Here is a 57,671-nt window from a genome sequence, read left to right as displayed (position 1 = left end):
AGATGCAGCTAGCTGTACATACATCAGGAAAAGGGCGTCGAATCCGTGTCCGCCCCGGGCAGTCATATACAGAAAACAGCCGGGGCAGGGTTATCAGCTTTTAGGCCCCGATCATGCTTCCACGGAGACAAGCTCGATCTTGAAATTGAGCTCTTTTCCAGCCATCTCATGGTTGGCATCGAAAGTAATTGTCCTGTCATCCTTTGCAGTGACGACAACCGGAAACGGCTGTCCCATAGCGTTTGAGAGGTATACATGGTCGCCTGTCTTCAGACCGGCGGTACCCTCCATCTGGCTGATCTCTACCGTGAAGATCGCTCTTGGATCGCGTTCGCCGTAAGCCTCGTCCGGAGTGAGATGAATATTTACAATATCTCCGACATTCATATCTACGACCGCCTTGTCAAAGCCCGGGATCATCATGCCCGTTCCACAGACAAACTCCAGCGGTTCTCCCCGGTCGTACGATGAGTCAAAGACCGTCCCGTTGTTGAAGGTGCCTTCGTAATGCGTCTTCACCGTCTTTCCGGCGTTTTTACCCTCCAGGATCACCTTCATTTCATGACAGCCGCCTCCACAGCATCCGCCGCAGCCTTCTTCCTCATCGCCACCGCAGCAGCCGCCGGCGCATCCGTCTTCATTGTCACCACAGCATCCGTCTTCGCTGTCTCCGCAGCATCCGCCGTGACTTTCGGATCCATGGTGATGCTCACAGTTCACTCCCTCTGAAGAAAGCTTACCGGCGAGAAATGCCTGAACTGCCTCATCCGTATCACCCTGTGCGCCAGAGACAATCTGCAGCCCCGCGGACTGAAGAGCCGACTGGGCGCCGCCGCCGATTCCGCCGCAGATAACCGTATCTGCGCCAAGGTCTGCAAGCAGTCCTGCGAGCGCCTCATGTCCGATTCCGCCGGCTCCAATCACCTCGCTCGACACGATCCGTCCGTCCTCAACGGTATAAATCTTGAAATTCTCTGTTCTTCCAAAATGCTGGAAGATATTTCCGTTATCATAAGTAACTGCAATTTTCATAAATAAAATCCTTTCGTTTGTTGCAGGCGGAAGCCCACTCGCTTCAGGTTGTGGGCAGCTGACAAAACATTTTCATCAGCTGCTGGCTCTGAAATCTTTGGCTTTTCCGACCGATTCAACCGTGTTTCACGGGTTATCTCACTGTCACGACGTCTGCGCAATACAAACGGTACACGCTGCGGCAAAGCCTGAATAATGCAGACCGTATGCGGAATTACGACGCCTGCGCAGTGCGGACAGTATGAGAAATTACGACGTCTGCGCAATACAGACAGTATACGAAATAATAAGAAGAAAAGCAACATCCTCAGCATTTCCCGCTGCAAGGTAAAAAAAATTAACGGATAAATAACACACAAACGCTGAAAGATGTGTTACAATACAATCAGTTCCGGACTTCAGAGGACAAGGTACCGCCTGCAGCGCGGCATTCGTGTTGGAAGAGCCTGATGAATTCCGGGAGAGGGAACAGTCAAATCTAATATTGCAGCTGGAGAACAATGAGTCAGTCGCTGAACAGTACGTCGTACTGTTTATGTGCTGACTCTTTTTTTGCGCGAGACGCAGGGGGAAATTCATAAAGCTCTTTTTCCCTGCTGCCTGCGGGGGGCCCTGCAGGTCAGAAGTCCAGAAATCAGGAGGTAAAATGTACGATGCTGTATGATGTGATCATTATAGGAGCGGGAGTGAGCGGATGCGCGATTGCCCGGGAGCTTTCCAGGTACAGACTCAATATCTGTGTGCTGGAAAAGGAAGAAGATGTCTGCTGCGGCACAACCAAGGCCAACAGTGCGATTGTGCACGCCGGTTTCGATGCAGCAACAGGGAGCATGATGGCAAAGCTGAATGTTCGCGGTAACGAAATGATGGATAAGATTGCCGCGGATCTTGATGTACCGTTCCGAAGAAACGGTGCCCTTGTGGTCTGCACGGACCCGGAAGAGTTGGGAGGACTTCAGGAGTTGTATGACCGGGGAATTGCCAACGGCCTCAGCGCCGACAGCATGGAAATCCTGAACAGAGAGGAAGCTCTCGCCATCGAGCCGAATCTCGCGGACGATGTCGTAGGCGCATTTCATGCAAAAACAAGCGGAATTGTCTGCCCGTTCCTTCTGAATATCGCGATGGCAGAAAATGCATACGTCAACGGCGTCGACTTTTTCTTCAATACCGAAGTGGAAAAAATCGAGGCAGAGAACGTGAATCCGGACGGAGAGAGGATCTGGAAGATCCGCACCTGCAACGGAGAATACCGGACCAGGTACCTTGTCAACGCGGCCGGCGTCTATGCAGATGTCTTCCACAATATGGTAAGCGCCAGGAAAATACATATCACCCCGAGACGCGGCAGCTACTGCCTGCTTGACCATGCAGCCGGAAATCATGTGTCCCACACGGTGTTTGCACTGCCGGGGAAAATGGGGAAGGGTGTTCTGGTAACGCCCACGATTCACGGCAACCTGCTGATCGGACCGAATGCACAGGACATCGGGAACAAAGAAGGCACAAATACAACGGCGGACAGCCTGAACGAAATCATAGAAAAAGCCGCGAAGAGTGTGAAAAATATACCTATGCGCCAGGTGATCACTTCCTTTGCCGGACTCAGGGCTCATGAAGACGGCCATGATTTCATTATCGGAGAGGTAGAGGATGCGCCTCATTTTATCGACTGTGCGGGAATTGAATCCCCCGGCCTGTCCTCGAGTCCAGCGATTGGCGAATATGTAAGACAGCTGCTGGAAGAGAAGATGAAACCGGAGCGGAAGGAGAACTGGACCGGAACCCGAAAGGGAATTCTGAATCCTGCTTCTCTTTCCTTTGAGGAGAGAAACGAGCTGATTCGAAAAAATCCCGCATACGGAAGAATTATCTGCCGATGCGAATCCGTGACCGAGGGAGAAATTCTGGACGCAATCCGCCGCCCGCTCGGCGCCCGCTCCCTGGACGGCGTCAAGCGCAGAACGAGAGCAGGCATGGGACGCTGTCAGGCAGGCTTCTGTTCTCCGCGTACCATGGAGATCCTTCATCAGGAACTTGGACTTCCATATGAGAAAATCACCAAGAGCGGGGGAAATTCCAGACTGGTTATCGGCCGCACAAAAGAGCATAGCGGGGAGGAAGAATGATGGAGACAAATGAGATGATGTCTTATGATATTGTGATTGTCGGCGGCGGTCCCGCCGGCCTTGCGGCGGCTATCGCGGCCAGAAAAAGCGGAACCCGGAGGATTCTGATCCTGGAAAGAGATAAGGAACTTGGAGGAATTCTGAATCAGTGCATCCACAACGGATTCGGGCTTCATACCTTCAAGGAGGAGCTGACCGGTCCGGAATATGCAGACCGCTTTATTCAGCAGGTATATGATTTGGGTATCGAGTACAGACTCGATACGATGGTGATGGACATCTCTCGGGATAAGGTTGTGACCGCGATGAATCGGACTGACGGGATGTTCCGGATTCAGGCGGGTGCCGTGATTCTCGCTATGGGATGCAGGGAGAGACCAAGAGGTGCTCTGAACATACCGGGATACCGGCCTGCCGGCATCTACAGCGCAGGTACGGCACAGCGCCTGGTGAATATCGAGGGTTACATGCCGGGACATGAGGTCGTCATCCTGGGATCCGGCGATATCGGGCTGATCATGGCGCGCAGAATGACTCTTGAAGGGGCAACCGTCAAGGTTGTCGCGGAGCTGATGCCTTACTCCGGAGGCCTCAAGAGAAATATCGTGCAGTGCCTGGATGACTTTGGAATTCCGCTGAAGCTTTCACACACCGTGGTGGACATTGAAGGAAAGGACCGCGTGAAGGCGGTTACGATAGCAAAGGTGGGAAAGGACATGAAACCGATTCCGGGTACGGAAGAACGGTATACCTGCGACACGCTTCTTCTGTCCACCGGCTTAATCCCGGAGAACGAACTTTCCGCAGGCTGCGGAGTGGAGATGAATCCGGTCACGAAGGGACCGTTTGTCAATGAAATCATGGAGACGAACATTCCCGGTGTATTTGCCTGCGGGAATGTCCTTCATGTTCATGATCTGGTTGATTACGTATCAGAAGAGGCAGGCAGGGCAGGTGAAGCTGCTGCCAGATATGTGCAGAGCGGATGCGCTGAGGCATCAGGGGAACAGTCACCTATTCGGCTTGTCGCTGCCGGCGGAGTCCGGTATACCGTTCCGTCAACGATTCACACGGATCGGATGGATGATCTGCTGACAGTCCGCTTCCGGGTCGGAGCGGTTTATCGTCAGGCCTATGTGAGCGTTTATTTTGATGACGAGCGGGTTCAGCATCAGAAGAAGAAAATCATGGCGCCCGGAGAGATGGAACAAATCATTCTTCAGAAGAAAAAGCTTCTGGAAAAGCCGGACCTGCGCACCATCACAATAAAAATCGAAGAGGACGATACGCCGGAACCGGTGAAGAAAGCTTCGGAAGAGAAAACGATTAGCCACGCAAATGCGACATCCGCAGCCGCGGACAGTGCCGCACGCCGGCAGACCATATGAAGGAGGCACGGAGTATGATGCAGAAAAGAGATCTGACCTGTATCGGCTGCCCCATGGGCTGCCAGATCACAGTAGAATTTGAAGGGGAAGAAATAAAGAGCGTAACCGGAAACAGCTGCAAAATCGGAGACCGGTACGCGAGAAAAGAGGTCATTCACCCGGAGAGAACCGTAACCTCAACCGTCGCGGTGACAGGAGGGGACAAGGAGCGCTGTTCGGTGAAGACCAGGGGAAATATCCCGAAGGACATGATTTTCGAATGCATGGACGCAATCAACCGCGTCTGCATTTCAGCTCCCGTAAAGATCGGAGATGTCGTCATTCCGGACGTCTGCGGAACGGGTATCGATGTCGTTGCAACAAGAAATATCCACAGGCAGTGAGCCACACCCGACAGGGCAGAGATTTCACAGCACGCTTTTCGCGCGGCTGTGAATCCCTGCCCTGTTTTTTATGCGAGCGTCGCGATAGCGAGATAAAACTCGCGCAGCGTGTTTTATCTCGTTTGCGTGCAGGTACGAAGCAGCTTCCGGTAATACGGATAAGACACCCGGCAGCATTCTGCTTTTTTACGTGCAGGCATGAAGAAGCTGTGCGGCACAGACCGCGTTCTGTTGACAGAATTATTTGTCTGTAATTTCCAAAAAAGATAGAGAATTCGGATAAAAAATATGCTAAAATAGACACAAGTCCTGGTTATTTAGGCGTATGAAACGGATAACCGAGATTATGGAAACGGTAGGATTGCGGAGAATCCGAAATTTCACGGAAGTGGACATAGATGGTCAGGACAATCAAATATTTCAGAAAGGAGAAACATGGTGAATTATACCAAGTATGCGTTGAAAGACAGCGAAGAATTGAACACTCTTCTCAAAGACAGAGACAATATCTTCGTTGTCGCCTGTAACAAATGCTTCAAGGAATTCGACACCCTGAACGAGCCGGATGCGGACGAATTCGCGAAGCTTGCGGAGGCACAGGGCAAAAGGGTCACAGGCATCGCAAAGGTTGACTTCCTCTGCAATCAGGTCCGGACAGAAGAGCGTCTGCCGGATATGATCCCGGAGGGAACTGACCATATTGCGGTTGTAGCCTGCGGTCTTGGTATTCAGACAGTCGCGAATATGGAGGTTAAACCCGTACTTGCCGCGGCTGATTCACTGAACTATACCGGATATCATGGTATGGCCCTGACGAAGAAGACCTGCGGTGCGTGTTCGCAGTGTTATCTGAACCTTACCGGAGGTATTTGTCCGATTGTTGACTGTTCCAAGAGCCTTTTAAACGGCCAGTGCGGAGGTGCAAAAGACGGAAAGTGCGAAGTCGACCCGCAGAAGGACTGCGCATGGCAGAGAATTTATGACAGACTGAAGGCACAGGGCAGGCTGGAGGAATTCCTTGCGCAGCCTGTGCAGTTCCGTGATTATTCCAGAATCAGCCACAGGGAAATCAATGACTATGTAAAAAATCTCCGGGAGAGAAGATTCTCCGGTTATTACGGAGGTGTCCATCCGAGCGAACGCAAGGAAATTACCGAGGATATTCCGCTCGCGAAATTCCCGGAGCCGGAACAGGTAATTATTCCCTTGTCCATGCATGTTGGAAAGCCAGCGGTTCCGATTGTAAAAGTGGGAGATCACGTAAACGTCGGACAGAAGATTGCGGAACAGGATGGATTCATCAGCTGCTGCATTCACTCCAGTGTGAGCGGAACCGTTACTGCCATCGAGCCGCATACCCATCCGAACAAGGGACCGGGCGTGATGTCGATTGTGATCCGGTCTGACGGCAAGGACACTCCGGACGCATCTGTGAAACCCGCCGGAAAGCTGGAGGATCTCACACCGGATGAGATCATTGAAATCGTAAAGGAGAAGGGCATCACCGGAATGGGCGGCGCCGGCTTCCCGACCTATGTGAAGCTCAAGCCGAACAAGCCGATTGACGCGGTCCTTCTGAACGGATGTGAGTGCGAGCCGGTTCTCACCGCGGATCACCGAGTTCTTCTTGAGTATCCGGACGCTGTCATTTTCGGACTGCAGGCGATTATGAAGGCGGTGAATGCGCCGAAGGGATACATCGTTATAGAAGACAACAAACCGGACGCTGTAGCCCTGCTTCAGTCAAAGGTGAAGGATATTAAGAACATCGAGGTACGGTGCGTAAGGACGAAATATCCGCAGGGTGCCGAAAAGATGCTCATTAAAAACGTGATGGGACGAATGGTTCCGAGCGGCGGCCTTCCGGCGGATGTCGGCGCTGTCGTGGACAACGTCAGCACAGCGAAGGCGATCGCTGACGCCATCCGGACCGGTATGCCGCTGGTGGAACGGGCGGTGACCGTATCTGGAGAGCATATGGTTCATCCAGGAAATTTCATGGTCAGAATCGGTACGAATGTGCAGGATATCATTGACTACTGTGGAGGCACAACAGGAGACGATATCACCATCAAGATGGGCGGCCCAATGATGGGATTCGCGATTTCCGATACGAACGTTCCTGTGATCAAGGGGTCCAATGGTATCATCGCTGTCGATACACAGCACAGTGAAGAAGAAGCCTGCATCCGCTGCGGACGCTGTGTGGATGTATGTCCTATGGAGCTTGCACCGCTGAATTTTGCAAAATATGTGGATGAGGGCGACGCGAAGGCTCTTCTTGCAGAAAATATCAGAGACTGCTTTGAGTGCGGCTGCTGCCAGTATATCTGCTCCTCCAAGATTCCTCTGGTCACCAAGATCAGAAAAGGAAAAGCCATGATCAGGGAGGTGAAGTAAAGTGCTGATTACTGAGTTAAAATCAAAAGATACCATCGATTCCCTCGTGACCGGTAAGGCATTCATCATTAACTGTCACGGATGCATGGAGGTACGCTTCCCCGAGAAGGAAGCAGATGCGCTTGAGAAATCTCTTGCAGAGAGCGGGAGAGTGACCGGTATCGTCACAACAGATTATATCTGCAATCCGGACAACCTGAAGCTTCAGCTGAAGAACCACGCGGCTGAAATTGAGGCGGCTGACTCGATTCTGGTATTCTCATGCGGAGTCGGCGTGCAGACGGTTGCGGATCTCTACCGGAACAAGCCGGTATATGCCGCCTGCGATACGATACGGCTTCCGGGTTATCAGGGCGTCACCCCTCTTGAGACAGACTGCGGACAGTGCGGGACCTGCTATCTGAATCTGACAGGAGGAATCTGCCCGATCACCGCATGCTCCAAGAGCCTTGTGAACGGTCAGTGCGGCGGTGCCCGGAACGGTATGTGTGAAGTAGATCCCGAGATGGAATGCGGATGGGAGCGCATATACAGACGGCTGAAAGCCCTTGGGCGGCTCGACGCCATGCGCTGCCCGACCCAGCTGCACAATTTTGCAACTGATGAAGCAACCAGAGAATGTAAAGAATCATAAATGAAAGCAATTCGGCTTCCGGACCTGAGATACCGTGCAATACAGTTCCCGGGGCCGGAATGCTGAAAATCTGCCATAGATCACGAATATCAGGAGAGACAATTATGAAAATTACAGAGTTGTTTAAACAGGGCGAATTTGTAGTATCTGCCGAGGTCGGCCCGCCAAAGGGATTTCACATCGATGAACTGGTGGAGAGTGCAAAGAAATATTTGAGCAAAGTCGACGCGATCAACGTAACGGACTGCCAGTCCTCTGTCATGCGGATCGGTTCTCTGGCCGTGTGTAAGACGCTGAAGGATGCGGGGCTCAATCCGATTTTCCAGCTCGCCTGCCGTGACAGGAACCGGATCGCTCTGGAGTCGGATCTTCTGAGCGCCGCGCTCTTCGGCATCGACAATGTGCTTGCGCTCACCGGAGACCACACGAAGCTCGGCGATCATCCGGACGCGAAGCCGGTATTCGATCTGGATTCCGTTTCCCTTCTGCACACCATGTGCCTGCTGGAGCAGGGCAGGGATCTCGGAGGGAATGATCTCGTCGGTGAACCGCCGAAATTCGCCAAGGGTGCCGTTGTGTCTCCGTGCAGCGACTCCGTAGACGCACAGCTCATGAAAATGGAGCGAAAGGTAGCGGCGGGCGCGGAATATTTCCAGACGCAGGCTGTCTTTGAGCCGGAGAAGTTTATCAAATTCATGGAACAGGCAAAACAGTTCGGCAAGCCGGTGATGCTCGGCATCATCATTCCGAAATCTGTCGGCATGTGCAAATTCATGAACAACAATGTCGCGGGAATTTCTGTTCCGGATTCCATGCTGGATGAGCTCAGAGCAGACAAGGAGAAGACGAAAGCCGGAATCACCGGCGTTGAAATCGCTGCCCGGATTATCCGGGAGTGCAGACCTTACTGTCAGGGCGTTCACATCATGTCGCTCGGATGGGAGGACAAGATTCCGGAACTGCTGGAAAAGGCCGAAATCCGCTGATTTTATTATCTGTTTTCTCTTCCGGTAAAGACCGGTGGAGAAAACAGTCCAAAAAGACGGTCCACATCACTGCCCGTGATCCGGGTGTGATGGGACCGCCTTTTTTTACGCGAACAGTGAGCCGCAGCCGAATGCGAAGTATTCGTGTGCGGCGAGCGTCGCGATAGCGAGATAAAACTCGCGCAGCGTGTTTTATCTCGTTGATAGATTATAGTTTCTGATCCGTCCGGATCAATTTCTATCTTTTTTGCAGAGTACCGCGTCCATAGCACGCGAAGCGGCGCGTGGGCGTGTGTGAATGCCAAAACAAACTCATGCGTGATAGGACCGTTTTGCGATTATTGTGTGAGCGTCAGAAATGTCTGCTTCATGTCACATTTCAGGCGGATTTCATGCTTCTCCAGCACCTTCTGCATCGCGCAGAGCGTGTCCGCGACATCCGGCCGGTTGCAACTCTCGCCCATATGCCCGATTCGCACAACCTTTCCGGCAAGAACATCAAAGCATCCGGATATCAGAATGTTGTAGTCTTCCGCCATTTCCTTCAGCAACTCCCGGTCTGTGATACCATCCGGCACATTGATCACCGTTACCGTGTTGGACATTCCGCTTCTCAGATAAAGGGAGAGACCGGCTGCCCTTACAGTTTCCCGTACGGCACCGGCAATCCGGGCATGTCTGTCGAAGACATCCGGGTCATCCAGGAAGTTGTCGAGCGCCTGCCGGAGACCGTTGATGTCGCTGACCGGCATGGTGTAGGGGAACCACTGATCCTTATAATAGTTTTTCATGGCCAGAATATTCGCATAAAAACTCCGGATCGGTGTCTTACGTTCTTCCATGGCACGGAAAGCACGGTCGCTTACCCAGATCATTGTCAGGCCGGGCGGACAGGAGAGCGCTTTCTGAGACCCGCCGCAAAGGATATCGATGCAGCTTTTCCCGAGATCAAGAGGTTCTCCGAACATGCCAGCAACAGAGTCCGCAACGACCATGATGCCGTAGGAATTCAGAAGTCTGCTGATGGCTTCCACGTCATTGAGCACACCGCTCGGTGTATCACAGTGAACAACGGTCGCATATTTGAAATGATGGTCTTTTTTCAGATAAGTTTCCAGGGCATTCAGAGGTACCGGCTCGTGATAATCCGTGGTAAAGAGGACTGGAACCCCTCCGTAAATTTTCACAAAATCTGCGAATCCTTTTCCAAAAATGCCGTTATCGATGACGAGAACCCGGTCGCCTGGCTCCGTTAGAGATGCACAGGCGGCTTCCAGCCCCAGAATACCCTCTCCGCCGAGGATGAAGGCAGTCTGATCGGTGTGCAGCGCCTTCGAGAGCAGCTCACAGGTTTCATGATAGAAATCGTAGAATGCCGGATCAATGTCCGGATTGGTGCAGGGCAGCGCCCTTGCGTCTCTGACGTTCTGGCGGACCTGAGAGGGTCCGGCCGTCATGATCTTGTACATAATATCATCACCTCTGATGGAAAAAATATGAACATCCGCACAACAAAAAACGTGTGCCTCCGCGGTGGTATGACGCTGACAGACTCAGACAGCCACCGCATAGGCCCGGCGGGTAACCCTCCGAAGTACCGGAAGAACAGCCAGAACGATAACGGCTGCCGTTACGACCTGCAGAATGTTGCCCGGAATGGAGCCAAAGGGGGTGATCCAGTTTCCATATAGAATCACCTCGGCAAAATAATAACCGACAATTTTGATCAAGAGAGCAAGTATCATGGAAACCGTGTCATTCAGATGCACATTCCGGATCGGACGTTTTTCTGCGAACAGACCGACGATAAAGCCCATAAATCCGACGATAACCAGGGTAAAAGGCGCCCAGGCCGTCCATCCGCTCAGCAGATCGAAAAGCCCCATCCCGATTCCTCCCGCGAGGGCACCGGTTCGCCTGCCAAAGAGAATCGCGGCAATGAACAGGGGGACATTTCCCAGATGAATCAGTCCGCCGCTTCCCACAAACGGAAGACGGATGTTGATCAGCCAGGTCGCCACATAGGTGAGAGCAATCATCAATGCAGTGGTAACCAGATCCTGAGTACGGCTTTTAAATGGGATCACATTGGATGCTTGTGTTTTCTTTGTCGTATTTTTCTCTGTCATATTTGTTTCCTCCCGCCATTGAATTTTGAAAATCTGCGTCTTATTCTATACGCTTTTGGGTATATGAGTATTTCCAATTCAGGAGAAAAAAATATGATCAGATATTTCTCTGCAGGAAATCGGGCCTACCGTTTCGGTCGTTGTCCCGCAGAACCATGCCGAGGATAAAACCGGTGATCATGCCTCCCAGATGGGCCCAGGCATTGACACCCGCTCCGATATTCTGAAGGAACATAAAAACGGAAAAAATAATCATCAGCCAGGGATTCGCGCGGCGATTTGTCTTCTTTCTGTCTATGACCGCAGCCCCTGCATACGCGCCGATCAGTCCGAAAACGGCTCCGGATGCGCCGGCAGATATGCTGTAGTTTCCGGTGGAAAGGTCAACTGCAAGGCTGAGAAGGTTGCCGCCGATCCCGCTGACCAGGTACAGGATCAGGTAGCGGATTTTTCCATACTGCCGCTCCAGAGACCATCCGCAGTAAGTCAGCGAAATCATATTGGAAAAAATATGACTGAACCCGAAGTGGATAAACATGCTTGTAAACAGTCTCCACCACTCATGCTCCCCGATCATCAGCGGCGCATACTGCGCGCCTGCCTCAACGACTGCGTTGTCTCCATTGCTTCCTCCTGTCATTTCTTCAAACAGAAACACAAGCACATTCGCGAGAATCAGCAGAATTGTGATGACAGGAACTGTAGGACCGCGGCCGGACCGCCTTTTTCTCCCGAAAGTGCCAGAAGAAGAGACGGTATCGGGCTCGAAGGGCGAATTTTCCGGCGAATACCGGTCGCTATATGTACGGATACAGTGATCGATCAGATCACGTCCCCACCGTTCCGCTTCGTCCTGACTTCGGAAAAGTCCGGCCTGCAGCACGTTTTTCTGAGGATCCAGGACCTCACAGCGGATTCCTGCTACCTCATAATAAAATTTGAGTGAATAATCCCGGTATTTCTGTGTTTTCATCGAATCGTTTTCCTCCCAGATTTCTCTCATTGTACCACAACATGTTTGACCAGAGGATCGCTTCATCTGTTTTCTTCCTGTTGTTCTGCCAAAGACTCTTACTTCCCGTTCCTCTATGCGAGGCGGTATCCTGCGGGTACTTTCGGTGTATTTCATTTAGTTCCGTCTTATAAGTTATCCGGTTCCGTGCTATAATCAGATAAAAGGCGCTTGTCCGGGGACACATTCTGAACAGGAGACCGGACCCGGAGCGGCAGACATGAGGACGAGATATGAGTGTAGCTAGAACAGGCATGAATCAGACGAACATCCAGGACTTGAACAGGGAACTTCTTCTGAACTTTCTCCGAAGTGAGGGCGAGTGCGCAAGGATTACACTTGCAAAGCTTTCCGGATTGAAGCAGGCTACCGTGACCAACATTATCAATGACTTTATCCGGTGGGGAATTGTAAAAGAGGTCGGTTTTCTGACCGGGGAGAAGGGACGGCGTTCAATCGGCATTTCTCTGAATAAGGAGGAATATGGCGTCATCGGAATCCGGATCACCAGGAAGAACTACTCATTCGGTTTGTTCAACATTGCAGGAGAAGAGATTTTTTCTCGTATATCTGAGGACTTCACCGGTGTATCTGCAAAGGAGGTGTTCTCCCACCTGTTAAAATCAGTGGATCAATGCATTGGCGAGGCAGGGGGACGTAAGATCCTTGCAATCGGAGTCGCAATTCCGGGCCCCTATAACAGGGTAACCCGGAGAATTGAGCTTATGACGGGGGCATCCGGCTGGAATGAGGTCCCGATTGAGCAGGAACTGAAAAACAGGTACCATATTCCGATCTATATCGAACAGAACGCAAACGCTGCGGCTGTTGCGCAGTACTGGTATAATCGCGACAAACTGGACGATGATCTCCTTGTCTATGTCGCTGCGGGGCAGGGCATCGGTGCCGGCATCATCAGTGACGGAGAACTCGTCCGCGGCAGCATCGGCACCGCCGGAGAAATCGGACATACCTCCATCGATATGAATGGGCCAAAGTGCATCTGCGGCAACAGAGGATGCCTGGAGAATTACTGCTCATCCATTGCGTTTACGAGATTCCTCAATGAGCGGAGGCGCAGGCGCAATTCCTCCGGAGACAGTTCTTCCGGTTCGCCGGAAACAGACAGGGCGCTGACATTCCGGGAGGCAGCAGAACTGGTCCGTGAGGGAGATGAGGATGCCGTGGCGGTCTATCTGGAATGCTGCGACCGTCTGGCGGTCGGCGTCGTCAATATCATTAACAGCTTTAATCCGAAATACCTCATGCTGGGAGATGAAATGTCCCATGTGGCACCGGATCTGATGCTTCAGAGGGTGCGGCAGAGGGTGCGGGAGCGCACAATCCCGGCAATTTGCGGGAGTACAAGCATCAGTCTGTCTGTCGTTGAACATGACTCGATGGTGAATGGCGCAGCCATAGTTGCGATCACGGATATATTCCGCCATCCGTCGGATTTTTTCAGCAATGTGCAGAAGAAGGGAGAGTGATTCCTGGAAGCAATGCATACAGCACATGGAAGGCAAAATCGTGACGGCCCATGAGTATGAAGGACCAGTAATTTCCTTAAACAGCATACATGGACAGGTAAATTTATTACAGCACACCAGGACAGACGAATTTGATATTGACTTTATGCATTAATCGAATTAATCTATAAGTTGAGCGAAGAAAATTCCTGCGCCCGTTCGGACCGCTTCGCCCACCCGTTCATCGGGTTCAGTGTAAAATGTGATATTATTTATTCATCATTTATTTTAAGGAGGATCGCAATCATGAAATTCTTTATCGACACAGCAAATGTAGATGAAATCCGTGAGGCAAATGACATGGGAGTCATCTGCGGCGTTACCACAAACCCGTCTCTGATCGCGAAGGAAGGCCGCGACTACAAGACGGTTCTGAAGGAGATCACCACAATTGTTGACGGTGCGATCTCCGGAGAGGTCAAGGCTACCACAACCGATGCGGAGGGAATGATCAGGGAAGGCCGGGAGATTGCCGCAATCCATCCGAACATGGTTGTGAAGATCCCGATGACGGCAGAAGGCCTTAAGGCAATCAAGGTTCTTCACTCGGAAGGCATCAAGACGAACTGCACATTGATCTTTACGGCAAATCAGGCACTTCTTGCAGCAAGAGCAGGCGCGACATATGTATCTCCCTTCCTTGGACGTCTGGATGACATCAGCACAAGGGGCGTAGATCTGATCCGGGAGATATCCGATATCTTTGCTGTCGCCGAGGATATCGACACCCAGATCATTTGCGCATCGATCCGCAACCCCATGCATATTACGGATTGTGCACTCGCAGGAGCGGACATTGCAACCGTTCCATTCAAGGTAATCAAACAGATGATCCATCATCCACTTACGGATGAGGGAATTGTAAAATTCCAGAACGATTACAAGGCTGTCTTTGGAGAGTAAGCGGGCATGAGATATCGGGTGTCACGGACTATAATAAGCCGCGGATTCCCTCACATGCGGCGCCGTGATTATCCGGGCAATTGGGTCACGGTGCCGTTTTTTTACGCGAACAGTGAGCCGCAGCCGAATGCGAAGTATTCGTGTGCGGCGAGCGTCGCGATAGCGAGAAAAAACTCGCGCAGCGTGTTTTATCTCATTGCGAGAAACGACAGGCGCCTTGTCGCTGCCGGCCGATATTCCTTACAGTCACGCCGATATTCATTACAGTCACAGTGTATTTGAAATGGAAAACATCTTTGCCCATCCGCTGTCGCTGCCATCTGACATTTATTACAGGAGACAATGAAAGAAATGGAAAATCTGGAATTACAGAAAATCGCTAATGAAGTCCGCAAGGACATCGTAACCGCCGTACATTCCGCGAAATCCGGCCATCCGGGCGGGTCTCTCGGAGCGGCGGATATTTTTACCTATCTGTATTTTGAGGAACTGAAGAACATTGATCCGCACGATCCGAAGAAACCGGACCGTGACCGCTTTGTGCTTTCCAAGGGTCACTGTGCGCCGGGACTGTACTCCGTTCTGGCGGAGAGAGGCTATTTCCCGAAGGAGGATCTCGTCACCCTCCGTCATGTCGGCTCCTATCTGCAGGGGCATCCGAACATGAACGATACCCCTGGCGTGGACATGTCTACGGGATCGCTCGGACAGGGTGTCTCCGTTGCCTGCGGAATGGCGCTCGCCGCGAAGCTGGCCGGAGAGAGCTATCATGTATACACGCTGCTCGGAGACGGGGAGTGCGAAGAGGGTGAGGTCTGGGAGGCCGCGATGTTTGCGGGCGACAAGAAGCTGGACAATCTCACCGTAATTGTGGACTACAACAATCTCCAGATCGACGGAACCCTGGAGGAGGTCAATTCACCCCTTCCGCTCGACCGGAAGTTTAAGTCCTTCCGTTTTCATGTCATCTCCGTGGCAGACGGAAACGACTTTGATCAGCTCCGCGCCGCGTTCCGCGAGGCATCCGGGATCAAAGGCATGCCGACGGCGATCATCTGCAGAACCGTGAAAGGAAAAGGTGTCTCTTATATGGAGAACAACTGCGGCTGGCACGGCAAGGCACCAAACGACGAGGAGTACGCGGAGGCAATGGAAGAACTGAAGAAAGCAGGTGAAGCATTATGTCAGAAGTAAAGAAAATCGCCACCCGGGAGAGCTACGGAAACGCTCTGGTGGAGCTTGGAAAGAAGCACGACGACCTGGTGGTTCTGGACGCGGATCTTGCGGGAGCGACCAAGACGGGAATTTTTAAGAAGGCATTCCCGGAGCGCCATATCGACTGCGGAATTGCCGAGGGCAACATGATGGCCGTCGCGGCGGGACTGGCAGCTGCGGGAATGGTTCCGTTCGCAAGCAGCTTTGCCATGTTCGCGGCGGGACGCGCGTACGAGCAGGTCAGAAACTCCATCGGCTATCCCCACCTGAATGTAAAGATCGGCGCGACGCACGCGGGAATCTCCGTCGGAGAGGACGGAGCGTCCCACCAGTGCCTGGAGGATATCGCGCTGATGCGCGTGATCCCGGGGATGACCGTCATCGTTCCATCGGACGACATTGAGGCGCGGGCAGCTGTTGAGGCAGCATATGCGTACAAGGGACCGGTATATCTGCGGTTCGGACGCCTGGCGGTTCCGGTGATCAACGACAGACCGGACTACCATTTTGAAATCGGCAGGGGCATCACCCTTCGAGAGGGAAAGGATGTGACCATCGTCGCGACAGGACTGGAGGTGCAGTCGGCGCTTGAGGCCGCACAGAAGCTTGCGGCGGATGGCATCGATGCCGAGGTGATCAATATTCACACGATCAAGCCGCTGGATGAAGAGCTTATCCTTGCGTCCGCGAAGAAGACCGGGCGGGTTGTCACCGTGGAGGAACACTCTGTGATCGGAGGACTCGGCGGAGCGGTCTGCGAGGTACTTTCGGCGAAGACACCGGTTCCGGTGCTCCGGATCGGCGTCAACGATGTATTCGGCGAGTCCGGACCGGCTGTGGAGCTTCTTCACAAGTACCGTCTCGACGGAGAAGGTGTATATGGCCAGATCCGCGCGTGGCTTTGATGCGAAGCATGAGCTGACCGGCGCACGCAGGAAGATTGTCCCGGCAGTACCTGTGCGTGGGTCTGACACAAAGCCGGGCATTCAGTGAACTGTCAGAGAAACAGGATGACAGAAACATGTTGTGAGGAACGGACATGAACAAGACGAAGAATAAGGTCCTGATTTTTTCGGACAATCATGGAGATATTCTCACCATGAATCAGATCATAGAGGCGGAATGGCCGTTTGATGTACTCATACACTGTGGGGACGCGCAGTGCAGTCTCGATTTCGTTCTGAAGCATCGTGCACAGTTCCGTCTGCTCGCCGTAAGCGGAAACTGCGATTTCCGCTCTGCATTTCCGGAAGAACGTATTTCACAGGTGGGCGATCATACGATACTGATTGTTCATGGTCACCATCATTATGTAAATGACGACACAGACTTTTTGTCGGCAGCAGGTATCCGGAACTATTCGGATATCATCTGCTTCGGTCACACGCATGTTCCTCTGATCCGGAAAGAAAAAGGCGTTCTTCTGATCAACCCGGGCAGTCTGACCAGATCCAGACGATACGACAGGAGAGGGACCTATGCCGTCCTTCACACCGGAGGGCAGGAGGACGAAAAAGTTATCCTGAAACTCACGAACGGAGAGATCATTGACGGATAACGATGTAACTTTTTGATTGACTGCCTTATGCATGCGGCTTTTCTGATTTCGATGCTTTCCTTGTGGCATTTCGGTACTTTCCGGAAAGCCGTAAGGCAAAAAGCATCATCAGAGAGGCCGTTTTCTATTTTTTCCGGAGTGCCGCCTTCATCCATTCCCTGCATGCATCTTCTTCGTGTGTGTTATTCATTTATATCTCCGTGCGTGAAATTTATTTATACCTTGTGTGTGTCTGCGATTTCGTATAAGATGAAAGCGAACAGCCGTCTCGCGGCATGTCCGGTTTTCAAATTCAGAACCCGCTGTACCACCACATTCCACAACAATCATCACGCAACAATATCATTACGCAAAATATCACTACATAACAATATGGAGGATATCCGTTGAACACACAAACACTACAGGCCATTCAGGGCGTGCTGATACCGTTTGCCGGGACGGCTCTCGGATCCGGCTGCGTCCTTTTCATGAGAAAAGAACTGAGCAACCCGGTTCAGAGGATGCTGACCGGGTTTGCCGCCGGAGTTATGACAGCCGCATCCGTCTGGAGTCTTTTGATTCCTTCTATGGAGCAAAGCAGCTCATGGGGAAAGCTTGGATTCCTGCCGGCCGTCATCGGATTCTGGCTCGGAACACTATTTCTGCTGCTTCTGGACCATGTTATCCCACATCTTCACCTGAACGCAGAACAGGCCGAAGGCCCCAAAAGCCATCTCGCAAAAACAACCATGATGGTTTTTGCCGTTACGCTTCACAACATTCCGGAGGGAATGGCGGTCGGAATCGTCATCGCCGGATTTCTCACCGGATCTGCCGAGATAACGGCAGGAAGCGCACTCGCCTTATCCGTGGGAATAGCCATCCAGAATTTTCCGGAGGGGGCTATCATTTCCATGCCTCTGCACGCGCAGGGCAGGGGAAAGGGAAAGGCTTTTGCCGCGGGCGTTCTGTCAGGGGCAGTCGAACCGGTCGGCGCAGCACTCGTGATCGCCGCGTCCTCTGTTTTTGTCCCTGTCATGCCTTATCTGCTCAGCTTTGCAGCCGGAGCAATGATGTATGTGGTTGTGGAGGAGCTGATCCCCGAGATGTCCGCAGGCAGGCACTCCAATCTCGGAGTGATCATGTTTTCCCTGGGCTTCACTTTGATGATGGCACTTGATGTTGCACTGGGCTGAAAAGACAGGGAGATGATCGAGATCAATTTGGCACTGGGCTAAAAGGACAGGGAGATGATCGAGATCAATTTGGCACTGGGCTGAAAGGACAGAGAGATAATGGCGCCTGATGCGGCACTGGACTGACGAGACAGAAAGAAGTGGATACCGACATGGTTAAAAATTTTGACATCAATGAACAGAAATACAGCATCCGCTGCAAATACTACTGCGGAAAGGACCCGCATTCCGTGACGGATATTGTGATAGCCACATACGGGTTTGGGGGAAATAAGGATAACAGCGCGACCGAGAAATTCGCGGAGAGACTGATCTCGAAATACAGGCATTTCGGAGTTGTTGTCTTTGACTGGCCTGCCCACGGCGCGGATTCTCTGAACAGATTTCTTCCGGATGAATGCGTGACCTATTTTGATCTGGCCGTGAACTACGCCAGACAGGAAATGCACGCACAGAATCTGTATGCATACGGAACCAGCCTTGGCGGATACATCACGCTCCGTTATCTGACAGAGCACGGCGATCCCTTCCGGAAGATTGCTCTGCGCTGTCCCGCGATCAATCTCTATGATATCATGATGGCTGACATCACACCGGACGAGCAGACGAAACTGGACCGCGGAAAGGAGATCGTCAGAGGATATACACGAAAGATACGGCTTACCTCGGAATTTTTTGATCAGCTCCGCGCAGCCGATGTACGGAAGAGAGAATACTTCGATTTTGCCGATGACATGCTGATCCTCCAGGGCACAAAGGATGCGTTCATCCCCTTTGATACCGTCCGGGAGTTTGCGGAAGACAACGTCATTGAACTGATCCGCATGGAAAATGCAGATCATCCGTTCTCAGACCCCGGAATCATGGATCTCGCGATCTCAAAAATCATAGAGTTTTTTCACCCGGAGCAGTGAGTGTGCTTCGATGCCGGTTAAGATCGTGGAAGCAAAGACCACTTCCGGCGTTTTTGAAATATTCATCGCCGCCAGGTAAACGCAGGCGCCTTTTGGGGAGTCATACGCAGGGGCGGTGTAAAAGAAAGCAGGTAGTCTATGAGTATTCGACTGGAGGAAGAAAGTTTCGCACAGTACCGGCCGGGGCTGTCTCTGAACGCGGCATTTCCGGAAGACAAGGTCCCGCTTCTGCAGATGGAGCATCTGCGTCAGCTCGATTTTATGATCGGGCGCGGGCTCTCCTATGAAAATACGATCAATGCATTTTTTCAGCAGCTCTATCTGAATGAATCGATGCGTTCCCTGAAAGAGCGGCAGGACATGGTTGTTCTTCTGGACAATGAAGGCGCCCTTGTCCGCGACAGCGGAGTCTGGGCTTTCTTATTTACCCCGGGAACGACAGAAAACCAGACCCTCAGCCCGGAGACCCGGCTGTACCCTGTATATATCGATATGCTGAAGCAGGTGGAGGAGGGACGGATGGTCCGTATCTTTCTTCCGGTATACAGTGAACGCTCTCTCCTGATGGGAGCAAAGAAATACAGTATCCTCGATGAGTACGCAGCCCTTCACCGGGGCGGTTTTCTGACTGTGGCAAAGAACATCGTCGTAAACGGCCCGCAGGAGCTGTACCAGAATGTTCCGGTGCTTTCCTGCGGTGCGCTGAAGACTGTCGATGTATCTGAGATAGACAGCTACAGCACAATCCGTGCACTCATGCAGGACTATGCCTTCCAGTATGATCACCGGATGTCCGCCGCTCCGATTCAGCCTCTGTCCATCGCTGTATTCGGCGCTCCCGGTTCCGGAAAGTCCTTCGGTATCAAAGAGATCGCCGGGAGTGTCGGACGCTTTCGGATTGCAACAATCAACTGCTCCCAGTTCCGCACGACCGAGGCACTTTTTCTCGCTCTGCACCGGGAGCTTACAGAATCAGAGGACGGAAGCATCCCGCTGATCTTTTTTGATGAATTTGACTCCACCTTTGAGGGGACGGAGCGCGGATGGCTGAAATATTTCCTTGCGCCAATGCAGGATGGTGAATATACGCTCAAGAAAAAGACGATGACGATTGATGCGGCGGTCTTCGTGTTCGCGGGCGGAACCGCAGGATCATTCGCTGAGTTTCTGCCGCAGACCGAGGAAAGACGGGCGGAGTTCCGCAATCTGAAGGGACCGGATTTCGTAAGCCGACTAAAGGGCATGCTCGATATCAAGGGACCGAATCCTACGAGCCCGACCGACCGGACGAGCATCATTCGCAGAGCGCTGCTGTTCCGCAACCTGATCATCCGGAAATATCCCGCAATTTATGATGAGAATTCCGGACAGATCAATATCTCGCGAGGGCTTCTCTCAGCGCTTCTGCGGGTATCCGAATACCGTCACGGTTCCCGTTCGCTGGAATTTATCCTGGCAATGTCGAAGCTCTCCGGCGAGAAAAAATTCACCCCGGCATCTCTTCCTCCCAGTGAGCAGCTGGATATCCATCTCGATGTCCGTGATTTTCGTGACAAGATCATGTTCGAGCAGTTCATCGGCGCCGGAATGGAGGCGACCGCAAAAGCTCTCTACGAGATCGGCAATGAGGATGAGGCTGGAGGCGCTTCCGAACCGCCTCACTGGAATCTGGTCGGAGAGGACAGGAGAGAGAATTACCGCAGCATTATCCGCTTCGTGGGAGAGCATCTGATGGATCCCCGATCCAGAATCGGTATCCGTCACATCATCCCGGAGGCGCCGGATACACTGCAGGAGCCGGAGGGAGAAGATCTCCGGTATCTCTGCCAGCTGCTCCATGAGGGATGGAGGAAACAGATGATTTCCGCCGGCTGGCGCTATGACGAGGTGGAAGACCGCGAGCTGCTCCGCTCTCCCCGCCTCGCTGAGTATGAGAGCCTGTCGATCGATGCGCGAGATGCGATAGAAGGAATTCTGCTTCGTCACATACGGCACATCAACCGGATGGGATACGAATTTTTCCGCAAGTTTAAGCCGTAACAACAGATCATGACCGGGATCCACGGCATCTCTGCACAAATGGCTGCCTCATTACTTCAATGATCGGAAGAATTCGAGAAAGTGACGTATTTTTACGGCAGAACGATGCCGTTTCATCGCAGAAAGAGTGAATGGTATGAAAAACATCTGGAAAAAGACAAAGTATCTTCGTGAGAGAATCCGTCTTGACCGGAAAACCTTTCTTCTGTATACAGTGCTCCGTACCCTTGTCATTCTGACTGCCGTGCGCTGCTTCCTGACACAGAATTACGAAGGCTTTGCTCTCTGTCTACTGTCGCTGATTCTTTTCCTGCTTCCCTCATTTTTCGAGGAAAAGCTGAAGCTGGAAATACCGCCGCTTTTTGAGGGCATCATCTATCTCTTTATCTACGCGGCGGAAATTCTGGGCGAGGTAAATCATTATTATACGGCGATACCCGGATGGGACACGATGCTTCACACGCTGAACGGATTTCTGTGCGCGGCAATCGGTTTTTCTCTTGTTGATATCATGAACCGGAAGAGCCGGAGACTCAACCTCTCACCGCTGTATCTCGCCCTTGTCGCTTTCTGTTTCTCCATGACGATCGGCGTAATCTGGGAGTTCGTTGAATTTACCCTGGATCAGCTTTTTTTCCTGGATATGCAGAAGGATTTTGTGGTAAAGACCATCGGTTCCGTGACCCTGGATCCGACACACTCCCAGATACCGGTCAGGATCTCACATATAACAAAGACGATCATCGATACGGCGGACGGCAAGACGTACACCATCAACGGCGGTTATCTTGACATCGGAATCATCGATACCATGAAGGATCTTATCGTCAACTTCATCGGTGCGGCTGCCTTCAGCGTGATCGGATATTTCAGCGTAAAATACAGGGACCGCAACAGCGGTGTCAAGAATTTCGCAAATGATCTGATGCTTCGCACGCTTTCCGACGAGGAACTGCTCAAACAGCGTGAAGAGATCGATAAACGGCTAGCGGAATCGAAGGAAGAAAGAACAAACCTGAAGAACTCGCTGAAAACCAGGCTCTGACAGGAGAAATCGAGAATTTCTCCGGGAAGGAGGCTCCTCATGAAACGGTATATCTCAGATCAGCATTTCTACGATGATGATGTGATGCTGCAGCTCGATCACCGGCCGTTCCGGGACGTGAAGGAAATGAATGAGTATATGATCCGCCGCTGGAACGATTCGGTGAAAAATGATGATGAAATCTATGTCATCGGCGACATGTTCTCCTGGTCCGGAACCGGCCGCGACCCCGAAAAGCTGAATGCGGTGCTGCACCGGTTGAAGGGAAGAATCTATCTGATCATTGGCAACCATGATTTGAAGTGGTTTGACCGGCCTGACGTAGACAGCGGACGTTTCGAATGGATCCGCCATTACGCGGAAATCCGCGATACGGAGAGAAATGTCATCCTCAGCCATTATCCTATGCCCTTCTACGGCATGAATCATATGCGGGACAAAAACGGAAAGCTCAGGACCTTTATGCTCCACGGCCATGTCCACGATACCAGGGAGGCTGAGCTTCTCTATGACTTTGAGCGAAGGACTGCGCAGGTGACCGTCACAACAGCTGGCGGAAGAGCGGAGCCGGTGATCTGCAACCTTGTGAACTGCTTCTGCGGCTACTCTGATTACCGTCCCCTGACGCTCGATGAATGGATCCGCAGAAGAGCTGAACTTTTGCAGTTTTTCTGAGAATGGAAATTGTGCACTTTTTCTAAGAATGTGAAATATCTGTGTTCTTCTGTAAAAATCAAGGGGAATCTTTTCCTGAATTGCACCGCGAATTTTGGTGAATCATTTCGTGCCATCTGCGGTATAGTTAAAAGCGTAGTCAACAATCGCATTCATCTTTCGCGGGATGACGATAAGGATGTAATACGATGTTTCTGTCCAGCGCCCCGCATAGCGGACGTATACATGATTCAGCCGGGTTAAGCGGCCCGGAGAAAGAGGTACAGGTATGGAAACATTAATGGCAAACGCAAGAGACATGAGCAAGAAGGGAAGACAGCTGAGAAAACAGGGCTTCATCACCGGGTCAATTTCCGGTAAAAAGCTGGAACACTCCATCAGCCTTCAGATTCCCGAGAAGAATGTAAAGCAGTTCATGCTTCATCACACGGTCGGAAGTAAGGCTCTTGTGGATGTCGATGGCACAAAGTATATGACAATGATCAAGAGCGCTGACTTCAGCGTTCTGACCAATCATTTTATTGATATGACCTTCCAGCAGCTTCAGGCTGATGAAAAGGTAAAAGGTGAGGCCGAGATCATTCTGGAGAATGAGGACCGCGCAAACGGATTCATTACCAGCAACTGCAATGAAATTGAATATGAAGCATATCCGGCAGACATTGTCGATCATATTGTCATCAACGTTGCAGATTATCCGGTCAACACGGAGCTTCAGGTAAAGGATCTTGATATCGCGAAAAATGACAGAATCCACATCCTGACGCCGCTGGATACCAGCGTTCTTCATGTATCGGAGCATCGTCACATCAAGGCGGAGGATCGTGCGCTGCTTGAGGAAGAGGATGCAGACAGCACCGACACCAGCGCGTCCTGATCCGGTCTGCAGGATCCCCGGAGCGGGAAAGATCATTTCGCAGCAATTGAACAGATTGATCAGAAGAGCCGCAGCCTGCTGCGGCTCTTTTTCTATCGTTCGCTCATCAGCTGTTCTCCTGACTTTCAGTCATCGGCTTTTCACACCTCTCACAGAATACTACCATCACCCTTGTCCATGACAGAAGGTCCCGACCTCACATGTCCTCACCTCTGTTTCATTCTCTTCTGCAATCTATGCAGTACCGGTCTGTCCTTCTCTATTTTTCAGACCATCCTTCTCTATTTCTCAGTCCTTGACACATGTCCGATATCGGACTATAATTTAAATTATAAGTCCGATTTCGGACATGTTATTTACGCGAACAGTGAGCCGCAGCCGAATGCGAAGTATTCGTGTGCGGCGAGCGTCGCGATAGCGAGATAAAACTCGCGCAGCGTGTTTTATCTCGTTTTCCTTCTATTTTGCAGAGAGGATCCGCCGAAATGAACAGAGAGAAATCGCAAAATGATCTGCTGCTACAACAGCAGACAGAGCTGAACCGGATTGCCAAGGAGTACGATGAGTGCTATCGGAATCTGTCAAGAGTATATGGCATACCGGAGGGACAGCTTTGGACGCTTTATGAGATGCGGCTTCGCGGCGGCAGGATGGCGCAGGCCGACCTCGTGAACGCAACCTTTATGCCGAAGCAGACGATCAATTCCAGCATCAAGAAAATGGAGGCTCTGGGCCTCATCTCTCTGTCCCGGGAGGGGAGCGGCAGAAGGAAGACCGTCACTCTGACGGAGACAGGAGAGGCACTTGCCCGGAGAACCGCGGATCGGGTAATCTGTGCCGAGGCGTCGAGCCTCTGTAAGATGGAAGAGGAGGAGAGAGCGCAGCTGCTCAGGCTGTTTGGAAAATATATTTCCGGACTTCAGCAGTCGGTGAATGAGGAAAAAATGAACCATGGCCGGGATACAGACGGGTACGACTGCGACAGGAAGCGTTCTCCGTAACGAAAAGGCTAGCACGATTCTCAAGGAGGTTCCTGATGAAAACCAAAGCGATCCGTCTTTCGGATCATTTTACATACCGCAGACTGTTTCGTTTTACACTACCGCCCGTGATCATGATGGTCTTCACGTCCATTTACGGTGTCGTAGACGGATTATTTGTCTCAAATTATGCGGGAAAAACTGCTTTTGCTGCCATAAATCTGATCATGCCGTACCTGATGGTGATGGGGTCGTTAGGGTTCATGATCGGAACGGGTGGTTCCGCTCTTGTTTCCATGACAATGGGACAGGGCAGGAGACAGCGGGCAAATCAGCTGTTTTCCATGATGATCCTGTTTACGGTGATAACCGGCGCGCTCACTTCCATACTCGGTAATCTCGCCATGGAAAGGATGGCACTGTTCCTTGGCGCAACCGAGGAGATGATGCATGACTGTCTGGTCTACGGATGGATCGTGAACGGATTTAATCTGGCTTTCATGCTTCAGAATTTGTTCCAGAGCTTCTTTGTAACCGCAGAAAAGCCGAGGCTCGGGCTCTATGTTACGATTGCAGCCGGCCTCACTAATATGATCCTCGACGCGCTGCTCGTCGGCGTGTTCCGCATGGGTGTTGCGGGCGCCGCGTGGGCAACCGGCTTCAGTCAGGTTGTCGGAGGAGTTCTGCCTCTGTTCTATTTTGCCCGGGCGAATTCAAGCCGGCTCCGCCTCGAACCGGCGAAGCTTGAGCTTTCTCCGATTCTCAAAGCCTGCGGCAACGGATCTTCCGAGCTCATGAGCAACATATCCTCATCCATTGTAAGCATGCTCTATAATTTCCAGCTGATCAGGATGCTCGGCGAAGACGGAGTGTCCGCATACGGAGTGCTGATGTATGTCAGCTTCATTTTTGTCGCCATTGACATCGGATATTCGGTCGGCTCCGCCCCGATCGTCGGCTATCATTATGGCGCCGGCAATACAGACGAGCTGAAAAACATGCTCCGGAAAAGTTCAGTGATCATGGCAGTCACGGGCGTCCTGATGACTATCGCGGCCTTCCTTCTGGCAGATCCTGTCTCCAGGATTTTTGTCGGATATGATGCGGAACTGTATGCACTGACGGTACACGCATTCCGGATTTTCTGCCTTGGTTTCCTGCTGTCCGGATTTGACATTTACGCATCTTCCTTCTTCACCGCGCTGAACAATGGAAAGATCTCCGCCGCGATTTCTTTTCTGCGGACACTGGTTTTTCAGAGCGCCTGTGTTCTTCTGCTTCCGGGATTGCTCGGCGCGGACGGTATCTGGTGGGCGGTCACGGCGTCCAATGTATTTGCGTTTATCATATCTGTTCTGTTCCTGATCAGAAAGCGGGAGACGTACCACTATTTTTGACAGATGAATGTGTACTTTTTGGCGTGCATCCCTTTCCCCGGAAGGGGAAACAGAGTATACTGATTTATATCAGACTTGACTGCAAAGTTAACGTACCGTTTCCCGGAACTGTTCGCACAGTCGGTGAGGGAAACCGGCTTTTTCTGAGTGGGAAAGGGTCCGTGAAGAAGAAAGCCGGCCATTCTGTTTCTGAAAAACAGAATGGCCGGATGATGATCTGATCTTTTCAAGGTCCCTTTTGCGGGCCTTTTTTTATTTACGCGAACAGCGAGCCGCAGCCGAATGCGAAGTATTCGTGTGCGGCGAGCGTCGCGATAGCGAGATAAAACTCGCGCAGCGTGTTTTATCTCGTTGTCACTCATGCCCGGCGGAAAAAGCAGGAATTTCACATCCTGCACATGCCGTTGCACCACGGCCGGTATCCGGGGAATCGGTGATATAGTTTCCGGAGGTTTTATATGTTAAAAATCGCAGTTTACGGCAAAGGAGGTATCGGGAAATCCACGATGACCTCCAATCTGGCGGCAGCGTTTGCTGTTCTTGGCAGGAAGGTGATCCAGATCGGATGTGACCCGAAGGCGGATTCCACCTCGAATCTTCTGTCGGGGGAGCCGCTGATTCCCGTTATGAATTATCTGCGGGAGCATGAGGAGGATCCCTCAAGTCTTTCGGAGATTTCCCGAAAGGGATTCGGCAATGTTCTTTGTATCGAGACAGGTGGTCCGACCCCCGGACTCGGCTGTGCCGGAAGAGGAATCATTGCAACCTTCAACCTTCTGGATGAGCTGGAGCTCCTGGAAACGGAGAAGCCGGATGTGGTCCTCTTTGATGTCCTCGGTGACGTCGTGTGCGGGGGTTTTGCGGCTCCTATTCGGGAGGGATATGCGGATACGGTTCTTATTGTGACATCCGGGGAGAAGATGGCTCTCTATGCAGCTGACAACATTTCCACTGCGGTGAAAAATTTTGAGGACAGGGGATATGCTTCGGTCGGGGGAATCATCCTGAACCGGCGGAATGTTCCGGAGGAGGAGGAGCGGGTCCGTTCCTTTGCCGCAAAGAAGGGCATCGATATCATCGCGGATATCCCCAGGTCCGACCTGATCAATCAGGCGGAGGATCTCGGCAAGACCGTGATTGAGAAGTTTCCGGATTCGGAAATCGCCGGAAAATTTATGGATCTCGCCAGAAACCTTCTCTCCGGGGCAGCTCCGGATGTGGATTCGCAAGAAGCCGGGCAGGCTGAACGTTTTCATTTTTCCAGACTATATGACTGTAACTGCTGACCGATTCCCGGGAAGTCAGAAGATCCTGACCGGGGAACCTGATCATCCCTTGTCCCGCAAACGGAGCGGCTGCAAACGGTATACAGTCATGGGATTCTGCCTGCCGGCAGGGGATTGCCCGGAAAAACAAGCTGACACAGCATTGTCTGGAAACCAGGCCGTCAGAGACTCTTCCGGAAGAATAAGCTGACAGAGGACTGCTTTGAAAAATAAATCTGAGAAGAACTTTAAAATCGAACCGAATTACTACACTGCCGCCGAGCTTTCCCGGGCGGGAAAAGATCATATTCCCGATCTCTATCAGACAGGACGCCACCTGATCTATTCTTCTCCGGCTACACTTGCCTACAATTCACCGGGCGCCGAGGGCTTCGGCGTAAAGCGGGCAGGACTGTCCGTTCCCGGATCGGTCATGCTGATCGTATCGCCTGGGTGCTGCGGCAGAAACACCGCTGAAATCACGAGAATCCGCGGCTATGAAGATCGTTTTTTCTATCTTCAGATGGATGAGACGGATCTGGTTACAGGCCGGCATCTGAAAAAGATACCGGCTGCGGTCCGCCGGATCGCCGGATCTCTTCCGGTGAAGCCGTCCGTGATCATGATCTGCATCACCTGTGCGGATGCTCTCCTCGGCACGGATCTGGAACGGGTATGCCGCAGAGCAGAGAGGGAAGTGAATCTTCCCGTCCGCCCGTGCTACATGTATGCGCTGACGAGAGAGGGCAGAAAGCCGCCGATGGTATATGTGCGGGAATCGCTGTACTCCATGCTTCCCCGTCAGAAGAAGAGAAGCACCAGTGTGAATCTTCTTGGATATTTTGCGCCGCTTCATCCCGAGAGCGAGCTCTTCTCTCTCTTAAAATCTGCGGGAATCCGGAAAATCCGTCAGATTTCAGCCTGTAAGGATGTGAACGATTTTTACAGAATGGGAGAAGCAAACTTCAATCTCGTGCTGAATCCCGAAGCGAGGGGAGCAGCTGAAGCACTCACAAACCGGCTGGGTATTCCCAGCATCGAGCTAACCCGTTTCTACGAGACGGATCTGACCGGGCATCAGTATCAGGCATTCTTTGCGGCACTGGGCATGACTGTTCCGGAGAACGTGAATGCGATGACAAAGGAGAGGGCGGACAGTGCGGGGGCGGCGCTCCGGGCAGAATACCCGGATCTCTCATTCAGCATAGGAGAGGTTGTAAACGCCAATCCTTTTGAGCTGGCGCTTGCTCTTCTGCGGATGGGCTGGAGGGTAACCGAAATTTTTGCAAACCCTGCTGCTGACTGTTATCCCTACATCGACCGCATCGCCGCCCTGTGTCCCGACATCCGGGTGTATTCCAACACAGATCCGTCGATGCTCAGCTATGAAATCCGCAGTGCGGAAGGAACCAGCGGCACGCATATCACCATCGGAAAGGATGCCGCATACTATCATCCGGACGCCCTCCATCTGAATTTCAATGAGGATTCCCAGCCCTTCGGCTATGAAGCTGCCTGGTATCTCTGGGAGAGGCTTGGAGAACTTGTCCGGGAGAAGGTATCACCTGCACGGGAGGGCTCAACTCTGCCGCAAGAATTATCCGCGCAAGAGGAGACGTCAGTCCCGATGGCACCTGAGAAGGCACTTGCCGGACCGGTAAAGGGACTCGATATGTACCTGACTCCCTTTGCCCCGGATCAGTCCGGCGCTGTCTCTGCGCTCTATTCACTCGATGGAATGATCGTCATTCTGGACGCGGGAGGATGCACCGGCAACATTCTCGGATTCGATGAGCCCAGATGGCAGCACCACAAGGCAGCTGTTTTTTCCGCGGGACTCCGCGATATGGATGCCATCATGGGAAGAGACCGGGAGCTTGTTCAGAAGGCTGTCTCTGCATTTTCCGGAACGGAATGCTCGTTCATCGCCCTGGTCGGAACCCCGGTGCCTTCTATTATCGGAACGGATTATCGGGCGCTTGAGCGGATGCTGGAGAAAAAATGCGGATGCCCGGTCATCAGCATACCGACCTGCGGAATGAAAACCTGCGAATCCGGATTGGAGCAGACGTATCTGACCTTATTCCGCTCTTTTTCCGGGAAAGGGAAAGCTTCCTCTTCAGATGGCAATCTGTCTGGCCATTCGCAGAGCGGAACGGCTTTGTCCGGTCACCCGGCAAAGGCGTCCGGAACTGCCGGCGTGATCGGGTGCACTCCGCTGGAATTCGTGGACATCGCGGACCAGAAAAGAATCCGGGATCTTTTGAAGAGCAGAGGATACGGAAGAGTTGTTTTCTACGGCTCTGACGCAGACCGGCAGGATTATGAAAACGCCGGGGAGAACGTCAGGAATTTTGTCCTGTCGGGAGCAGGAATCCGATCCGCCGAATATCTGCGGGAAACCTTCGGCACTCCTTTTGAAGTCGGATATCCGGGCATCGCCGGGTATCTCAGGAACCTGCCGTCCGGTTTTGAAGACACCTGCCGCGCAGGTACCGCAAGAATCCTGATTTTGCACGACCCTGTGGCAGCGGCTTCGCTGAAGGCTGCTCTTCTGGAGAGATTTCCCGGAGAGAAGATCAGAATAGACTGCGCATCCTTTTTTGCGGGAAAAGCCTGTGAACAGGATTCATATACCGTCAGCGGTGTGCCGGTGAAGCCGGATGTGTCCCTTCGGGAGGAAAACGACCTTCTGTCGCTGCTGCGCGAGAAGACCTACGATTATATCTTTGCCGACCCCGCCATTGCGAAGATTCCGGCGGGAGGGGCATCCCTGATTTCATTCCCGAGCTTTGCCATATCGGGGAAAAGAATTCTTACCTGAGAGGGCATCAGCCACAAGAACAGAAACCGTGTTTTATCATATTTGTGCAGAGCTTTGAAAAATTTTTTGATCATGATGTTTTAGAAGGCTTTTTAGGAGAGCCTTGAAGAAATTTGCAGCAAATGCATCAGAAAGGAAGTAAACAGACATGTGTGTTGGAATATCCGCTAAAGTGGTCAGTATAAAGGGAGGCGTCGCGATTGTAGACGCCGGCGGCGCAAAGAAGACCGTTTCCTCCGAGCTTCTTACCGACCTGAATCCTGGAGATTATGTGATGGTGCACGCGGGATCGGCGATTGCGAAGATCACCGATGACGATGAGGAGGAGACGGATTCTCTGCTGGAGGACCTCAGATGAACCAGATGGACAGAGCAATAAGCATCCTCCGTGGATATGACGGACCGGAGGTGCGGATTATGGAAGTGTGCGGCACACATACCCACGAGATTTTCCGTCAGGGCATACGGGGCATTCTTTCTCCGGCGATTCACATGATCTCCGGACCCGGATGTCCGGTCTGCGTGACCGGGACGGGCTATATCGATGAGGCACTGTGGCTGGCGGAAGAAAAGGAATGCACCATTCTCACCTTCGGAGATCTGGTCCGTGTCCCAGGCTCCAGGGAATCTCTGCAGAAGGCGCGCGCAAAGGGCGCAAAGATCCGCACAGTGTATTCTCCACAGGACGGTGAAGCATACGCGGCCGCACACCCGGAGGAGGAATGCGTTTTTCTCTCGGTCGGATTCGAGACGACCACGCCCAGTTCCTGTATCGCGGTAAAAAATGCGATTCGCGATGGAATCCGGAATTTCAGTCTCCTCACGGCCAACAAAACGATGCCCATGGCCTACGAGGCGATGAAGGATTCTACCGATCTGTTCCTCTACCCAGGCCATGTACATGCGATAACCGGGCTCTCCATACCGCGTATGCTCGCGGATACCCATCAGGTATCCGGTGTATGCGCCGGCTTTACGGCCAGAGAACTCGTAACCGCCCTTGCGGTTGCCGTGACGAACTTTGAAAAGGGCGGATATTTTTTCGTGAACTGTTATCCCAGAGTCGTCCGGGAGGAGGGACAGCCGGAGGCGATCCGGCTCGTTGATTCCATGATGGAACCCTGTGATGATCTGTGGCGGGGAATTGGCCGGATTGAAGGCTCCGGAATGAGGCTGCGGCCGGAATACGCGGAATATGACGCCAGAAGCCGATACCAGATTCCTCCCATGCAGGGCAGAACAAATAGCGGATGCAGATGCGGATCCGTGCTCCAGGGCAGGATCGAGCCCGGGCAGTGTCCACTGTTCGGAAAAGTCTGCACGCCGGAGCATCCGGCCGGGGCGTGTATGGTATCCTCCGAGGGAGCGTGCAGCGCATACTATCTTTACGGATCCCATCAGACGCTTCTCTGATCGCGAGAAGTATCTGCACTTTTGCCGCAGCCGTTCCGCGGGCGGCAGGGGGGCATGAAATCACCGCTCCGATCAGAGCATGTAACAGCAGCAGCCCTGTTCGTGACATATTTTGGAGACATTTACCCAGAAGGAAGGATAAGCTGATAATAATGAACGATACAGTCACACTTGCGCACGGCGCAGGCGGTAAACAGACGGCCGAGCTGATCGACCGCGTTTTCAGAAAACATTTTCAAAACCGGTATTTCACATCCGATGACGCCTCCGTACTCCCGGCGCCCTCCGGGAAGATGGCAATGACGACGGACGGATTTATTGTGTCCCCGGCGTTTTTCCCTGGCGGAAATATCGGCAAGCTGTCAATCTGCGGAACGGTCAACGATCTGACGTGCATGGGCGCCAGACCTCTTTACATGACCTGTGCCTTTGTCATAGAAGAAGGATTTTCCATGAACGATCTGGAGAAGATCGTGTCCTCGATGGAAAAAACAGCGGCAGAGGTGGGAGTCAATCTGGTCGCTGGAGATACCAAGGTCGCCGGAAAGGGGCAGGCAGACGGATGCTTTATCACGACGACCGGAGTCGGTGAAATTATTGACGGTGTATCGACATCGGGAAAATTTGCGGCTCCCGGAGATTCCGTGATCGTAACCGGAGATATCGGACGTCACGGCACGGCAATTCTCCTTGCCAGGGACGACTATGGAATTGATGCGGATGTGACGACTGACTGTGCGCCGCTGTGGCATCCGATTCACGCGCTTCTTCAGGAGGTTCCCGGTGTTCACGTGATCCGTGACGCTACGAGAGGAGGTGTCGGCACCGTTCTCTACGAGATTGCAAGGGAGGCAGGTGTCGGTATCTCCCTCGAAAGAAACAAAATTCCCGTCGCAGAAGAAGTAAAAGGCGTTACAGGAATGCTGGGCCTTGAACCTCTTTACCTTGCCTGTGAGGGGACCATGGTACTTTTTGTGCCGGAAAACCTGACCGGTAAGGCTCTGAACATCCTGCGCGGGCAGAAATATACTTCCGGAGCGGCTGTCATCGGTACAGTAACCGCCGAGAATAGCGGAAGAGTTATTATGGAGACTGAAATCGGAGCAAAGACCTATCTCCCGGAACCCGGAAACGAGCTCCTGCCAAGAATCTGCTGACAGGGATGCGTTATGATAAATCGGAGGTTGGAAGGACAAATGGATAGCGAAACACGGGTTGCAGTCATATCAATTATTGTTGAGAATCCGGACGCGGTATCCGAAGTCAACCGGATTCTTCACGAGGGAAGCAGTTTCATCATCGGGAGAATGGGAATTCCCTACCGTGCGAGAAAAATTAACATCATCAGCATTGTTCTGGATGCGCCGCAGCCAGTTATCAGCGGAATTTCCGGAAAGCTCGGAACCATTGACGGCGTCAGCGTGAAAACCGCTTACTCCAACATTTAACGGTCTTATTCGAGGTAGCTATGCTTCATTCGCTGAATACGCCGGATAACGGCCGAAACAATATCATAAAAATCCGGGACGCTGCCACGGGACGTACCTTTCCCTGGGGGCTGGAATATAACTGTCCCGTGCATGAACACTGGAATATCGTTCACACCGGCATGCTGATTCCGGAATGTCATCAGATCTATGTCTGCACAGATAATTGTCTGCGCGGCGTCATTATGACGGCAGATGAGATGGATGCCGCCGACCGCATTTCATCCGTCATGCCGGACGAAACGGAAATCTTCGACGGAAGACTGGAGGAGATCACCATACGCGGGATCAAGGATGTGATCCGAAAGCTGCCGGAGCGGCCGCGGGCGGTTCAGCTTTTTCCGGTCTGCATGCATCATTTCATCGGATGCGATATGCGATACATCTTCGATCAGGTGGAGAAGGCATTCCCGGAGATTGACTTCATGGAGTGTTTCATGGACCCGATCCGGCAGAAGCTGACGACCACACCGGAACAGCGGCAGCGTTTTCAGATGATGAAGGTGCTCGCAAAAGAGAACGTACCGGCAGATTTTTCAAGCGTGAGCATACTCGGAGAGAATCTGCGGACGAGGGACAGTGACTTCCTGGAAATCCTTCAGCAGGAGGGGTTCCGAATCCTGCAGGTGCAGGACTGCCGGACGTATGATGAATATCTTGCGATGGGACGCTCCTTTCTGTGGATCACGAAGTCACCGCTGTCCAGATATGGTCTGGAAAGGGCGTCGTCTCTTGGCGGGAGAAAGAGCCTCTATCTCCCCGCTGCTGTGAATTATGACGAAATCGACGATCAGCTCGGCTCTCTTATGAATCTGTTGTGTGAAGTCAGCGGCAGATCACGGGCGGAAGCCGGAGAGAAGCTCTCGGTCCGGATCAGAGAGCAGCGCGCGCTGACGGAAACGGCATTCCAGGAGGCAAGAGCTGTCATCGGTGACACGCCGATTGTGCTGGACTACATCTGCGAGCCAAGGCCCGTGGGATTCGCCAGGATTCTTCTGGAGCATCATCTCAATGTCGTGCGCATCCTGGCGGATCAGGTGAGCCCGGAGGAAGCTGCTGACCTGGCCGCACTGAAAGAAATGTATCCAGATATTGAGCTGATGTCTACATGCGCCGCAGATTCACTGTATGAACGGGGGCGATTTGCCGCACCTGGAAAAGTCCTCGCGGTCGGCCCGAAAGCCTCGTTTTTTACAGGAAGCCCGTATTTCGTCAACGCGATAGAAGCCGACGGTGCCACCGGATACATGGGAATCCGGCACATGCTGCGGCTGATGTGCGATGCGCTCCGGGAACCGAAAAATCCCGAGATTGTAACGGGAAAAGGCCTTGGTCTTCCCGGTGTCTGGGATTCACAATGCGGAGAGCATACGAAGAAGGGCACGTTTTTTCTGACCTGAACAATATGCCATAACCTGTAAAAGCTGCGGATTGCTCCGTACTTCGCACTCCCGCAGTCTTACAGGTGACTGATTTCGTCGGTCAGCCGCGGCGTTAGCCCATCGCTTCAAACTTTGTGTGGGGGATGTGGCTCACTGCCCGCACATATTCGCACTTTCGAGCCGCTGACAGGGAGAGAGAATCTGACGATGAAAGAGACCTACAGAGTGCTTCCGGTCTGGGCCGGAGATGTATCCGGCATTGCGGGAGCTCTATATGAATTCGGAGGAATGACGGTCATCCATGACCCCTCCGGGTGTAATTCCACCTATAATACGCATGATGAACTGCGCTGGTACCGGGAACCTTCAAACATCTTTATTTCCGGGCTTAACATGAAGGACGCCGTTCTGGGAAACGATGAGCGGTTTATCCGGGATATCCTGAATGCGCAGAATTCCCTTCCGGCGCGTCCGGAATTCATCGCGCTCTGTAATTCACCGGTGCCATGGCTGAATGGAACGGATTTCGAAGCCATTGCAGGCATTCTGGAACGAAAAACCGGAATACCATCGTTCTATGTCCCTTCAAACGGATGTCATGACTACGCACGGGGAGCGGGCCTCGCCTGGCAGAGACTTCTGCAGAAGTTTCTCGGAGAACAAAAAAACACCGCGGCGAAGGCCTGCGTCAGAAGAAAAGAGGGAGAGACCATTTCTGTCAATGTGTTCGGTATGATGCCGCTTGACTTTGCGGCAGAGGGATCCGCGCTTTCTCTGGAAAAGCTTCTCCGGAAACGAGGATTACAGATCCGGACCGCTCTGGCGGATGGTAATACCTGCAGCTTCCGCCGCCTTCCCGACATGGCGGAGGCGGACGTCTCGCTGGTTCTCTCAAAGGCAGGGCTTCCTCCGGCAAAATATCTGAGCGACAGATACGGCATCCCATATGTGATCGGCGTTCCGCTTGACGATGAGGACGATCCCACTCTGCAGCAGCTTGTGACTGCAAGATTCAAGGGAGCAGCTTTACGGGAAAAGGAGCCGGAAAATGAGGCACCGGACTCCCGCCCGCCGGTGATTTTTCTCACAGAGCCGGTACTGGGCGCATCGCTTGCTTCGATGGTCCGCCGGAGAACCGGACGAAAAACCATCGTCGTCGACCCGCTGGAAACCGATCCGTCCGTACGGATTCCCGGTGTTGATGCCGCTTGTTTTGGCGAAGAGGAAATCGAGGCCTTTCTGCCGCAATTTCCGGATGCGGATCTCATCTGCGATCCCATGTATGACCATATCCTTTCGGAGCCCGACCGCACACGCCGGATTTTTCTTCCGACGCTTGCGCTTTCCGGAAGAATCTACCGGAATCATTTCGTCAACTATTTTGACAGCGGCATTTCAGACAGACTGGTTCGCCTTCTGCTCTCAGGTTGATTTCGGCCATCTCTGCATTTTTCCTCTCCCCATAAGCATAAATACCGGGAAAAAGGAAGGATGCATCCTGACACAGAATCCTCAGACAGGGCAATTTGCGTATGAAATTGTTGGATACACATAAATTCAGGACATCAGGAGGAAACAGTTATGAGCATGAATGAAACACCCTCATCAGAAAGAGTGCAGATCGGATTCTTCGGACGCAGGAATGCCGGAAAATCCAGTGTAATCAACCGTCTGACCGGACAGAGCCTTTCCGTGGTATCGGATGTCCCCGGCACGACAACTGATCCGGTCCGGAAGGCCATGGAAATCCACGGGCTCGGACCCTGTGTGGTCATTGACACCGCGGGCCTTGACGATGTGGGAGAGCTCGGAGCGCTGAGGGTCCAAAAGACAAAGGACATGATGGATCGGATTGATCTTGCCGTCATTGTAATCGGGGATGGTAAAATATCTCCGGATGAGAAGGAACTTCAGACCCGGTTCGCAAAAAAGAATATTCCTGTCATCTTGTGCTTCAACAAGCAGGATCTCGGTCTGCCCGTCTCGCTGCCGGAGGATGCGGTTCAGGTCTCAGCGGAGACCGGATACGGTTTTGATGAGCTGACGCATGCCATCCGGGTCCGGGCGAAAGAGAAGATCCGGACAGCGGGGATGCTGGATGATCTTATCGTGAAAAATAATACTGTCATTCTGGTTATTCCCATGGACGCGGAAGCCCCGAAGGGAAGGATTATTCTTCCTCAGCAGATGGTTCTCCATGAGATTCTGCTCCACCACGCTTCCGCCTGTGTGTGCCAGACGGAAGAACTGGCAGATGTCCTGAACCAGAACCCGGCTTGCCGTCTGGTCATCACCGACTCCCAGGCGTTTTATCGGGTGAAGGATATCGTTCCGGACAACGTTCCGCTCACCTCTTTTTCCATTCTGATGGCCCGGTACCGCGGCTATCTTAAAGCAGCTGTTGAAGGCGTACAGGAAATAGAAAAACTGACGGACGGAGACACGGTTCTTGTGGCTGAGGGATGCACACATCGCCGGACCTGCGGAGACATCGGATCCGTAAAGATTCCGGCGCTTTTAAAAAAATACACCGGCAGAAAACTGAACATCGAACTGTCTTCAGGCAGCACGATGAAAGAAGACCTGTCCTCCTGCCGGCTCGTTATCCACTGTGGCGGGTGTGTGCTCAACGACCGGGAGATGGCTTCACGGCGCGATCACGCCATCAGTCAGGGTACACCCATTACAAATTACGGCATTGCGGTTTCCTATATGCGGGGAATCCTCGGACGGTCCCTTCGCATGCTCCCGGAATTCTCGGAACTCGCGGCAAAGCTTCCATCTGTCTGAAAACAGCTTCCGGCAGCCGGAAGCCAGCCTCTCCAGAAGTGACAAAGCAGCGGAGCAGGCGGCTTTATGCAGCATGTGGCGCTGTTTACAGCATGACGGTTTACAGAAAGGCATGGAGGCAGAATTTTATGAACAATAAGGACAGAATCCGCCGGCTCCGGGAACAGAAGGTACTTCCCCGGGATGATTTCAAGGCTCTGCTTACAACGATGAATCCGGAGGAGGAAGAATTTCTGGCCGGGAACGCCAGGGAAGTCCGGGAGCAATATTACGGAAACGAGGTGTACCTGCGGGGTATCATTGAATTTTCCAGCTACTGCAAAAATGACTGCTATTACTGTGGAATACGGAAAAGCAACATGAAGGCCCAACGTTATCACCTGACCCGTGAACAGATTCTCGAATGCGCCGATATCGGATATCAGCTGGATTTTCGAACCTTCGTGCTCCAGAGCGGTGAAGACCTGTCCTACAGCACCGAGGATATCTGTGATATTGTCAGCAGCATCCGCAGAAAGCATCCGGACTGCGCGGTAACTCTTTCGATCGGCGAGAAAACCAGGGAAGAATATCAGGCATACTTTGACGCCGGAGCAGAGCGGTATCTGCTGCGTCAGGAAACTTCAGATCCGGAACATTATGCCAGGCTTCATCCGGCGGAGCTTTCCATCCGGAACCGCAAGCGCTGCCTCAGCGACCTGAAATCCATCGGCTATCAGGTCGGCTGCGGGATCATGGTTGGAAGTCCTTATCAGACCTGGGACAATGTCATTACTGATCTTTTGTATATGCGGGATCTGCAGCCGCAGATGATCGGAATCGGCCCGTTCATCCACCACAAGGATACCCCGTTCCGTTATGAACCGGATGGAACGCTGGAGGATACGCTCCATCTGCTGAGCATCCTGAGATTAATGTTTCCGGCATCGCTTCTCCCGGCGACCACGGCACTCGGAACGATTCATCCCAGGGGTAGAGAGATGGGAATACTTGCCGGCGCAAATGTTGTCATGCCAAACCTGTCTCCAAAGGGGGTCCGGGCGAAATATATGCTCTATGACGGAAAGATCTGCACGGGGGACGAGGCTGCGGAATGCAGGGCGTGTATGGCGAGGCGGATCGAAACAACCGGGTGCCACGTTGTGATATCCAGAGGCGATCACCCCGACTTTCGCGGTGCAGCGGAGAAACAGACAGGTGTGAACCATGAATCATTTCCTGTCGCTTCTGTTTCCGGCGGTGCGGGGGAGACGGGAAACAGGAAGGTCTGAAGCCGTATCGGCTGCAGAAAACCGCGTATTACGACAGGTCACAGGCTGTGAAAAACCGGAGGAGTCTGACAGCCAGGAGGATATGGAAAATGACAGACACCGCAGACATCATCAGACAGATCAAAATATACGGCATTGTACAGGGGGTCGGCTTCCGGCCGACAGTTTCCAGACATGCGGCTGCCTGCGGCATCCGTGGCACTGTCTGCAACAAGGGTTCCTTCGTCGAGGTGATTGCTGAGGGAACCGACGCAAAAATCAGCGCGTTTATCCGTCTGGTCCGCGAACAGCCGCCGAGACGGGCAGTGATTCTGAAGATGGATGTCCGTCCACTGAAAACAGCGGTACATTTTTCGGATTTTTCAATTATTGAAAGCCGGAAGACAAAAGGAGAGATCTTTGTGTCCCCGGACATCGCCATTTGTGACGAATGCCGGGCGGAGCTGCTGAATCCATCTGACCGGAGATATCTGCATCCTTTTATCAACTGCACCTCGTGCGGCCCGAGGCTTACGATCCTTGAATCTCTTCCCTATGATCGGGAGCGGACATCCATGAAGGTATTCCCCATGTGCCCGGAATGCCGTCACGAATATGTCACCCCTTCCACGCGCAGATATGACGCCCAGCCTGTCTGCTGCAACGACTGCGGTCCCCATGTTTACATCCTTCCAAAAGACGGGAGTGCGCCCTCGGTCACCGGCAGGGAGGCGATCCTGGAGACCCGGCGCATCCTGATCGATGGCGGCATCGCAGCGGTCAAGGGCATCGGTGGCTTTCATCTCTGCTGCGACGCCTCCAATACAGAGGCCGTCCGGCGTCTCCGCGAGCTGAAGCACCGGCCGTCAAAACCTTTTGCGGTGATGATGCAGGACGAAGCCTGTGTGCAGGCCGAGTGTTTCCTGACAGAGGAACAGAAAGCCATCCTGACAGGTCACCAGAAGCCGATTCTTCTCCTGCAAAAGAAAGACAACATCCGACTGTCGCCAGCAGTGGCGCCGGATAATCCCAGCGTCGGCGTTATGCTCCCTTACGCTCCGGTTCAGATTCTTCTCTTCCAATATGATGATGGCCGCTCCATGACGCCTATGCTGGTTATGACAAGCGGAAATGTCAGCGGAGCGCCGATCTGTCACAACGACCGGGAGGCACTTGAAGAGCTTTCCTCCATCGCAGATATCATCCTGTCGAACAACCGCGCAATCAATATCCGCTGTGACGACTCCGTCATGGATTTCTACCGGAACAACCCGTACATGATCCGAAGATCCAGAGGCTACGCGCCGCTCCCATACATGGTTACCGAAGGACCGGCCCCCGGACGGACGGTTCTGGCAATCGGAGGCGAACTGAAAAACACCTTCTGTATCGGAAAAGGAAACCTTTTTTATCCATCATCTTATATCGGAGATCTTGCAGATGTCCGCAGCGCGCAGGCACTCCGGGAGACAGTCGGACGTTTTGAGACCCTGCTTGAGGCAAAGCCGGATCTGGTTGTCTGTGATCTCCACCCCGGTTACCGGTCCACAGAAATCGCCGGAGAACTCGCGACAGGCGTCCCGCTGGTGCGCGTCCAGCACCACTACGCCCATATTCTCTCCTGTATGGCGGAAAATGACCGGACGGATCCCGTGCTTGGCCTCTCCTTCGACGGCACCGGCTACGGAACCGATGGCACGATCTGGGGCGGAGAAGTATTGCTTGCGGACACGCACAGTTTCCGAAGACTTGGAAGTGTGGAACCCTTCCTGCATATCGGCGGAGATACCGCCTCGCGGGAGGGGTGGCGGATCGCCGCATCCTTGATCATAAGCCTGTTCGGAAAGAATGACCGGGGACATGGATCCCGTGACAATTGCGCGGTTCTCTCGTTCCCGAAGAATGACAGAGGACATGAATCCCGTGACAATTGCGGAATTTTCACGCTCCCGGATCAGGGCGGCAGCCCATTATCACAGGGGGAACGAATTCCTCCGTGGAGCCGGAATGAAATCGATCATCTGTCGCCGGAAGAGATCATGGCAGCGCTTGATCTCTGTTCTCCGACAGAGGCCGGAATTATGCGAAAAATGCACGAAAAGCGGCTGAATGCCGTCGTATCTACGAGCTGCGGGAGAATCTTCGACGCAGTCAGCGCAATCCTTGGTATCCGCAGAGCATCAACCTTCGAAGGAGAAGCCTCTACCACCTTAATGTACCGCGCCCTGCAGTACCAGAAGAACCATTGTGACACAGAGAATTCATACAACACGGATCTGAATAACCGGGATTCATATAATATAGATTCATATAATATGGCTTCATATAATATGACTTCATATAATATGGAATTATCTAACAGGCAATTATCTAATCTGGATCCATATTACAATCCAGAAGCCGCAGTGAAAAAAAACGTCAAACCGGAAACTGAGATTTCCGGTTCCGGAATATTCCGGATTCCCACCGGAAGGATTGTCAGACGGATCATTCTGGGTAAGCTTTCCGGAGAAGATCCGGACCGGCTTGCCTGGGTATTTCATGATTTGCTCGCGAGAGAGACCTGCCGTCTGCTCGTTCATCTCCGCAGGCTGGACTGCCGTCTGCCCGACACCGTTGCCTTATCCGGCGGATGCTTTCAGAACACGCTCCTTCTCGAGATGATGCAGAATCTGCTCGAAAAGAACGGCTTTCACGTGCTTACGCATCACCTGGTTCCCCCAAACGACGGAGGGATCGCGCTCGGGCAGGCATATTACGGCGCCTGCCTCAGCGGGGAAGATCTGCCTGTGAGGTAACCTGACAGTCACCCCGGAAAAACACCTGCGATATTTCCGGCCGGGGAAATCCCGCTTCTGAGGCAACCTGATGATCACCCCGGAAAAAGCACCTGCGATGTGTCCGGGCGGGGCAGCTCTGCTCTCCGAGGTGCCCCTTGCGAAAAAACAGTGATCCGTTATAATAGTCGCAGAAAAAATATCAGGGGAGAAGATCATTCACGCATGCTTGGAAGGACGCATTTTTTTATTGGAATCACGACAGCACTGGCGATTTTTGAGCCGTCCTCCCTGCCGATACTTGTGGCAGGAACCGGGGCCGCAGCCATGGGAGGAATTCTGCCCGATATAGACGCCGGAACGTCCGGGGCCTCAAGAGAGACTGAGAAAATCATCGGGGTATGCACCGCAGCAGTATCCCTGATAATACTGGCCGATTATTTCTTCCATATCGGTATCTATCAGTCACTGATGTCCCGGAGCAGCACATCGCGTGTTATCGCCGGAATCGCAGCCTTTCTCCTTCTGTGCGTCATCGGGAGGAGAACACATCACAGGAGCTTTATGCATTCCTTTGCAGCGATGATCCTTTTCTGCCTCTGTGTCAACGTCATCTTTCCCCAGATCACCTGTTATTTTGCCGCAGGATACCTCTCCCACCTGCTCACAGATCTTCTGAACCGGCAGTGGGAACTGCTTCTGTGGCCGTCAAAACGTGGATTTTCTCTAAAAATGTTTCGCTCGGACGGCGTCGTCAACTGGCTGATGTTTGTCGCCTTCTTGTGTACCTCTGTCTACCTGATTCTGGTGTTTTCCCCGTTGAAACCACTGGCAGACGCAATCACGGCCGGGATCAAGCCGAAACTGGCTGCCGCAGTCACAGCCGCAATCAAGCCGAAACTGACCGCCGCAATCACAGCCGCAATCAAGCCGAAACTGACCGCCGCAATCACAGCTGCAGTCAGGGGGAAAATGTCGGGAGGTTCACTGCCCGGATCATCGTTTATCTGACAGCAGGTCAAAACTTAAGGAGACAAAGAAATGCTTCTTGAAATAAAAGACGGGACAGTAAGCCGTGACGGCATCCCGGTACTCAGCCGTTTTTCCTTTGAGATCCGGGGAACGGAGAAGGCAGCAGTTGTCGGCCGGAACGGCGCGGGAAAGACGACACTGCTCGACGTAATATCCGGAAAGCTGGACCTGGATACCGATGAAAAGCATCCGGACGCGGGGCTCACCCGCTCACGGGCTTTTACGACGGGAATGATGGATCAGAGGTTTGCCGGGGATCCGGACAAAACCCTTGAGCAGGCAGTTCTGGAAGCGGTGATGTCCGGTAAACCGGCTGGATACCGGTATTCCAGGGACCGTTATTACTATGAACAGCTCTATGACCGGATGCTCACGGGCTTCGGGCTCGCCAAGAGTGACAAGACCAGGAAACTTTGTGAATTTTCAGGCGGAGAACAGCGTAAGATCATGTTGATCCGGCTCCTCCTGGCCGAACCCGATGTTCTGATCCTCGACGAGCCCACCAATCATCTGGATCTTGAATCGGTAGAATGGCTTGAACATTATATCCGCCGCTATCCGAAGGCGGTGATCCTGGTATCGCATGACCGATATTTTATCAACCGGACTGCTGATGTGATCTGGGAGGTCGCAGGCGGACAGGTTACCCGGTATTCCGGAGGGTACACCGCCTATACGGAAGAAAAGGTACGGCGATACCAGAGACAGCTGAAGGCATATGAGGCGCAGCAGGCGGAGATCCAGAGAGAAAGAGAACTGATCCTGAAATTCAGGAACAAACCCAGGAAGGCTGCCTTTGCCCGCTCCAGAAAAAAAATCCTTGACAGGATGAATCCTGTGGAAAAGCCGCGAACGGACGATGCTTTCATACACACCGGAGACCTGCTTCCCGCGCGCTCGGGCAGCAAATGGGTCTTTGAATGCGTACATATGAAGATCGGTTACCAGAAGGACCGCCCTCTCAAGGAAATCTCTTTCCGGATTCGCAGAGGACAGAAAATCGGTGTAATCGGGCCGAACGGGTCCGGAAAATCAACCTTTCTCAAGACGGTCGCGGGTCTTCTGTCCCCTCTGGATGGAGAGCGGAAGAGTGGCGCACACATCGAATCTGCCTATTTTGATCAGTTCTCCGCCGAAATTGCCGGAGAAGAGGCAGAAAGAAATGTTCTGGAATGGTTCCATGACCGTTATCCTTCGATGAACGAGAAAGAAATCCGTGATTTTCTGGCTGGTTATCTGTTTCACGCCAGAGACCTCGGAAAAATGGTGAAAAACCTGTCCGGCGGGGAAAAATCGCGCCTGGTGCTTGCCGCTCTGCTGTATCCCCGCCCGAATTTTCTGATTCTGGATGAACCGACAAATAATATGGACATTCCCGCAAAGGAAACACTGGAATCTCTCTTTCGATGCTACAGAGGAACCATACTTTTTGTCTCTCATGACCGGTACTTTCTGAGCCGCGTGGCGGACTCTCTTTTACTGTTTGATTCCTGTGAAACCGGAATCCACTACTATCCGTTCGGATATGACCACTATATGGAACAGAGGGAGCTCGCGAAAAGCGGAACAGACATCGCCGCGCTGCGGACCGCTGAGGATCAGCGGTTAATTGAGGAATTAAAGGCGGTTCCGAAGGCAGAACACTTCCGCCTTCGGGAATTCTCCACTGAAGAAGCGACACTTGACTGGCGTTTCGGCCTGATCCGACCGGAGCTGGAGACCTCCGGGGAAGCCTTCCGGAAGATCTGCCTAAGGATGGAAGAGGAACAGAGGCAGATTCCGGAAACGCTGGAAGAGTACATGAATGCCGATTCCACAAACTTTCATCAACGCGAAGAGGCGAGAGATGTCTGGACTGAAAAATGTCTGGACTGGTATGATGTATGGCTCGACACCCGGGAAGCAGAGGACCCGTAACGAGATAAAACACGCTGTGCGAGTTTTATCTCGCTATCGCGACGCTCGCCGCACACGAATACTTCGCATTCGGCTGTGGCTCACTGTTCGCGTAAAAAGCATAAATTGCCCGGAACCGGAAAATTCTCCGGCCCCGGGCAATTACATTCTGGATCAGAAATCAGATCAGTGTAATCCGTCCAGATCTTCATTGTTTCTTTCCCTTTAAATCAGTTTTTCGATCTCCGCGCTTACATCCTTCATTTTTTCCGTGGGCTCAAAACGCGCCACAACATTTCCTCCGCGGTCCACCAGAAATTTGGTGAAATTCCATTTGATTTCCGGATTGTTCTTGTAATCGCTGTCGATCTTCTTCAGCATGGTGCTCATCATCAGAGCGGTGGGACCCTTGCCAAATCCATGGAATCCCTGCTGGCTCTTCAGATATTTATAGAGCGGGAGAGCATTCTCACCGTTCACATCCGATTTCTTCATCTGCGGGAACTGTGTGTTGTATTTCAGGGTGCAGAACTGATGGATTTCCTCATCAGTTCCCGGAGTCTGTCCGGCGAACTGATTGCACGGAATATCGATGATTTCAAGTCCCTTATCATGAAAGACCTCGTAAATTTCCTCCAGATCTTTGTATTGCGGAGTAAATCCACAGCCGGTCGCGGTGTTCACGATCAGCATAACTTTCCCCTTGAACTGTCCAAGTGAAACTTCCTCTCCCTGAGGAGTTGTTACCGAATAATCATAAATACTCATTCTGTCGTCCTTTCTGCTGTTCCGCCGGCGTCATCATCTGTGATTCATTCTCCTCTGCAGATGGCCATGATCTGACGGCAGCATAAAATATTATCTGTTCTTTCTTTTAAATTGAGTGCTATAACATCGCGTAGAAGTTTTATGCAATTTCATTGTATCAAACTTAATAAGAAAAGCAAGCGTTTTTTTATTTTTTCAATTACGTTTTTCAGGCATGTATCTGTACGGAAAACGGTTAATGAGATAAAACACGCTGCGCGAGTTTTATCTCGCTATCGCGACGCTCGCCGCACACGAATACTTTGCATTCGGCTGCGGCTCACTGTTCGTGTAAAAAAAGCCGCAGGCTTTTACACCTGCGGCTTTGCGGAACCCAAAGCAGCCTGACGGCTCATACCGTCGCGGCACAACGCACCTGTTACCAGGTTCCTCCGTCACCGCCACTAAGAACGAGGATATGGCGGCTGCTTTTTATATGACCCGGGCCATCTGATCATCCTGTACCAGATAATCCCGGACTGCTTCTTCGAGCATTTCCTGATCAGCCTTGCGATCGGTATGCGCCTCCAGAAAAGCGTTCCGACCTACCCCAAAGTAGATCACACCAAGAACCGACTTGGCGTCGATCACGGTTCTGCCGCTGTGCAGATCAACATCAAAAGGCATTTTCTGTATTCTGGCCGAAAAAACAGACGCTTCCTCAACGGAAGGAATATTTACAATGTAACGAGTCATACTCTCACTCTCCTTCATGCTTACAAAGCAGGTCCGGTTTCAGTCTCGGACACCATCTCAAGATGGGATCGATCCCACATACGATATGAGAACGCTGCCATCTTTCGCAGACATAATAACATCAGAAGAATGGATTACCATTCAAATCTGTAGATCCATCAGTCATAATTTGCAGGCCTGTGTCAGAACAGACCGGAAGCATCGACGCCGGGAGATCTCTCGTCTTATTTCTCAAAGCACATTCCGGCAAAAGTCGTCTGAATTTTAAGTATTTCATCGGTACGGTGTGCTTGTTTTCGTTTATAATTTGTTGTTCGTCGGTGAAAAATGTGCTATTGTAGCTAAGTCAGAAGTACTTGACCTACTTTAGAAGAACCATAGGAGGAATAGACCATGAGCAGCATTTTTATTCCGGACGGCTACCATTCGGAACTTGATCTGAAGGAAACGCAGATCGCGATAAAGAAAGTTAAAGATTTTTTTCAGAACCAGCTGGCCGCGGAGCTCAATCTTCAGCGTGTGTCAGCGCCTCTTTTCGTAGATCCGGAATCCGGCCTGAACGATAACCTGAACGGGGTGGAAAGACCTGTCAGCTTCGGAATTAAAGAGCAGAATGAACGAAAGGCTGAAATCGTTCAATCCCTCGCGAAATGGAAGAGATACGCTCTCGGGCGCTACGGCTTTCAGCCGGGACAGGGACTCTACACGGATATGAATGCGATCCGTCGGGACGAGGACACAGACAACATTCATTCTATCTATGTGGATCAGTGGGACTGGGAACGCGTCATCACAAAGGAGGAGCGGAACCGCGAGACGCTTCACAGGATCGTAAAGAATGTTTACGAAGCCCTCCATGTGACAGAAAAGTATGTCGAGAACAAATTTGAATATGTGCACTGCATCCTGCCAGAGCAGATCACCTTTGTGACCTCCCAGGAGCTTGAAGATATGTATCCGGACGACTCCCCGAAAGACCGCGAGTACAAGTTTGCCAAAATTCACGGTGCGATCTTCATCGAGCAGATCGGCGGAAGACTGAAGTCCGGTGAGAAGCACGACGGACGAGCGCCGGATTATGATGACTGGTCTCTGAACGGTGACATTATTGTATATTATCCGGTCACTGATATTGCTCTGGAGCTTTCCTCAATGGGTATCCGGGTGGATGAGGATTCTCTGAAACTTCAGCTGAAGGAAGCCGGATGTGAGGAGAGAGCGGAGCTTCCCTTCCAGAAAGCAATTCTTGAGAAGAAGCTTCCGTACACCATCGGTGGCGGAATCGGACAGTCCCGTATCTGCATGTTCTTCCTCAGAAAGGCGCATATCGGAGAAGTTCAGGTCTCCCTGTGGCCGGAGAAAGATCTGAAGTACGCAGCGGACCACGGTGTAACACTTCTCTGATGAACAGGCGCCCCGTTTTGCGCGGAATTACCTGCGGACAATGACCGTTCGCATACGTTTTCTCATTGCCGTTTGCCTCATGCCGCGGTAAAATGAGTCAAAAGGAGGTCCCGTCTATGGAGAAATTGAGCGACTTGAAGAAATACATCAGTGGGAAGAAAAAGGGATACGGAACCGCGTATTACGGAACGATCAACGGAGAGACCATCTATCTGTCCGCAGGTATCCGTGAAATCTATTTCGTCGGCAGTGAATTTCAGACAATCATCCATTATGTGACACGGTTCCAGAAGGGAGACTTCGGGGAAGCTCCCGACAGAGGAAAGGACGAAAAAGCCGGTCACGAGTACGGCTGTTATCCGGGAAACCTCGAGAGCGACAGCGGCGAGGACACGAGCGTCTGGATTCACAGAGACGCAGAGGCAGTAATTGTCTATTTTACCTTTGAACGTTGAGACGGTTGCAGCTTCATTCCGAGGTGTAAAATTAAATATGGTCTGATGCGGTCCCGGGACCTTTGCGCGAATCATCTCTGCGCTGAGGCCTCCGGGACCGCTCATTTTTTTACGCGAACAGTGAGCCACAGCCGAATGCGAAGTATTCGTGTGCGGCGAGCGTCGCGATTGCGAGATAAAACTCGCGCAGCGTGTTTTATCTCGTTGGAAGAATGATGAAATAGTTTCATCATTCTTGTGAAGATACATAAACAAAAATTGTTTACAATTCCGGTGATTTCTGTATAATAGTAAAAGTTGAGTGTAAATCAACATAAAGATGAACAATATCAAACAGAATAAAAATGATTATGCAAAAAACATTGCCGCATACGGTATGTAGCCGCAGAAATTCAGAGAGGATTTTGCAATGAAGAACACAGTTGAAATCAGATGGCATGGCCGGGGAGGCCAGGGCGCCAAAACCGCAGCGCTGCTTCTGGCAGATGTCTGCTTTAAGACCGGCGCGTATGTGCAGGGCTTTCCGGAATATGGTCCGGAGCGGATGGGCGCGCCGATCACCGCATTTAACCGCATCAGCCGGATGCCGATCCGGGTGCATTCTAATATTTATGATCCGGACTATGTGGTTGTCGTAGACGAGACTCTTCTTCACGCTGTTCATGTGACTGACGGTCTGAAGGAAGACGGCGCCATCATTGTAAATACGCCGAAAACCCCGGATGAGATCCGGCCGCTGCTTCGCGGATATCAGGGCAGAGTGGTCACTGTCGACGCAAGAGAGATTTCAGAAAAAGCACTCGGAAAGAATTTCCCGAATACACCGATGCTTGCAGCAGCAGTTGCGGTCAGCCGGGTCATGGATAAGGATTCTTTTGTCGCCAACATGCGGGAATCCTTTCAGCACAAATTCGCGAAAAAGCCGGAGGTCATCGATGGAAACATGCGGGCATTGGAGGATGCCTTCAGAGCGGTCGGTGATTGAACCGCCGGTCAGTGTGCCGGCGTGCATTATGAGCCGATATGCAGTGTATATCTGATAGGCCAGAAGTTACAGACAGATCAGCAATTTTACGGATTTCGCGCGAAGCGAATGTCCAGAGAGGATTTTTATGCGTACCGATATATCACAAATCAACGAACAGACGCCCTGCGGCGGTCTTACGGAAGGCATGCAGATTTTTGCAGGCGGAACCTCCAGACAGTTCAACACCGGAGAATGGAGGACAAATACCCCTGTTTATATGAAGGAAAAATGCAGACAGTGTCTTCTGTGCTGTCCGGTCTGCCCGGACGGAGCTATCCCCTTTCAGGACGGCAGACGATTGGATTTTGACTATATGCACTGCAAGGGATGCGGCATCTGCGCAAAGGTTTGTCCTTTTGACGCAATTGTCATGAAGGAGGGCATTGAACCATGAGTAATCTGGAAATCATCAGGAGCAGAGAAATCAAGGAGAGGATGTCCGGAAATGAAGCGGTCTCCTATGCGATCCGGCAGGTTGAGCCGGATGTCATGCCGGCATTTCCCATAACACCGTCCACAGAAATACCGCAGATGGTCTCGGCCTACATCGCGAATGGTCAGATGGACACCGATTTTATTCCGGTCGAGAGCGAGCATTCCGCAATGTCTGCCGCTATCGGCTCTGAGGCAGCGGGAGCACGAACCATGACAGCGACATCCTCCGCTGGACTGGCTCTCATGTGGGAGGAGCTGCTGCTGGCAGCATCCAACCGGCTGCCCATCGTTCTGACCCTGGTGAACCGCACGCTTTCCGGTCCGATCAACATCAACTGCGATCATTCCGACGGCATGGGTGCGAGAGACACCGGCTGGATACAGATCTACGCGGAAGACAATCAGGAGGTTTACGACAACTATATTCAGGCATATCCGATTGCGGAAGATCCGAGAGTTCACCTGCCCGTGATGATCTGCCAGGATGGCTTCATCACAAGCCATGCCGTGCAGAACATCTGTCTTCTGGAGGATGAGAGCGTGAAAAAATTCGCCGGCACCTACGAGCCGGAGGAGTTCATGCTGAATCCCGGAAAGCCGGTTTCCGTCGGTCCTTATTCGATCTCAAACTATGAGATGGAGGCAAAGAAAAATCAGGAGACCGCCATGGAAAATGCGCGCCAGGTCATCCTGGAGGTCGCGGAGAAGTTTGAACAGATGTCCGGAAGAAAGTACGGATTTTTTGAGGAATACCGGACGGAAGACGCAGACTACATCATGCTGATCATGGGTTCCGCTGCCGGGACAGCAAAGGAGGCGGTTGACGAGCTCCGCGAAGAGGGATGGAAGGCAGGCGTACTGAAACTCCGTGTCTTCCGCCCTTTCCCTGAAGCGGAAATTGCGGAGGCACTTCGGAACTGCAAAGCGGTTGCAATCATGGACCGCTGCGAAAGCTATAACGGAAACGGCGGGCCTCTCGGCAGTGAGGTGACGGCAGGATTGTACCGAAGCCGGGTATTCATTGAGGCGGTCAATTATATCTACGGCCTCGGAGGAAGAGATTTTACCACAGATCATGTAAAGGAAGTATTTGCCGAGCTCCGGGCTGCTGTGGAGGAAGGCACACCTGTGCAGCAGCACAAATATGTGAATCTGCGCGGATAAACACGATATCAGAACCCGAATATACCCTCATAAACAGGAGATAATCAGAAATGAGTAATGACTATAGCTTAAAAACGATGCTCGCCAGGCCGGAGAGGCTTGCGCCGGGCCACAGAATGTGTGCCGGCTGCGGGGCAACCATCGCCGTCCGCGCCGTTCTCCGCGCACTGAAGCCGGAAGATCATGCAGTGATCGGAAATGCCACCGGTTGTCTTGAGGTTTCCTCCTTTATGTATCCATACACTTCCTGGGAGGACAGCTACATCCACAACGCTTTTGAGAACGCCGGAGCAACGCTGTCCGGCGTTGAGACCGCCTATAAAGTTTTAAAAAGAAAACATCGTCTCGGGGAGAAGGATTGCTTCAAATTTATCACCTTCGGGGGTGACGGCGGCACCTACGACATCGGATTCCAGTCCCTGTCAGGCGCGATGGAGAGAGGACACGACATGCTCTACGTCTGCTATGATAACGGAGCCTACATGAACACCGGTATCCAGCGGTCCTCCGCGACGCCGATGTTTGCGGATACCACCACCACTCCGGCCGGAACAAAATCAGCCGGCAAGGTACAGTACCGCAAAGACCTTACCGCCATCATTGCCGAGCACTATGTCCCCTATGCCGCACAGACTACCCTGACCAGAGACTTCAAGGATCTGCACAGAAAGGCGGAGAAGGGAATCTATACAGAAGGTCCGTCTTTCCTGAATGTAATGACCCCCTGCCCCCGCGGATGGAGATATCCGGCAGAAAATGTCATGGAGATCTGCCGTCTTGCGGTTGAAACCTGTTATTGGCCGCTCTTTGAGGTGGATCACGGCGTCTGGAAGCTTTCTTATGTGCCAAAGCACAAGCTTCCAATCGAGGACTTTCTGAGAACGCAGGGAAGATTCCGCCATCTGTTCAAACCGGAGAATGAACACCTGATCCAGGTTTTTCAGAATGAAGTGGACAAGCGATGGGAGGACCTCCAGTACAGATGTTCGCGATACTGAGCTCCTGCCTTCTGAATACTCCTGAATTCGGAAAATGAGCGGCAAAAACGGACGCGGCAGAGGGGCTTCCATATCTCACATAAATATGTTACCCTATTTATGTTATTGTGCTATCATTTCAATAGATATAGTCAATAGATATGGCCGGCAGGACTTTTCAGAGATCCTCCGCGCAGAGATTCATATCAAGGAACAGAAATCCGTATAAAGAAAGGGAATCGATGACACTACTTACGTATCAGGTATTCAAGACTGTTGCAGAGATGGGAAGTTTCCACAAGGCAGCTGATGTACTCGGCCTCACGCCGTCCGCTATCAGTCATTCGATCTCCGCGATGGAGAAGGAGCTTGGTTTTGCGGTTCTTACCCGCAACAAATCGGGAGTCACCCTGACCAATTACGGAGAACACATTCTTCCCTACGTGAATTCGGTATTGAACAGTGATGAGCGTCTGCAGCAGGTCGTGGCGGAGTATAAGGGCCTGAAGACCGGAACTGTGAAGATCGGCTGTTTCTCAAGTGCCTGCACCAACTGGATCCCGGATATCATCCATTCTTTTGAGGCGCAGTATCCTGCAATCCGGATTGAGGTCTTTGAGGGAACCTACGATGATGTCCGTTACTGGATCAAGAATGGAATCGTTGATTTTGGTTTTCTTTCGGCATCGAGCGCCGGAGATATTCCGATTGAGATTTTTTACAAGGATCCTCTGCTCTGTATTGTCTCCGCCGACTTTGAGAAGAAGTCCGAGGGAGATACCATCGGAATTGAGGAGATGAGCCACCATCATTTCGTGGCGCAGAGAGAGTCCACCGACGCTGATATACAGAATTATCTGCGGCAGAATAATTTTTCCACACAGATTCGCTATCACGTACTGGATGACCTTTCTACGGTCATCATGGTCGCAAAGGGATTTGGAATCTGTATCATGCCTGAACTCGTCATGAACGACATTCCCTATAATGTCAGACGATATCGCATGGATCCGGACGCATACCGGGAGATCGGCCTGGCGTGTCTGAATCCTGCGTTAATGGCTCCGGCTGTACGGACCCTGTATCAGTACATTCTTGATACCTGCCGGAATATCTGAGCGCAGATTTTACGCATCACCCAAAAGGAAAGGGGTAAGAAGACAGGAATGGAAAAGGACGTTTACATTGCAGATCCGGGAAGATACTCCGGTATGACTTACAACCACGTCGGAGCCAGCGGGCTGAAATTCCCCGCGGTTTCTCTCGGCTTCTGGCACAACTTCGGCAGCAACGGCAATTACGACAACATGAAGGCAATGTGCCGGACCGCCTTCGATCTTGGCATCACCCAGTTTGATCTCGCAAATAATTATGGCCCTGTGTACGGAAGCGCCGAGGCAAATGCGGGAAGAATCCTCCGCGAGGATTTCATGCCGTACCGGGATGAAATCGTCATTACAACTAAAGCGGGCTATGATATGTGGGAAGGCCCGTATGGAAACTGGGGAAGCAAAAAATATCTCACCGCCAGCATTGATCAGAGCCTGAAGCGTCTGGGACTGGAATATGTTGACATTTTTTATCATCACAGAATGGATCCCGAAACGCCTCTGGAAGAGACAATGGACGCGCTGAATCAGATCGTCAGAAGTGGCAAGGCGCTCTATGCCGGAATCTCAAATTACGACAGAGAGCACACCGAACGCGCGATTGAGATTGCAGCAGATATTCATCTCCCGCTGATTGTTAATCAGCGGCGTTATTCCATTTTTGACCGTACCATCGAAGAAGACGGCGTGAAGGATTTCTGCTATGAAAACGGAATGGGCATCATCGCCTTCAGCCCTCTCGCGCAGGGGCTGCTCTCGAACCGGTACATCAACGGGATTCCGGATGACAGCCGGATCGCGAAGGACGGAAGATTTCTCCATGCCTCCGACCTCACCGAGAACAGGCTGCGTCAGATCAGGGCACTCGATAAGCTCGCCGGCGAGAGAGGACAGACGCTTGCCGAGATGGCGCTTGCGTGGATCCTCAAGGATGATCATGTCTGCTCAGTTCTGATCGGTGCCTCAAGACCGGAGCAGATTGCGGAAAATGTAAAAATTATCGGTCACACCGATTTCAGTGATGAGGAGCTGATCCGGATAGACCAGATCTGCGGCATCAATTACGATGAAAACCACAGGCCTTTCTAACCTGAAAAAGAATTTCCTTTTACCGGTACAATACGACGAAGTTGTTTATCCTTCCGCAAAAATTGTACCGGTATTTTATTTACGCGAACAGTGAGCCGCAGCCGAATGCGAAGTATTCGTGTACGGCGAGCGTCGCGATAGCGAGATAAAACTCGCGCAGAGTGTTTTATCTCGTGGCCTTGCACAATATTCTGAATATAATTATATTCATAAATTATTATCAAATAACGCTTGACAAAGTGAAGATATATCAGTATTATATAAGTAACAACAAGATATCTTTCCGAACCGGAAGTTTCCTCTTTTCTTCCCTTTGAAGAGTTCCTGACAGAAGATAGTGCAGAAACTCCACAGAAGAGAAACCTTCCCGGAACTGTCAGTGGATGGTTCTCGGAAGAGAATGAATTCGAGAGAGCAGATGCTTATGGTGAACCTGCGCAGCAGGTTGCAGAAATGACGATTCCAGGAACGCGAAATGCTTCTGAAGACAGAAGATGAGTGATTCAAAGGAAGAGAGAATTCAAAAGTCAGCACTGAATACAGAATTCGGAAACAACGGCGGAATCTCAGGAATAAGATCTGGAACCCCAGGGTGAAAGGCTTTTCAAATTCAGGAGACAGGAAGGAATCTTGATGAAATAACAGAATATAGAAAAGGAGGTTATAAAGTGAAGCTTCTAGAAATTCATTAAAAGGGCTGTTTCGTGACGAGAAAGCGGAACAGCCCATTTTTTTGTCCTCTTTCATATTTTTCTTTTCCTCTTCCTTGTCCTCTCTTCCTGAAATACAATCCTTTCGTCTGATGAAGGTTAAGGATATGATGCTCGAGGAAGCACATCATTACGAGAAATAAGAAAGCAAAAGATTTTGACGATATTTCAGACAGGCCGTCCGATGACAGGAGCCTGTCTTTTCTGATACCGGAAAAATTCAATATAACAGGCTTCCGCTATGCATTTTTTTTGAAACATATATCGATTTAGCAGGAAATTGAATGTCACTTTTCGAAACGGTGTATTATAATATCTATGTTATTTGTAAGCAAAGGAAGGAGGATGGGTAGATGGGATTATTTACCTTTAAGGGTGGCGTTCATCCGTATGAAGGCAAGGAATTGTCAGCGGAGAAACCGGTTGAAGCCATAAAACCCGGAAAAGAATTAGTCTATCTGCTGTCACAGCACATTGGTGCTCCGGCAAAACCGATCGTTGCAAAGGGAGACCGGGTTCTTGTCGGGCAGAAAATCGCCGAGGCGGGCGGCTTTGTCTCTGCTCCGATTCATGCATCCGTATCTGGTACGGTAAGCAGAATCGAAAAGAGGAAGAATGCCACCGGCGGTTATGTCGATGCTATCGTCATCGAAAATGATGATCTGTATGAAAGCGTCAGCTTTGAGGAGGCTGACCCGGATGCTTTGTCCAGGGAGGAAATCCTGAACAGAATCCGGGAGGGAGGAGTCGTCGGGATGGGCGGCGCAGGCTTCCCGACAGCCGTTAAGCTCTCTCCGAAGGATCCGTCTGTCGTGGATCATATCCTGGTGAACGGTTCGGAATGTGAGCCTTACCTGACCTCGGATTACAGATGCATGCTCGAGTTCCCGGAGAAAATCGTCGGAGGCCTGGAGATCATTCTGAAGCTGTTCAAGCCGGAATGCAAGGGAGTCATCTGCATTGAGGACAACAAGCCGAAGGCAATAGAGGTCATGCGAAAGGCAGCAGCGGGCAAAAGCCGGATCAGCGTTGCCGTCATGAAGACAAAATATCCGGAGGGAGCGGAGCGATGCCTGATCAACGCGATTACCGGCCGCTATGTCAATTCCAGAATGCTCCCGGCAGACGCCGGATGTGTCGTCGATAACATCGATACCGTTATTGCTGTGTATGAGGCGGTAAAGTACGGAAGGCCTGTCATCGACCGCGTCTTCACCGTCTCTGGCGATGCGCCTGTGAATCCGAGGAATTTCCGCGTTCCTGTCGGCATGAATTACGCGGAAATCATTGAGGCGGAGGGCGGTTTCAAGTCCACGCCCGAAAAGGTAATTTCCGGCGGTCCCATGATGGGATTCGCTCTCTACGACCTGAACATCCCGGTTACGAAGACCTCAGGCGCGATTACCGCTTTCCTGCAGGATGAGGTTTCGCGTTCGACGCCTTCCGCCTGTATCAACTGCGGCCGCTGTGTAAAGGGCTGTCCCGCAAGACTGCTTCCCTGCAGGCTGGCAGACTTTGCGGAGCATAATGACGCAAAATCCTTTGAAGAATACTACGGACTGGAATGTGTGAACTGCGGTTCCTGCAGCTATTCCTGCCCGGCAAAGCGCCCGCTTGCCGCGGAGATCAATATGATGCGCCAGACGGTACTTGCCAATAAAAGGAAGAAAAAATGAGGGAGGTTCAGGAGAATGAATGAAAAATATCAGGTTTCTGTCTCACCTCATGTAAGAGACAGTATTTCTACACGGAAGATCATGCTTTTCGTGATCATTGCACTGCTCCCCGCCAGCATCGTGGGAGTCCTGAATTTCGGGCCGTATGCCCTGCTGATTCTGTGCCTTTCCGTGGCGTCCTCGGTCGCTGCCGAGTACTGCTACGAACGGATCCTGAAGAAACCTGTCACCACCGGAGATCTCTCCGCAGTCGTCACCGGGCTTCTGATCGGTATGAATATGCCGCCGCAGATTCCGTGGTGGATCCCGGTCATCGGATCAGTATTCGCGATTATTGTTGTAAAGCAGGTTTTCGGCGGACTTGGACAGAACTTCATGAATCCTGCGCTCGGAGCCAGATGCTTTCTTCTCATTTCCTTCTCCAGTGAAATGACGAACTATGCAGCCGGTCACGGAATCACCTCGCTGGTGACAAAGGTGGCTTCCACCACAGACACTCTCTCCGGAGCAACCCCGCTTGCGTACCTCAAGACCGGCGCTCATTTTGATCTCGGCGCACTTTTCCTGGGAAATGTTCAGGGTGTCATCGGTGAGACCTCCGCAATTGCCCTTCTCGCCGGAGGAATTTTCCTTCTGGTGATGCAGATCATTGACTGGAAGATCCCCGTCATCTATCTGGGCAGCTTTGCGGTACTGGTTCTGATTACAGCGGCAGCCAGAGGCTACAGCAATCCGCTTGAATTCACTGCGGAAGAGCTCTGTGCCGGAGGCATTATGCTTGGCGCATGGTTTATGGCGACGGATTATGTCACATCCCCGATCACGCCGAAAGGACAGGCAATTTACGCGGTGTTCCTTGGTGTCATGACCTGGCTCTATCGCATGATCGGCAACAGCTCCGAAGGTGTTTCCTACGCGATCATCCTCGCGAACTGCATTGTTCCGCTCATTGAGCGTTATACACGTCCGAGAGCCTTCGGCATCCAGAAAGACAAGAAACAGAAGGAGGCAGGAAAGGCATGAGCAAGAAACAGACATCTGTCGTTCATGACACAATCATCATTACTGTGATCACCGTGGCAGCAGGTCTTCTCCTCGGCGCTGTACACGGAGTGACTGCGGGACCGATTGCTGCCCAGGAGGCATCCGAGAAAGCCGCCTCCCAGAAAGAAGTTTTTGAAAACGCGGACAGCTTCAAGACCGTTTCGGATTTTGACCAGAGCGATTTCCAGTCATATCTCGACAAGGCCGGTCTGGACAAGACCTCGGTCAGCGATATCAGTGAAGCCGATGATCAAAACGGAAACAAGCTTGGATATGTTGTAGATGCGACCAATAACGAGGGCTACGGCGGTGCGATTGAGCTGATGGTAGGCGTTACAGCAGATGAATCTGGAAACCTTACCATCAATGGCATCTCCTTCCTTTCCATCTCGGAGACCGCCGGCATGGGCATGAAAGCGGAAAATGACGAATTCAAGAACCAGTTCAACAATCTGAGCCTTGGCGACAACACGGAGATTGCATATACCAAGACCGGAAAAAGTGCGGACAACCAGATCGATGCGATCAGCGGCTGCACAGTAACGACAAACGCTGTAA

48 protein-coding genes and 1 pseudogene (1 of these 49 cut by a window edge) are annotated in these 57,671 nt (G+C 52.0%); 43 read left to right on the top strand and 6 right to left on the bottom strand.

Going from position 1 to position 57,671, the window contains the following annotated elements; translation table 11 throughout:
• Nucleotides 1-111: 111 nt before the first annotated feature.
• Nucleotides 112-1,032: an FKBP-type peptidyl-prolyl cis-trans isomerase gene (locus tag ACTQ1O_RS10465; protein ID WP_441487193.1), complete on the bottom strand. Its 921-nt coding sequence runs from the start codon at nt 1,030-1,032 to the stop codon at nt 112-114.
• Between the two features lie 656 nt (nt 1,033-1,688).
• On the opposite strand from ACTQ1O_RS10465, the gene ACTQ1O_RS10460 reads away from it, so the two are divergent.
• From ACTQ1O_RS10460 to ACTQ1O_RS10435, 6 genes and pseudogenes are all read left to right on the top strand, one after another.
• Nucleotides 1,689-3,161 carry an NAD(P)/FAD-dependent oxidoreductase gene (locus ACTQ1O_RS10460; RefSeq protein ID WP_441487208.1) on the top strand — a complete coding sequence of 491 codons (1,473 nt, stop codon included), beginning with the start codon at nt 1,689-1,691 and terminating at the stop codon, nt 3,159-3,161.
• A gap of 14 nt (nt 3,162-3,175) precedes the next feature.
• Nucleotides 3,176-4,441, top strand: a pseudogene (locus ACTQ1O_RS10455) (NAD(P)/FAD-dependent oxidoreductase); the annotation flags it as partial.
• A gap of 125 nt (nt 4,442-4,566) precedes the next feature.
• Nucleotides 4,567-4,932 (top strand): DUF1667 domain-containing protein, encoded by a 366-nt coding sequence (locus ACTQ1O_RS10450; protein ID WP_441099144.1) that lies wholly within the window; start codon nt 4,567-4,569, stop codon nt 4,930-4,932.
• 435 nt (nt 4,933-5,367) lie between these two features.
• Entirely contained in the window at nt 5,368-7,332 is a 1,965-nt protein-coding gene (rsxC, locus tag ACTQ1O_RS10445) for an electron transport complex subunit RsxC (RefSeq protein ID WP_441487192.1), read from the top strand.
• A gap of 1 nt (nt 7,333) precedes the next feature.
• Entirely contained in the window at nt 7,334-7,966 is a 633-nt protein-coding gene (locus ACTQ1O_RS10440; protein ID WP_441476362.1) for a methylenetetrahydrofolate reductase C-terminal domain-containing protein, read from the top strand.
• Between the two features lie 104 nt (nt 7,967-8,070).
• Complete coding sequence (locus ACTQ1O_RS10435) at nt 8,071-8,952, top strand: methylenetetrahydrofolate reductase (RefSeq protein ID WP_441099127.1); 882 nt, start codon at nt 8,071-8,073, stop codon at nt 8,950-8,952.
• Nucleotides 8,953-9,290: 338 nt separating this feature from the next.
• Here the strand turns inward: ACTQ1O_RS10435 and ACTQ1O_RS10430 are convergent, their stop codons facing one another.
• From ACTQ1O_RS10430 to ACTQ1O_RS10420, 3 genes are all read right to left on the bottom strand, one after another.
• Nucleotides 9,291-10,421: a pyridoxal-phosphate-dependent aminotransferase family protein gene (locus tag ACTQ1O_RS10430; RefSeq protein ID WP_441487191.1), complete on the bottom strand. Its 1,131-nt coding sequence runs from the start codon at nt 10,419-10,421 to the stop codon at nt 9,291-9,293.
• A gap of 84 nt (nt 10,422-10,505) precedes the next feature.
• Entirely contained in the window at nt 10,506-11,081 is a 576-nt protein-coding gene (locus ACTQ1O_RS10425) for an ECF transporter S component (RefSeq protein ID WP_441487190.1), read from the bottom strand.
• Nucleotides 11,082-11,178: 97 nt separating this feature from the next.
• Entirely contained in the window at nt 11,179-12,054 is an 876-nt protein-coding gene (locus ACTQ1O_RS10420) for a rhomboid family intramembrane serine protease (RefSeq protein WP_441487189.1), read from the bottom strand.
• A 272-nt stretch (nt 12,055-12,326) separates the two neighbouring features.
• Here ACTQ1O_RS10420 and ACTQ1O_RS10415 point away from each other — a divergent pair, with 272 nt between their 5' ends.
• The 26 genes from ACTQ1O_RS10415 (at nt 12,327) to ACTQ1O_RS10290 (ending at nt 44,541) form a co-directional block, all read left to right on the top strand.
• A complete protein-coding gene (locus ACTQ1O_RS10415) occupies nt 12,327-13,583 on the top strand; it encodes an ROK family protein (RefSeq protein ID WP_441487188.1) in 1,257 nt (418 codons plus the stop codon).
• 285 nt (nt 13,584-13,868) lie between these two features.
• Nucleotides 13,869-14,525: a fructose-6-phosphate aldolase gene (fsa, locus tag ACTQ1O_RS10410; RefSeq protein WP_441487187.1), complete on the top strand. Its 657-nt coding sequence runs from the start codon at nt 13,869-13,871 to the stop codon at nt 14,523-14,525.
• Between the two features lie 342 nt (nt 14,526-14,867).
• Nucleotides 14,868-15,719: a transketolase gene (locus tag ACTQ1O_RS10405; protein ID WP_441487186.1), complete on the top strand. Its 852-nt coding sequence runs from the start codon at nt 14,868-14,870 to the stop codon at nt 15,717-15,719.
• A complete protein-coding gene (locus ACTQ1O_RS10400; protein ID WP_441487185.1) occupies nt 15,707-16,645 on the top strand; it encodes a transketolase family protein in 939 nt (312 codons plus the stop codon). Before ACTQ1O_RS10405 ends, ACTQ1O_RS10400 begins: the two co-directional genes overlap by 13 nt.
• A gap of 134 nt (nt 16,646-16,779) precedes the next feature.
• A complete protein-coding gene (locus ACTQ1O_RS10395) occupies nt 16,780-17,298 on the top strand; it encodes a YfcE family phosphodiesterase (protein ID WP_441487184.1) in 519 nt (172 codons plus the stop codon).
• Nucleotides 17,299-17,684: 386 nt separating this feature from the next.
• Complete coding sequence (locus tag ACTQ1O_RS10390) at nt 17,685-18,476, top strand: ZIP family metal transporter (protein ID WP_441487183.1); 792 nt, start codon at nt 17,685-17,687, stop codon at nt 18,474-18,476.
• Nucleotides 18,477-18,628: 152 nt separating this feature from the next.
• Nucleotides 18,629-19,390 carry an alpha/beta hydrolase family protein gene (locus ACTQ1O_RS10385; protein ID WP_441487182.1) on the top strand — a complete coding sequence of 254 codons (762 nt, stop codon included), beginning with the start codon at nt 18,629-18,631 and terminating at the stop codon, nt 19,388-19,390.
• A 138-nt stretch (nt 19,391-19,528) separates the two neighbouring features.
• Nucleotides 19,529-21,430 carry a RyR domain-containing protein gene (locus ACTQ1O_RS10380; RefSeq protein WP_441487181.1) on the top strand — a complete coding sequence of 634 codons (1,902 nt, stop codon included), beginning with the start codon at nt 19,529-19,531 and terminating at the stop codon, nt 21,428-21,430.
• Nucleotides 21,431-21,566: 136 nt separating this feature from the next.
• Complete coding sequence (locus tag ACTQ1O_RS10375; RefSeq protein WP_441487180.1) at nt 21,567-22,475, top strand: hypothetical protein; 909 nt, start codon at nt 21,567-21,569, stop codon at nt 22,473-22,475.
• Nucleotides 22,476-22,514: 39 nt separating this feature from the next.
• Nucleotides 22,515-23,150 carry a metallophosphoesterase gene (locus ACTQ1O_RS10370; RefSeq protein ID WP_441487179.1) on the top strand — a complete coding sequence of 212 codons (636 nt, stop codon included), beginning with the start codon at nt 22,515-22,517 and terminating at the stop codon, nt 23,148-23,150.
• Nucleotides 23,151-23,418: 268 nt separating this feature from the next.
• Nucleotides 23,419-24,027, top strand: a complete 609-nt coding sequence (locus ACTQ1O_RS10365) for a hypothetical protein (protein ID WP_441475504.1) — start codon at nt 23,419-23,421, stop codon at nt 24,025-24,027.
• Nucleotides 24,028-24,512: 485 nt separating this feature from the next.
• Nucleotides 24,513-25,028 (top strand): MarR family winged helix-turn-helix transcriptional regulator, encoded by a 516-nt coding sequence (locus tag ACTQ1O_RS10360; RefSeq protein ID WP_441487178.1) that lies wholly within the window; start codon nt 24,513-24,515, stop codon nt 25,026-25,028.
• 35 nt (nt 25,029-25,063) lie between these two features.
• The gene (locus ACTQ1O_RS10355; RefSeq protein WP_441487177.1) at nt 25,064-26,404 is read left to right on the top strand and encodes an MATE family efflux transporter; all 1,341 of its coding nucleotides are present in this window, start codon (nt 25,064-25,066) and stop codon (nt 26,402-26,404) included.
• Between the two features lie 458 nt (nt 26,405-26,862).
• Entirely contained in the window at nt 26,863-27,690 is an 828-nt protein-coding gene (locus ACTQ1O_RS10350; protein ID WP_441487176.1) for a nucleotide-binding protein, read from the top strand.
• A 202-nt stretch (nt 27,691-27,892) separates the two neighbouring features.
• Entirely contained in the window at nt 27,893-30,493 is a 2,601-nt protein-coding gene (locus ACTQ1O_RS10345; protein ID WP_441487175.1) for a nitrogenase component 1, read from the top strand.
• A gap of 148 nt (nt 30,494-30,641) precedes the next feature.
• Nucleotides 30,642-30,851, top strand: coding sequence for a HypC/HybG/HupF family hydrogenase formation chaperone (locus ACTQ1O_RS10340; protein WP_441099108.1), 210 nt, complete (start codon nt 30,642-30,644; stop codon nt 30,849-30,851).
• A complete protein-coding gene (gene hypD / locus ACTQ1O_RS10335) occupies nt 30,848-31,906 on the top strand; it encodes a hydrogenase formation protein HypD (protein ID WP_441487174.1) in 1,059 nt (352 codons plus the stop codon). Before ACTQ1O_RS10340 ends, hypD begins: the two co-directional genes overlap by 4 nt.
• Before the next feature lie 152 nt (nt 31,907-32,058).
• Nucleotides 32,059-33,063 carry a hydrogenase expression/formation protein HypE gene (hypE, locus tag ACTQ1O_RS10330; RefSeq protein ID WP_441487173.1) on the top strand — a complete coding sequence of 335 codons (1,005 nt, stop codon included), beginning with the start codon at nt 32,059-32,061 and terminating at the stop codon, nt 33,061-33,063.
• A gap of 39 nt (nt 33,064-33,102) precedes the next feature.
• Nucleotides 33,103-33,354, top strand: a complete 252-nt coding sequence (locus ACTQ1O_RS10325; protein ID WP_441487172.1) for a TM1266 family iron-only hydrogenase system putative regulator — start codon at nt 33,103-33,105, stop codon at nt 33,352-33,354.
• 20 nt (nt 33,355-33,374) lie between these two features.
• Nucleotides 33,375-34,793 carry a nitrogenase component 1 gene (locus ACTQ1O_RS10320; RefSeq protein WP_441487171.1) on the top strand — a complete coding sequence of 473 codons (1,419 nt, stop codon included), beginning with the start codon at nt 33,375-33,377 and terminating at the stop codon, nt 34,791-34,793.
• 189 nt (nt 34,794-34,982) lie between these two features.
• Entirely contained in the window at nt 34,983-36,206 is a 1,224-nt protein-coding gene (locus ACTQ1O_RS10315; protein ID WP_441487170.1) for a nitrogenase component 1, read from the top strand.
• Nucleotides 36,207-36,356: 150 nt separating this feature from the next.
• A complete protein-coding gene (hydF, locus tag ACTQ1O_RS10310) occupies nt 36,357-37,565 on the top strand; it encodes a [FeFe] hydrogenase H-cluster maturation GTPase HydF (RefSeq protein WP_441487169.1) in 1,209 nt (402 codons plus the stop codon).
• Nucleotides 37,566-37,693: 128 nt separating this feature from the next.
• The gene (gene hydE, locus ACTQ1O_RS10305; RefSeq protein WP_441487168.1) at nt 37,694-38,836 is read left to right on the top strand and encodes a [FeFe] hydrogenase H-cluster radical SAM maturase HydE; all 1,143 of its coding nucleotides are present in this window, start codon (nt 37,694-37,696) and stop codon (nt 38,834-38,836) included.
• Nucleotides 38,837-38,925: 89 nt separating this feature from the next.
• On the top strand, nt 38,926-41,613 hold the full coding sequence (hypF, locus tag ACTQ1O_RS10300) for a carbamoyltransferase HypF (protein ID WP_441487167.1): 2,688 nt from the start codon (nt 38,926-38,928) through the stop codon (nt 41,611-41,613).
• 204 nt (nt 41,614-41,817) lie between these two features.
• Entirely contained in the window at nt 41,818-42,603 is a 786-nt protein-coding gene (locus ACTQ1O_RS10295) for a metal-dependent hydrolase (protein WP_441487166.1), read from the top strand.
• Between the two features lie 30 nt (nt 42,604-42,633).
• Nucleotides 42,634-44,541, top strand: a complete 1,908-nt coding sequence (locus ACTQ1O_RS10290) for an ABC-F family ATP-binding cassette domain-containing protein (protein ID WP_441487165.1) — start codon at nt 42,634-42,636, stop codon at nt 44,539-44,541.
• Between the two features lie 204 nt (nt 44,542-44,745).
• Here ACTQ1O_RS10290 and ACTQ1O_RS10285 read toward each other — a convergent pair whose 3' ends face one another.
• Nucleotides 44,746-45,288 carry a glutathione peroxidase gene (locus ACTQ1O_RS10285; protein WP_441487164.1) on the bottom strand — a complete coding sequence of 181 codons (543 nt, stop codon included), beginning with the start codon at nt 45,286-45,288 and terminating at the stop codon, nt 44,746-44,748.
• A gap of 471 nt (nt 45,289-45,759) precedes the next feature.
• Nucleotides 45,760-46,023 carry an HPr family phosphocarrier protein gene (locus tag ACTQ1O_RS10280; RefSeq protein ID WP_441487163.1) on the bottom strand — a complete coding sequence of 88 codons (264 nt, stop codon included), beginning with the start codon at nt 46,021-46,023 and terminating at the stop codon, nt 45,760-45,762.
• Nucleotides 46,024-46,416: 393 nt separating this feature from the next.
• Between ACTQ1O_RS10280 and asnA the strand changes: the two genes are divergently transcribed.
• The 11 genes from asnA to ACTQ1O_RS10225 form a co-directional block, all read left to right on the top strand.
• The gene (asnA, locus tag ACTQ1O_RS10275; protein ID WP_441487162.1) at nt 46,417-47,427 is read left to right on the top strand and encodes an aspartate--ammonia ligase; all 1,011 of its coding nucleotides are present in this window, start codon (nt 46,417-46,419) and stop codon (nt 47,425-47,427) included.
• A gap of 116 nt (nt 47,428-47,543) precedes the next feature.
• On the top strand, nt 47,544-47,882 hold the full coding sequence (locus ACTQ1O_RS10270; protein ID WP_441487161.1) for a hypothetical protein: 339 nt from the start codon (nt 47,544-47,546) through the stop codon (nt 47,880-47,882).
• Between the two features lie 409 nt (nt 47,883-48,291).
• Entirely contained in the window at nt 48,292-48,867 is a 576-nt protein-coding gene (locus ACTQ1O_RS10265; RefSeq protein WP_441099093.1) for a 2-oxoacid:acceptor oxidoreductase family protein, read from the top strand.
• Nucleotides 48,868-48,994: 127 nt separating this feature from the next.
• Nucleotides 48,995-49,303 (top strand): 4Fe-4S binding protein, encoded by a 309-nt coding sequence (locus ACTQ1O_RS10260; RefSeq protein ID WP_441099092.1) that lies wholly within the window; start codon nt 48,995-48,997, stop codon nt 49,301-49,303.
• Nucleotides 49,300-50,508 (top strand): transketolase C-terminal domain-containing protein, encoded by a 1,209-nt coding sequence (locus ACTQ1O_RS10255; protein ID WP_441487160.1) that lies wholly within the window; start codon nt 49,300-49,302, stop codon nt 50,506-50,508. The genes ACTQ1O_RS10260 and ACTQ1O_RS10255 overlap by 4 nt, the downstream gene beginning before the upstream one ends.
• 50 nt (nt 50,509-50,558) lie before the next feature.
• Complete coding sequence (locus ACTQ1O_RS10250; protein WP_441487159.1) at nt 50,559-51,506, top strand: thiamine pyrophosphate-dependent enzyme; 948 nt, start codon at nt 50,559-50,561, stop codon at nt 51,504-51,506.
• 221 nt (nt 51,507-51,727) lie between these two features.
• The gene (locus ACTQ1O_RS10245; RefSeq protein ID WP_441099089.1) at nt 51,728-52,603 is read left to right on the top strand and encodes a LysR family transcriptional regulator; all 876 of its coding nucleotides are present in this window, start codon (nt 51,728-51,730) and stop codon (nt 52,601-52,603) included.
• 48 nt (nt 52,604-52,651) lie between these two features.
• On the top strand, nt 52,652-53,683 hold the full coding sequence (locus ACTQ1O_RS10240) for an aldo/keto reductase (protein ID WP_441487158.1): 1,032 nt from the start codon (nt 52,652-52,654) through the stop codon (nt 53,681-53,683).
• 1,063 nt (nt 53,684-54,746) lie between these two features.
• Entirely contained in the window at nt 54,747-56,069 is a 1,323-nt protein-coding gene (gene rsxC / locus ACTQ1O_RS10235) for an electron transport complex subunit RsxC (RefSeq protein ID WP_441487157.1), read from the top strand.
• Between the two features lie 15 nt (nt 56,070-56,084).
• Entirely contained in the window at nt 56,085-57,092 is a 1,008-nt protein-coding gene (locus ACTQ1O_RS10230) for an RnfABCDGE type electron transport complex subunit D (protein ID WP_441487156.1), read from the top strand.
• Nucleotides 57,089-57,671, top strand: the 5' portion of a protein-coding gene (locus tag ACTQ1O_RS10225; protein WP_441487155.1) for an FMN-binding protein. 62 nt of this gene lie beyond the right edge of the window; the window shows 583 of its 645 coding nt (coding positions 1-583); the start codon lies at nt 57,089-57,091; the stop codon falls past the right edge of the window. Before ACTQ1O_RS10230 ends, ACTQ1O_RS10225 begins: the two co-directional genes overlap by 4 nt.

Origin of the sequence: Bilifractor sp. LCP21S3_A7 (assembly GCF_052118825.1) — a bacterium.
GTDB lineage: Bacteria > Bacillota > Clostridia > Lachnospirales > Lachnospiraceae > Bilifractor.
The sequence above is the reverse complement of the archived record's forward strand: the minus strand, read 5'-3'. Positions and strand labels throughout refer to the sequence as shown.

What these genes read in the sequence shown, in the direction of transcription:
- ACTQ1O_RS10465 (WP_441487193.1), bottom strand. Translation starts at nt 1,032, where the DNA reads ATGAAAATTGCAGTTACTTATGATAACGGAAATATCTTCCAGCATTTT.
- ACTQ1O_RS10450 (WP_441099144.1), top strand. Translation starts at nt 4,567, where the DNA reads ATGCAGAAAAGAGATCTGACCTGTATCGGCTGCCCCATGGGCTGCCAG.
- rsxC (WP_441487192.1), top strand. Translation starts at nt 5,368, where the DNA reads ATGGTGAATTATACCAAGTATGCGTTGAAAGACAGCGAAGAATTGAAC.
- ACTQ1O_RS10435 (WP_441099127.1), top strand. Translation starts at nt 8,071, where the DNA reads ATGAAAATTACAGAGTTGTTTAAACAGGGCGAATTTGTAGTATCTGCC.
- ACTQ1O_RS10430 (WP_441487191.1), bottom strand. Translation starts at nt 10,421, where the DNA reads ATGTACAAGATCATGACGGCCGGACCCTCTCAGGTCCGCCAGAACGTC.
- ACTQ1O_RS10425 (WP_441487190.1), bottom strand. Translation starts at nt 11,081, where the DNA reads ATGACAGAGAAAAATACGACAAAGAAAACACAAGCATCCAATGTGATC.
- ACTQ1O_RS10420 (WP_441487189.1), bottom strand. Translation starts at nt 12,054, where the DNA reads ATGAAAACACAGAAATACCGGGATTATTCACTCAAATTTTATTATGAG.
- ACTQ1O_RS10415 (WP_441487188.1), top strand. Translation starts at nt 12,327, where the DNA reads ATGAGTGTAGCTAGAACAGGCATGAATCAGACGAACATCCAGGACTTG.
- fsa (WP_441487187.1), top strand. Translation starts at nt 13,869, where the DNA reads ATGAAATTCTTTATCGACACAGCAAATGTAGATGAAATCCGTGAGGCA.
- ACTQ1O_RS10405 (WP_441487186.1), top strand. Translation starts at nt 14,868, where the DNA reads ATGAAAGAAATGGAAAATCTGGAATTACAGAAAATCGCTAATGAAGTC.
- ACTQ1O_RS10400 (WP_441487185.1), top strand. Translation starts at nt 15,707, where the DNA reads ATGTCAGAAGTAAAGAAAATCGCCACCCGGGAGAGCTACGGAAACGCT.
- ACTQ1O_RS10395 (WP_441487184.1), top strand. Translation starts at nt 16,780, where the DNA reads ATGAACAAGACGAAGAATAAGGTCCTGATTTTTTCGGACAATCATGGA.
- ACTQ1O_RS10385 (WP_441487182.1), top strand. Translation starts at nt 18,629, where the DNA reads ATGGTTAAAAATTTTGACATCAATGAACAGAAATACAGCATCCGCTGC.
- ACTQ1O_RS10380 (WP_441487181.1), top strand. Translation starts at nt 19,529, where the DNA reads ATGAGTATTCGACTGGAGGAAGAAAGTTTCGCACAGTACCGGCCGGGG.
- ACTQ1O_RS10375 (WP_441487180.1), top strand. Translation starts at nt 21,567, where the DNA reads ATGAAAAACATCTGGAAAAAGACAAAGTATCTTCGTGAGAGAATCCGT.
- ACTQ1O_RS10370 (WP_441487179.1), top strand. Translation starts at nt 22,515, where the DNA reads ATGAAACGGTATATCTCAGATCAGCATTTCTACGATGATGATGTGATG.
- ACTQ1O_RS10365 (WP_441475504.1), top strand. Translation starts at nt 23,419, where the DNA reads ATGGAAACATTAATGGCAAACGCAAGAGACATGAGCAAGAAGGGAAGA.
- ACTQ1O_RS10360 (WP_441487178.1), top strand. Translation starts at nt 24,513, where the DNA reads ATGAACAGAGAGAAATCGCAAAATGATCTGCTGCTACAACAGCAGACA.
- ACTQ1O_RS10355 (WP_441487177.1), top strand. Translation starts at nt 25,064, where the DNA reads ATGAAAACCAAAGCGATCCGTCTTTCGGATCATTTTACATACCGCAGA.
- ACTQ1O_RS10350 (WP_441487176.1), top strand. Translation starts at nt 26,863, where the DNA reads ATGTTAAAAATCGCAGTTTACGGCAAAGGAGGTATCGGGAAATCCACG.
- ACTQ1O_RS10340 (WP_441099108.1), top strand. Translation starts at nt 30,642, where the DNA reads ATGTGTGTTGGAATATCCGCTAAAGTGGTCAGTATAAAGGGAGGCGTC.
- hypD (WP_441487174.1), top strand. Translation starts at nt 30,848, where the DNA reads ATGAACCAGATGGACAGAGCAATAAGCATCCTCCGTGGATATGACGGA.
- hypE (WP_441487173.1), top strand. Translation starts at nt 32,059, where the DNA reads ATGAACGATACAGTCACACTTGCGCACGGCGCAGGCGGTAAACAGACG.
- ACTQ1O_RS10325 (WP_441487172.1), top strand. Translation starts at nt 33,103, where the DNA reads ATGGATAGCGAAACACGGGTTGCAGTCATATCAATTATTGTTGAGAAT.
- ACTQ1O_RS10320 (WP_441487171.1), top strand. Translation starts at nt 33,375, where the DNA reads ATGCTTCATTCGCTGAATACGCCGGATAACGGCCGAAACAATATCATA.
- ACTQ1O_RS10315 (WP_441487170.1), top strand. Translation starts at nt 34,983, where the DNA reads ATGAAAGAGACCTACAGAGTGCTTCCGGTCTGGGCCGGAGATGTATCC.
- hydF (WP_441487169.1), top strand. Translation starts at nt 36,357, where the DNA reads ATGAGCATGAATGAAACACCCTCATCAGAAAGAGTGCAGATCGGATTC.
- hydE (WP_441487168.1), top strand. Translation starts at nt 37,694, where the DNA reads ATGAACAATAAGGACAGAATCCGCCGGCTCCGGGAACAGAAGGTACTT.
- hypF (WP_441487167.1), top strand. Translation starts at nt 38,926, where the DNA reads ATGACAGACACCGCAGACATCATCAGACAGATCAAAATATACGGCATT.
- ACTQ1O_RS10295 (WP_441487166.1), top strand. Translation starts at nt 41,818, where the DNA reads ATGCTTGGAAGGACGCATTTTTTTATTGGAATCACGACAGCACTGGCG.
- ACTQ1O_RS10290 (WP_441487165.1), top strand. Translation starts at nt 42,634, where the DNA reads ATGCTTCTTGAAATAAAAGACGGGACAGTAAGCCGTGACGGCATCCCG.
- ACTQ1O_RS10285 (WP_441487164.1), bottom strand. Translation starts at nt 45,288, where the DNA reads ATGAGTATTTATGATTATTCGGTAACAACTCCTCAGGGAGAGGAAGTT.
- ACTQ1O_RS10280 (WP_441487163.1), bottom strand. Translation starts at nt 46,023, where the DNA reads ATGACTCGTTACATTGTAAATATTCCTTCCGTTGAGGAAGCGTCTGTT.
- asnA (WP_441487162.1), top strand. Translation starts at nt 46,417, where the DNA reads ATGAGCAGCATTTTTATTCCGGACGGCTACCATTCGGAACTTGATCTG.
- ACTQ1O_RS10270 (WP_441487161.1), top strand. Translation starts at nt 47,544, where the DNA reads ATGGAGAAATTGAGCGACTTGAAGAAATACATCAGTGGGAAGAAAAAG.
- ACTQ1O_RS10265 (WP_441099093.1), top strand. Translation starts at nt 48,292, where the DNA reads ATGAAGAACACAGTTGAAATCAGATGGCATGGCCGGGGAGGCCAGGGC.
- ACTQ1O_RS10260 (WP_441099092.1), top strand. Translation starts at nt 48,995, where the DNA reads ATGCGTACCGATATATCACAAATCAACGAACAGACGCCCTGCGGCGGT.
- ACTQ1O_RS10255 (WP_441487160.1), top strand. Translation starts at nt 49,300, where the DNA reads ATGAGTAATCTGGAAATCATCAGGAGCAGAGAAATCAAGGAGAGGATG.
- ACTQ1O_RS10250 (WP_441487159.1), top strand. Translation starts at nt 50,559, where the DNA reads ATGAGTAATGACTATAGCTTAAAAACGATGCTCGCCAGGCCGGAGAGG.
- ACTQ1O_RS10245 (WP_441099089.1), top strand. Translation starts at nt 51,728, where the DNA reads ATGACACTACTTACGTATCAGGTATTCAAGACTGTTGCAGAGATGGGA.
- ACTQ1O_RS10240 (WP_441487158.1), top strand. Translation starts at nt 52,652, where the DNA reads ATGGAAAAGGACGTTTACATTGCAGATCCGGGAAGATACTCCGGTATG.
- rsxC (WP_441487157.1), top strand. Translation starts at nt 54,747, where the DNA reads ATGGGATTATTTACCTTTAAGGGTGGCGTTCATCCGTATGAAGGCAAG.
- ACTQ1O_RS10230 (WP_441487156.1), top strand. Translation starts at nt 56,085, where the DNA reads ATGAATGAAAAATATCAGGTTTCTGTCTCACCTCATGTAAGAGACAGT.